Here is a 56,324-nt window from a genome sequence, read left to right as displayed (position 1 = left end):
TTCTCCTTGGTGATGTTCACGTCCATGTCGTCGGCGCGCGAGTTCTCGCCGATGACCATGCCCTCGTAGACCTCCTGCGTGGGCTGCACGAAGAACGACATGCGCTCCTGCAGAGCGATCATCGCGAACGGGGTGACGACGCCCTGACGATCGGCGACGATCGAGCCGTTCTGACGCGTCGTGATGGAGCCCGCCCACGGCTCGTAGCCGTGCGAGATCGCGTTCGCGATGCCGGTGCCGCGCGTGGTGGTGAGGAACTCGCTGCGGAACCCGATCAGGCCGCGCGACGGGACGATGAACTCCATGCGCACCCAGCCGGTGCCGTGGTTGGTCATGTTCTCCATGCGACCCTTGCGGTTCGCGAGCAGCTGCGTGATCGCACCGAGGTGCTCTTCCGGGGTGTCGATGGTGAGGTGCTCGAAAGGCTCGTAGGTCTTGCCGTCGATCTTCTTCGTGACCACCTGCGGCTTGCCGACCGTGAGCTCGAAGCCCTCGCGACGCATGTTCTCGACGAGGATGGCAAGGGCCAGCTCTCCACGGCCCTGCACCTCCCAGGCGTCCGGGCGTCCGATGTCGACGACCTTGAGCGAGACGTTGCCGATCAGCTCCTTGTCGAGACGGTCCTTGACCATGCGAGCGGTGAGCTTGTGGCCCTTGACCTTGCCCATGAGCGGCGAGGTGTTGGTGCCGATCGTCATCGAGATGGCGGGGTCGTCGACCGTGATGGCCGGCAGCGGACGCACATCCTCGGGGTCGGCGATGGTCTCACCGATCGTGATGTTCTCGAAGCCGGCGATGGCGACGATGTCGCCGGGGCCGGCGGAGTCGGCCGGGTAGCGCTCGAGAGCGCGGGTCTTCAGGAGCTCCGTGATGCGCGCGTTGCTGGTGGTGCCGTCGGCACGGACCCAGGCCACGGTCTGGCCCTTCTTCAGCGTGCCGTTGAAGACGCGGAGCAGAGCGAGACGACCGAGGAAGGGGCTGGAGTCGAGGTTCGTGACCCAGGCCTGCAGCGGGTGCTCGTCGTCGTACTCCGGAGCGGGAACGTGCTCGAGGATCGCCTCGAACAGCGGCTCGAGGTCGTCGTTGTCCGGCAGCGAGCCGTCGGCGGGACGATTCTGCGATGCGGCACCGGCGCGACCGGAAGCGTAGACGACAGGCACGTCGAGCAGTGCGTCGACATCGAGGTCGGGCACGTCGTCGACCAGGTCGGAGGCGAGACCCAGGAGCAGGTCGTGTGCCTCCTCTTCGACCTCCGCGATACGGGCGTCGGGACGATCGGTCTTGTTGACCAGGAGGATCACGGGGAGCTTGGCCTCGAGCGCCTTGCGCAGCACGAAGCGCGTCTGCGGCAGCGGGCCCTCACTCGCGTCGACGAGCAGCACGACACCGTCGACCATGGACAGGCCGCGCTCGACCTCGCCCCCGAAGTCGGCGTGACCGGGGGTGTCGATCACGTTGATCGTGATCTCCTCGCCGCCTGCGTGCTTCCCCTTGTACGTGATCGCCGTGTTCTTGGCGAGGATCGTGATGCCCTTCTCACGTTCCAGATCGTTCGAGTCCATGGCGCGCTCATCGACGTGGGCGTGTTCACCGAAGGAGCCCGTCTGACGCAACATGGCGTCGACGAGAGTGGTCTTGCCGTGGTCGACGTGCGCGACGATCGCGACGTTGCGGAGGTCAGAGCGAAGGGCGTGCGCCATGCAGGTGTCCTAAAAGATGTGGGGTTTTGCCGGGAAGCCGACGTTCCAGGATAACGCAAGCACAGAGCTTGTTCCTGAAAGCAGGTCGTAGCATCGAGATCGTGACCAGACCGCAGGCTCCGTGGGACCTCCCCGACCTCTCCCCCGCCCCGTCCCGTGCGCGACTGTGGTGGGAGATCGCGATCGTCCTGGCGCTCGGCCTCGGACAGTCCGCCGTGTATGCGATCGTGCAGCTCGTCTACCGGCTCACGGATGAGGTCCCGATCGCCGACCAGGTCGCGAAGCTGAACCCGTCCCGGAGCGACCGCGAGATCTTCGACCTCATCTACCAGGTGCTCGCGATCGGGTTCTCGCTGGTCCCGGTGGTGCTGGTGTGCTTCCTGCTCTGGCAGTCGCGGCGCCCGCATCTGGCACGGCTGGGTCTGGACGGCACCAGGTCAGGACGCGATGTCGGTCGCGGCATCCTGCTCGTCCTGGCGATCGGCATCCCCGGCCTCGGTCTCTACCTCGCCGGTCGGGCTCTGGGACTCACCGTGGCCATCGACCCCGCGGGGATCGACGCGTATTGGTGGACCGTTCCCGTCCTGCTGCTGGCCGCGGCCCGCGCATCGCTGCAGGAGGAGTTCGTCCTGCTCGGCTATCTCTTCACCCGGCTCCGCCAACTCGGCTGGAGTCCGTGGACGATCATCGTCTCCACGTCAGTGCTGCGGGCGAGCTACCACCTCTATCAGGGGTATCCGGCATTCCTCGGCAACCTGGCGATGGGCCTGCTCTTCGGCTGGCTGTACCAGCGCAGCGGACGCCTCCTGCCGTTCCTCGTCGCACACTTCGTGATCGACGCCGCCGCATTCGTGGGGTACCCCTGGGCGGCGGCGACGTGGCCCGCACTGCTCGGACTTCCCGGCTGAGTCGATCAGACCGAAGCGGAACCGGCGAGGAGGATCGCGACGACCGCCCAGACCACGATCACCACCAGCGCGATGACCGCCGGCCGATCCCACTCGCGTCGGATCGGCGCGTCGGACGCGGGCGCGGCGTCCCAGAGGTCGCGGATGTCCGTGAGTGCGTGAAGGCCGGATGACGGCTTGGGTTCGGCGTCCTCCCCGCGACCGGGGCGGGGTGGCCGGGCGCGGGCGGGTCCGCCGTAACAGCTGACCTCACGCCCGTCGTCCAGGGAGAACAGCAGCTGCCACCGCAGGTCGACGTCGCGCACGCGACTCCAGTCGAAGCGCGTGCGGCGGAGCATGTTCTGGACGACGACACCGTGGGCATCCACGCGGACATGCGAGACGTAGCTGATCTCGTACACGATCCAGAGGGCGAGCAGCACCCACGGAGCGACGAGCAGCATCTGCCCCCAGCTTCCCCGAACGGCGGTGTCGCCGAGCAGGAACAAGGCCAGGAGGGCACTGAAGACGAGGACGACCACGCCCGAGGGCGCGCGGTATGTGCGCGCGCCCTCGGGTTGTTGCGATGAGGTCACGCTCCGGCGCCTCCGAGCGTGAGGGACGCACCCGGGATCGCCTGGAGGAGGCGCTCGGTGTACTCCTCCTGCGGATTCGCGAAGATCTCGTCGACGGTGCCCTGCTCGACGATCTTCCCCTTCTCCATGACGCAGACGAGGTCGCTCGACACGCGGACGACGGCGAGGTCGTGCGTGATGAACAGATACGTCAGGCCCAGCTCGGACTGGAGGTCCGCCAGGAGTTTCAGGATCTGATCCTGCACCAGCACGTCCAGCGCGGACACGGCCTCGTCGAGGACGATGATGTCCGGCTTGAGCGCCAGGGCCCTGGCGATCGCCACGCGCTGGCGCTGTCCGCCCGAGAGCTCGTTCGGATAGCGACTCGCAAGGGCCTGCGGGAGGGCGACCTGCTCCAGCAGTTCCTTGACACGAGCCCGCTGCGACGCCTTATCGCCGACACCGTGGATCTGCATGGGTTCGGCGATCGTGCTGCCGATGTTGCGCAGCGGATCGAGCGAGCCGTACGGGTCCTGGAAGACCGGCTGCATCCGACGACGGAGACCGAAGGACTGCGCGCGCGACAGGTTGGACACGTCGCGGCCGTCGATCTCGATCGTGCCGCTGGTGGGATCCTCCAGCTTGAGCACCATCTTCGCCACGGTCGACTTGCCCGAACCGGACTCGCCCACCAGCGCGAGGGTCTTGCCACGCGGGATCTCGAAGGACACATCGTCCACTGCACGGAAGGCTTCACTGCGGAAGTTCCCCTGGCGGATCTTGTAGTCCTTGGTCAGCCCTGCGACGCGAACGGTCGGCGGGATCGCGGCGAGGTCGTCGCGCGTCTCGATGCCGCGGTCCGCGACCACGGCCTGGATCCGCTTCGACGCCACACTCGGTGCCGCCGCGACCAGCCGCTTCGTGTACGGGTGCTGCGGATCCTCGAGGATCTGTCGGCTCGGACCCGCCTCGACGATGTTGCCGCCGTTCATCACGATGATCTTCTCGGCGCGTTCCGCCGCGAGTCCCAGATCGTGGGTGATCAGCAGCACCGAGGTGCCCTTGTCCCGCGTGAGCGTTGCCATGTGGTCCAGGATCACGCGCTGCACCGTCACATCGAGAGCCGATGTCGGCTCATCGGCGATCAGCAGCTTCGGATTGGCCGCGAGCCCGATCCCGATCAGCGCCCGCTGGCGCATGCCGCCGGAGAACTGATGCGGATACTGGTGCAGTCGGCGCTCAGCATCTGCGAGCCCCGCCTGCTGCAGCACCTCGACGGTCCGCGCCTTGACCGCGGCACGGCCCTGGGCGATGCCGTTGGCTCGGACGGCCTCCTTCACCTGGAAACCGATGCTCCACACCGGGTTCAGGCTCGACATCGGGTCCTGCGGCACGAATCCGATGTCGCGCCCACGCACCGACTCGATCTCCCGGCGGCCGAGGCTCGTGAGTTCACGTCCCTCCAGCGTGACGGATCCCTTCGTCACCACGCCGGTGCCGGGAAGCAGGTTCACGATGGCCGTGGCGGTGGTCGACTTGCCGGAGCCCGACTCACCGACGATCGCGACGGTCTCGCCGGGCATGACGTCGAAGCTCACGCCGTGGAGGACCTCGCGCATCCCCTCCTGAGAGCGGAAGGCGACCGTGAGGTCGCGCACGCTCAGCAGCGGGGTCTGATCAGCAATACGATCGCTCATCGCCGAGCCCTCGCCTTCGGGTCGAGGGCGTCTCGGATGAGCTCACCCAGAGTCACGAACGCGAGCACCGCCAGGGTGAGCGCGATCGACGGATAGATGAGCGCCATCGGAGCGACGCGCAACGAGGCCTGCGCCTTGCCGATGTCGAGGCCCCAGGACATCACATCACTGCCGAGACCGACACCGAGGTACGACAGGGTCGCCTCGGCGACGATCGCCGCCGCGAGCCCGAGGGTCGATACCACGAGCAGCGGCGCGAGGGCGTTCGGGATGACGTGGCTCACGAGGATCCGGAACTTCGACTGCCCCACGGCCTGTGACGCCATGACGAAGTCCGCTTGGCGGACCCTCAGCACTTCTGCGCGGACCACACGGGCTGTGGAAGCCCAGGCGAACCCGCCGATCGCGAAGGCGAGCGTCCACACGGAACGGGAGTCCCGGAAGACGGTCATCACGACCACGGCGGCGAGGATGTAGGGGATCGCGAAGAAGATGTCCCCGACGCGCGAGAGCACCGAGTCGAGCCATCCTCCGTAGAACCCCGCGAGCGCCCCCATGATGAGGCCGAGGATCGACGCGATCACCGTGGCGATCAGGCCGACCGCGAGCGACGTCTGCGACCCCCAGACGATTCGGGAGTAGATGTCGCAGCCCTGGAAGGTGAAACCCAGCGGGTGCCCCTCGGTCGGGCCGCCGTTGCTGTTGGACAGCAGACAGTCGCGGTTCGGCGGCACCTGTGTGAACAGCGTGGGCCACAGCGCCATCAGCAGGAAGACGAGCGCCAGCACCACCGAGAACCAGAACAGCGGGCGCTTGCGCAGGTCACGCCAGGCGTCACGCCACAGGTTGCTGGGCTTGTCGGCGATGCGCACGGCGTCGACGTTGACGGATTCCGTCTCGACGGGAGCAACATAGTGCTTCTGAGTGGTGGGATCAGGCATAGCGAATCCTCGGGTCGAGCAGACCGTAGAGCAGGTCGATGACAAGGTTGACCAAGACGTAAAGGATCACGAAGACCGTCACGAACGAGACGACGGTCGGACCCTCACCGCGCTGAATCGCCTGGAACAGCGTGTTTCCGACGCCCGGGACGTTGAAGATGCCCTCGGTCACGGTCGCGCCGACCAGCAGCACTCCGAAGTTGGTGGCGGAGTTGGTGATGACGGGGATCAGCGAGTTGCGCAGCACGTGCACGGGCAGCACGCGATTGCGTGACAGCCCCTTGCTGTACGCCGTGCGCACCCAGTCCTGGTTGAGCGTGTCGATCACGGAGCTGCGCATCAGACGCATGCTGACCGCATAGAGACTGAAACCGAGGACTATGGCCGGAAGCCACAGACCTCCCCAGTCGTTGTCCGCGCCCACGGTCGGTTTGAACCAGCCGAGCTGGATCGCCAGGAAGTACTGGGCGAGGAAGGCGACGACGAAGATCGGGATCGCGATCGCGACGAGCGCGATCATGAGCGAGACGTTGTCGAAGAACTTTCCCTTGCGCAGCGCCGAGATCGTGCCGATGACGATGGCGAGGAAGAACTCGATGCCGATCGCCATGACGGCCAGGCGCCCCGTCACAGGAAGCGTCGCCGCGAGAACCGCGGAGACGGGCCTCCCGGAGTAGGTGGTGCCGAGGTCACCCTGGAATACGCCGGTGATGTAGTACCAGTACTGCACCAGGAACGGCTGGTCGAGGTGATACTGCGCGCGCAGCTGTTCGATGACCGCCGGGTTCGGGGTCTTGTCACCGAAGAGCGCGAGGATCGGGTCGCCAGGCATGGCGAACACGAGGAAATAGATGAGCAGGGTGGCTCCGAAGAAGACCGGGATCACCTGCAGAAGACGTCTCAGAATGTAACCGAGCATCCGCTTGTCCCTTCTTGAGGGCAAAGAAAGCGAGGCGAACACAGCCCATGAGGCGGTGACGAAGAATCGTCACCGCCTCATGGGTGAAGTGCCGTCAGACTTTACTCGCCGGCCTTCGTGATCTCGTAGTACAGCGGGACCGAGTTCCAGCCGAACGTCACGTTGTCGACGTTCTCGCTGAACCCACCGGTCACGTTCGAGTACCACAGCGGGATCGCAGGCAGATCCTGGAACAGGATCTCCTGTGCCTTGGTGAAGTCCTCGAGCTGCGCGTCGGGGTCAGGGTTGCTGATGCCCGCCGAGATGAGGTCGTCGAACTCGGGGTTCGAGTAGTCACCGTCGTTGGAACCGGCGCCCGTCGCGTAGAGCGGTCCGAGGAAGTTGTACAGACCCGGGTAGTCGGCCTGCCAGCCCGAACGTGCCGCCGTGGTGATGGTGCGGTCGTTGATCTTGGTGCGCAGGTCCTGGAAGGTCGGGTACGGGTCGCCCGATGCCTCGATGCCGAGCGTGTTCTTGATGCTGTTGCTCACTGCGTCGACCCAGGCGTCGTGTCCGCCGTCGGAGTTGTAGGCGATCTTGAAGTCGCCCTCCCACGGAGCGATGGCGTCAGCCTCGGCCCAGAGTTCCTTGGCCTTCTCGGGGTCGTAGCTGAGGACCTCGTTGCCGGGGATCGAGTCGGACCAGCCGGCGATGACCGGGGACGTGAAGTCCGCCGCCGGGGTGCGGGTGCCGGAGAAGATCGTCTCGGTGATCTCCTCGCGGTTGATCGCCATCGACAGCGCCTGACGACGCAGCTTGCCCTCTTCGCCGCTGAAGTGCGGGAGGAACTGGCCGATGGTGAACGACTGGAAGACAGCCGAGGGCTGGTTGACGGCCCGGTCCTCGAGCTCGTCCTGGAAGACGGGCAGCGAGCTGGTCGGGATCTGGTCGATCACATCGACGTCATTGCCCTGCAGGTCAGCGTAGGAGGCTTCCTGCGTGGCGTAGAACTTGATCGTCAGACCGCCGTTGGCCGGCTTGCGCCCGCCCTCGTAGTCGTCGTTGCGGACGAGGTCGATCTGCACGTCGTGCTGCCATGCGTCTTCGCCGTCGATCATGTACGGGCCGTTGCCGATGGGGTTCTGGCCGAACGCGTCCATGTCCTCGAAAGCGACATCGGGGAGCGGGTAGTAGGCCGAGTAGCCGAGACGCAGCGCGAAGTCCGAGGCCGGCTTGTTGAGCGCGATCGTGAACGTGTAGTCGTCCACCTGCTCCAGACCGGTGAGCTCGGAGTCCTCGTCGTAGCTGAAGCCCTCGATGTCCTCGAAGAAGTAGCTGGAGAGGTGAGCGTTGGAGGCCTTCGCGCCCTCGTTCCACGCCTTGATGAAGTTGTCGGCGGTGACCTCTTCACCGTTGGTGAACGTCTGCCCCTCCTTCAGCTTCACGGTGAGGTGCTGAGGGTCTTCGGTGGTGATCTCCTCGGCCATGTCGTTGACCGGCTCGCCATCGGCGTCGTAGTAGACCAGACCCGCGAAGATCTCGTCGAGGATCTTGCCTCCGCCGACCTCGTTGGTGTTGGTCGGGATCAACGGGTTCTCGGGCTCGGAGCCGTTCGTGGTGATGATGGCGTCGGGATCGGCGTTCGAGCCGTTGCCACTGTCACCGTTGTTGCCGGATCCGCTTGCGCAGCCCGCGAGCGACAGAGCGCCGACCGCGAACAGCGCGACGCCCGCGAGGGCGATCTTGTTGCGCTTCACTTTGTGTCCTCCTGTGGACGTGGGAATTCTGCGCACTCACCATCGAGCGAGCAGGGATACCTGAGCGTAACCCGCACCTTCGCCCCCGCCGCGCTCAGCTAACGAACCGTTACTGAGTGGTGACCATCCGTAATCTCGCCGAAACACTCGCAGACACGAAGACGGTGCCGCACCCCACGGAGGTGCGGCACCGTCTGCTCACATGAGCACGAGAGCTCAGGCGAACGCCTCCACCGGCGGGCACGCGCACACGAGATTGCGGTCACCGTAGGCCTGGTCGATCCGGCGCACGGGCGGCCAGTACTTGCCTGCGACGAGGGCAGGCACGGGATAGGCCGCCTCCTCTCGCGTGTAGGCGTGGTCCCACTCCCCCGCGATCAGCGAGACCGCGGTGTGGGGTGCACGCACGAGCGGGTTGTCGTCGGCGGGCCAGCGTCCTGCGGCCACGGCGTCCGCTTCCGCCTTGATCAGGATCATCGCCTCGATGAAGCGCTCGATCTCGTCCAGGTCCTCCGACTCGGTCGGCTCGACCATGAGTGTGCCGGCGACCGGGAACGACATGGTCGGCGCGTGGAAGCCGTAGTCGATGAGGCGCTTGGCGACGTCGTCGACCGTGATGCCGGTCGCCTCCTTGAGCGGACGCAGATCGAGGATGCACTCGTGCGCGACCCGGTCGTTCTCACCCGTGTACAGGACGGGGAAGTGAGCCGAGAGGCGCTCCGCGATGTAGTTGGCCGAGAGCACGGCTGCCGCGGTCGCCCGTCGCAGCCCGTCAGCACCCATCATGCGCACGTATGCCCAGGAGATCGGCAGGATGCCGGCGGAGCCGTAGGGAGCAGCCGAGATCACCCCGCCGTCGAACGTGAAGCCGCCGAAGTGCTCGGCGCGCTGCGCGAGAGGGTGCGAGGGAAGGAACGGCGCGAGGTGGGACTTCGCCGCCACCGGTCCGATGCCAGGTCCACCGCCGCCGTGCGGGATGGCGAACGTCTTGTGCAGGTTGAGGTGCGAGACGTCGCCGCCCAGATCACCGAAGCGCGCATAGCCGAGCAGCGCGTTGAGGTTCGCACCGTCGACGTACACCTGCCCACCCGCGTCGTGCACGGCGGCCGTGATCTCGACGACCTGCTCCTCGTAGACACCGTGTGTGGAGGGGTAGGTGATCATCAAGGCCGACAGGGAGTCGGCGTGCAGGGCGATCTTCGCGCGCAGATCGTCGAGGTCGACGTTGCCGAGCTCATCGGTCGCGACGACCACGACCTTCATACCCGCGAGCACGGCCGAGGCCGCATTCGTGCCGTGGGCGGACGACGGGATGAGGCACACCGTGCGGTGCTGGTCGCCGTTCGCGTGGTGGTATCCGCGGATCGCCAGCAGACCGGCGAGCTCACCCTGCGAACCGGCGTTCGGCTGCAGCGAGACGGCGTCGTATCCGGTGACCTCGGCGAGCCAGCCCTCGAGCTGCTCGATGAGCTCGAGGTAGCCCTGCACGTCGGAGGCCGGCGCGAACGGGTGGATACCGGCGAACTCGGGCCACGTGATCGCCGCCATCTCGGTCGCCGCATTGAGCTTCATCGTGCACGAGCCCAGCGGGATCATGCCTCGATCGAGCGCGTAGTCGCGGTCGGCCAGGCTCTTGAGGTACCGCATCATGGCGGTCTCCGAACGGTGCGAGTGGAACACGGGGTGCGTGAGGTACTCGTCCTGACGGAGCAGGTCGACCGGAAGCGCCCGCAGCTTCTCGGCGCCGAAATTCCCGAAAGCCCGCTCGTTCTTGCCACCGAAGACGCGTGTCACCTGGTGCAGCTCGCCGAGGGTCGTGGTCTCATCGACCGCGATCCCGACCGTGTCGGCGTCTGCGACATGGAGCAGGATGCCGTAGCCGTCGTGCGCCTGCGCGGCGTACTCGGCCGCACGTCCGGGGACCCGCACCTGCAGGGTGTCGAAGAACTGGGCATGCACGATGTCGACGCCCGCCTCAGTCAGCCAGTCGCGCAGCAATGCGGCCTTCGCGGCCGTCTGCGTCGCGATCTCGCGGAGCCCGTCCGGACCGTGATAGACCGCATACATCGACGCCATGACGGCCAACAACACCTGGGCCGTGCAGATGTTCGACGTCGCCTTCTCGCGACGGATGTGCTGCTCGCGCGTCTGCAACGAGAGGCGGTAGGCGGGCTTGCCGTCGGCATCCACGGACACTCCGACGAGTCGGCCGGGCAGCTGACGCTCCAGACCGGCGCGAACCGCCATGTAGCCCGCGTGCGGCCCGCCGAACCCCATCGGCACGCCGAAGCGCTGGGTCGTGCCGACCGCGACGTCGGCGCCGAGCGAGCCCGGCGATGCGATCAGGGTGAGGGCGAGCAGGTCGGCCGCGGCCACCGCGAGTCCGCCCGCGAGGTGCGCAGCATCGAACACGGCGGTCGGATCCCAGAGCCGACCCGATGCTCCCGGATACTGGACGAACACGCCGAACAACTCGGCGGGCAGCTCCTCCCCCGCAGCGAAGTCGACGAAGACGAGCTCGATTCCGAGGGCCTCGGCGCGCGTCGCGAGCATCGCCTTGGTCTGCGGAAGCGCGTCCGCGTCGACGGCGAACACCGTGGAGGTCGACTTCGAGGCGCGCCGCGCGAGCAGCATCCCCTCGACGACGGCCGTGGACTCGTCGAGCATCGAGGCGTTGGCCGTGGTGAGCCCGGTGAGTTCGGCGACCATCGTCTGGAAGTTGATGAGAGCTTCCAGACGCCCCTGGGAGATCTCCGGCTGATAGGGCGTGTACGCCGTGTACCAGGAGGGGTTCTCGAGCACGTTGCGCTGGATCACCTGCGGCGTGATGGTGCCGTAGTAGCCCAGGCCGATCATCGGACGGTTCACCGTGTTTCGCGAGGCGAGGTCCCGCAACTCGGCGAGTGCCTCGGTCTCGCTCGCGGCAGCAGGGATCCGCGACGTCGCGCTCCCGGCGTCGGACGACGGGCCGGTGTAGATCGACGCGGGGACGGCCTGACGCATCAGCGTCTCGACCGGACTCAGAGCGTCGCCTGCTCCGGAGATGTCCAGACCGAGAGCGCTGAGCATGGTGTGCTGCGCGGCATCCGTCGGTCCGATGTGACGATCGGCGAAAGTGACCACTGCGCGATCAGCCCTCCGTCAGTGCGACGTAGGCGTCGCGGTCGAGCAGTCCGTCCAGCGCGCCCGCGGCGACGGACACCTTGAGCAGCCAGCCGCCCTCGAACGGCGCCGCATTGACGAGCGAGGGATCGTCGACGGCCGCATCGTTGATCTCGACGACCGTTCCCGAGACCGGCGCGTACAGCTCGCCGACCGACTTGGTGGATTCGATCTCACCGACGACCGCTCCCGCGGTGACCTCGGTGCCGACCGCGGGAAGCTCGACGAACACGACGTCACCCAGCTTCTCTGCGGCGTAATCGGTGATGCCGATCGTCACGGTGTCGCCGTCAGCGGCGATCCACTCGTGTTCTTCGGTGTAGTGGAGTGCGGCGAGGTCGGTCATTTGGTCCTCCGGTAGAAAGGCAGGGCGGTCACGGTCGCGGGGATTCTGGTCCCCCGCACATCAAGGAATACTGCGGTTCCCGCGTCAGCGGAAGAAGGGTGCACATAGGCCATCGCGATCGGATGTCCGAGTGTCGGGCTGAGGGCCCCGCTGGTGATCTCACCGAGCGTGGTCCCGTCGCCGTCGACCACGGCGTATCCGGCTCGCCCGGCACGTTTGCCCTCGGCGACGAGGCCGACCAGCACCGGTGCATCGGATGTCTCGTCCTGCTCAGCGGCGAGGAGTGCCTCCTTGCCCACGAACCGCTCCTTCGCCATCACGACGACGCGACCGAGGCCGGCCTGCGCCGGACGGGTCTCGAGGCTCAGCTCGTGGCCGTAGAGCGGCATGCCCGCTTCGAGGCGCAGCGTGTCGCGCGCCGCGAGTCCGGCGGGAACGAGTCCGTGCGGAGCGCCCGCTGCGAGCAGGGCGTCCCAGAGGGCGACCGCGTCGTCGGCTGCGACGAGCAGCTCGAAGCCGTCCTCGCCGGTATAGCCGGTGCGCGCGAGGAGAACGGGCTTGCCGGCGTATCCGGCCGACGCCCAGGCGTAGTACTTCTGCTCATCCCAGGGGGTGCTGACATCGGTGAGGTCGGTGGTCGCCGCGAGGACGGCCTCCGCGTGCGGGCCCTGCACGGCGATGAGGGCGTAGTCGTCGGACACGTCCTGCACGACGACCCCGAAGCCCTCGGTGCGAGCGCTCAACGCAGCGGACACCGCGTCTCGATTGCCCGCGTTCGAGATGATGAGGTAGTCGTCATCGGCCAGGCGGTAGACGATCACGTCGTCGATGATCCCGCCGGACTCGGCGAGCAGCAGCGAGTACTTCGCCTTGCCGACCGCCAGCGCCGACAGACGACCGGCGAGCGCATGGTCGAGGAACGCCCCGGCTCCGTCGCCACGCACGGTGAACTCGGCCATGTGCGAGATGTCGAACATCCCCGCGCTCTGGCGCACCGCATGATGCTCGGCGAGGTCGGACGTGTAGCGGACCGGCATCTGCCAGCCGCCGAAGTCGGTGAACGAGGCGCCGAGCGCCTCGTGGCGTTCACGCAACGGGGTGTAGCGAGGTTCGGACATGGAGTTCTCCCGGGCTGTGTCGGGCGGAACGGCGGCAGGCCGTCCCTCGGAACTCCCCCTCTGTCATAGGCCTGAGAGTTTCACCCGTGCACAGAGGCGGGGCTTTCACCGTCGGCGGATCCGCACGGTCGCGGGATCGCTTTTCAGAGTGGCCGGACCCGCGCGGTACGCATACCTGAGAGATTGGCGGGGAGGCTTGCTCCTTCGGTGCCCGGCTGCGTTCGCCGGGGCTCTCCCGCGTGGGTCATACGGCCTGTCTTCAGTTGTGGGTCCAGTCTAGCCCGTCGGATCCTCGGTGCCGGATTCTCCGGAACGGCCTTCGAATCACGCGATTCGAAGGCGGAGTGCCGACCGTCAGTGCACGATGCCGAGTTCGCGGCGGACCTCGTCACGGAGACGTCCGAGGTTGTCCGGCTCGGGCGCCGCGCCCAGGAGGGTCTTGGTGTACTCGTGCTGCGGGTTCAGGATGACCTCGTCCGCCGGGCCCCGTTCGACGACATCGCCCTTGTAGAGCACCATGATCTCGTCGGAGAAGTGCCTCGCCGTCGCCAGGTCGTGCGTGATGTAGAGCACTCCCAGGTTCTCCTCGCGCTGCAGCTCTGCCAGCAGGTTCAGGACCCCGAGGCGGATCGACACGTCCAGCATCGAGACCGGCTCGTCCGCCACGATGAACCGTGCCCCGGGCGCGAGAGCCCGCGCGATCGCGACGCGCTGCCGCTGTCCACCGGACAGCTCATGCGGACGACGCTCGGCAAAACTCTCCCCCGGCGTCAACCGCACACGCTCGAGGAGCTCCACCGCGCGCTCCCGCACCTGCGTGCGCGACAGCTCCGGGTGGTGCAGGCGCAGCGGCCGCTCCAGGTGGTGCACGATCGTGTGGAACGGGTTCAGCGAGGCGAACGGGTCCTGGAAGACCATCTGCACATCCGAGCGATAGGCCTCCAGCGCCCGACCTCCGGTCCCCGACGGCTTCCCGTCGAGGAGGATCTCCCCGCTGGTGGGAGTCTCCAGCTTCATGAGCATCCGCGCGATCGTCGACTTCCCCGACCCGGACTCCCCCACCAGAGCGACCGTCTTGCCCGCTTCGATCGTGAAGGACACATCCTTCACCGCATGCAGGACGCTCGATCGGAACCCCGAACGCAGATGGAAGTCCTTCACCAGGTTCCGCGCCTCCAACGTCGCCGTCCCCCCGGCGCCGGTCGCGGCCTCTGTGGTGGTGTTCGCGTTCATCGCACGCCCTCCTGGCTGACGCCGGTGCGGACGAAGTCGCCCCGCTCGCCCTTGAGCGACGGGAAGCTCGACAGCAACCGCCGCGTGTATTCGTGCTGCGGGGTGCGGTAGATCTCTTCCGCCGTCCCCTCCTCGACGATCTGCCCCTGCAGCATGATCGCGATCCGGTCACTGATCTCGATCAGCATCGGGAGGTCATGCGTGATGAAGATCACCGCGAACCCCAGCTTCTCGCGAAGACGCATGATCTCCCGGATGATGCCGCGCTGCACGACCACGTCGAGCGCGGTGGTCGGCTCATCCATGATCATGACCTGGGGGTCGAGTGCCAGGGCCATCGCGATCATCATGCGCTGCCGCATACCGCCCGAGAGTTCGTGCGGGAAGCTCGTGAGCCGACTCGGATCGACGCCGACCAGTGTCAGCAGTTCCTCGGCGCGCTCCTGCTTGGCCTTCTTGCTCATGCCAGGGCGGTGCGTGTCGAAGATGTCGAAGATCTGCGCCTTGACGCTGATCACCGGGTTCAAGGAGTTCATCGCTCCTTGGAAGACCATGGAGATCTTGTCCCAGCGGAAGGCTCGGAGCCCTTCGCCATCGAGCCCGACGACGTCGATGTCCTGACCGTCTCGGTCATGGAACACGATCTCCCCGGCCGTCATCAGCGCGGGTGCCTTGAGAAGGCGGTTCATCCCGTACGCCAGCGTCGTCTTCCCGCAGCCCGACTCCCCGGCGAGGCCGAGGATCTCCCCGCGGTTCAGGGTGAGCGAGACATCACGCACCGCCTTCACCGGCGGGTCGACTTCGTACTCGATCGACACGTTCCGTGCCGTCAGCACCGGCTCGCTCATGCGGTGACTCCCTTGGTCTTGGCGGCCTTGCGCACACGACGCGCGGCCTCCGGCGCATTGCGCAGCTTCGGGTTGATGACCTCGTCGATCGCGAAGTTGATGAGCGACAGCCCGGCGCCGAGCAACGCGATCATGAGTCCGGGCGGCACGAACCACCACCACGCTCCGCGACCGAGCGCCTGCCCCGATTGGGCGTCGTTCAGGATCGATCCCCACGTGATCGAAGAATTGGGGCCCAGGCCGAGATAGGACAGACCCGCCTCACCGAGGATCGCGAAGATGATGGCGAAGAGGAACTGTGCCGCGAGCAGAGGGAGCAGGTTCGGCATGATCTCCACGAGGATCACGCGGAAAGAGCGCTCCCCCGCGACCTTCGAGGCGTAGACGTAGTCCCTCGTGCGCAGCGACCTCGTCTGCAGCCGCAGAACGTAGGCGGCGCCGGCCCATGACGTGATACCGAGCACGAACGCGACGAGCTGCCAGCTGCGCTGCGGCACGAAGGAGGCGATCACCATCACGAGCGGCAACCCGGGGATCACGATCATCACGTTGGTGAGGAGCGCGAGTCCGTCTTCCCGCCATCCGCCCAGATAGCCCGCCAGGACACCGAACAAGAGGGAGAGGATGATCGCGATGCCGCCGGCGGTGACGCCGATGAGCAGGGAGCCCTGAGCACCGATGGCGAGCTGGGCGAACATGTCGTTGCCGAGCTTGGTCGTACCGAGCCAGTGCTCCGCGGAGGGCGGCTGGAGCGCGGGGTTCGCGGTGCTGCGCGGATCCTGCGTGAAGAAGGGCGCGATGATCGCGAAGAGCACGATCGCGACCACGATGCTCGCGCCGACGATGAACTTGGGTGAGGTGCTGGGCAGGATACGGCGCCGCTTGCGTCCTTGCTGAGTGGCCAAGGAGATCGTGCTGGCCGGTGCCGTGATCGGCGGCTCCTGCGTCAGGAGCGGGTTCTTCGTGTCAGACATTCTGGCGAGCCCTCGGGTCGATGAAGCCATAGACGAGGTCCATGATGAAGTTGGCGGCGAGCACCGTCAGGGTGATGACGAGGAACAGTCCCTGCATCAGCGCGTAGTCGTTGTTGGTCACGGCCTGGAACATCAGCTTGCCGATGCCGGGGTAGGTGAACACCTGCTCCATGACGATGGAACCGGCGACCACGAAGCCGAGTGTGATCGAGAACCCCGCGATCGAGGGGATCGCCGCGTTGCGAGCCGCGTACGTCGTCATGATGCGTCGCGGACGAAGCCCCTTGGCCTCCGCCGTGAGCACGTAGTCCTCGGCGAGGGTCGACACCATCATGTTGCGCATGCCGAACATCCAGCCACCGACCGAACTGATCACGATCGTGATCGCCGGGAGGATCGCATGCGCCACAGCATCGGTGAAGAACGCCCACGTCGGTTCGGGGCCGTCCGGATAGTCGAACACGTCGTAGCCGCCGAAGATCGGGAACCAGCCGAGGCCGACCGCGAACACGGCGACCAGGATCAGGGCCATCCAGAAGTACGGGATCGACTGGAGGACGGTGGTCGCGGGGATCAGGTGGTCGACCCAGGTGCCGCGCTTCCATCCGGCCCAGGCGCCGAGCACGACGCCGAGGACGAAGGAGATGACGGTCGCGGTGCCGACCAGGACGAGCGTCCACGGAAGAGCGCCGGCGATGAGCTCCGTCACCGGAGTGGGGAACTTCGTGACCGAGACGCCGAGGTCGCCCTGGAACATGCGTCCCCAGTACGCCAGGTACTGCTCCCACAGGGAGGAGTCGTCGCCGCCGAGCAGGAGCTTGATGTTGCGGATGGCCGTCTCGGAGACGTCGCCGCCGGCCCGCTGCATCTTGGCGATCATGATGTCGGCCGGGTTCCCCGGCATGAGCCGGGGAAGAAGGAAGTTGATGGAGATCGCGGCCCAGAGCGTGAACGCGTAGAACCCGATTCTTCGTGCATAGAACTTCATGTCACTGTGTCCTGACTTCCTTCTTCCCCGACTCCTCTCGGTTACTTGACCGGCTGCAGCTGCGTCAGGACGTAGCCTGCCGCAATCGCACCCCAGGACGGCGGGAAGGCGTAGAGGTCCTCCTCGGTCGGCCACCCCGTGAAGTCCTTCGTGTTGTAGAAGGTCTGCGTCGCGTTGATGACGAGCGGGATGTAGGGCAGGTCACGCACGATCTCGGTCTGGATCGTGCCGTAGAGCTCCTTCTTCTCCGCCTCGTCGTTCGTGCTGATGGCCGACTGGATCGCCTCGTCGACGACGGGGTTGTTGTAGCGGCTGAAGTTCCAGCGTGTCGCCGGGATCTCCTCGCCGACCGGTCCCGTGGAGCCGACGGTGGTGCCGCCGAACCAGTCACGGTAGATCTGGAACGGGTCCGCCACGGAGGTGCCGATGACACCACCGACGATCAGCTGGAACTCGCCACCCTGCCGAGCGTCGGAGAACTCCTGCCACTGCACCGTCGACGCGGTGATCTTGATTCCGGCGGCCTCGGCCTGCTCGGCGATCAGCTTCGCGGCGTCGTTGTAGTCCGTCCACCCGTCGACCGAGGTGAGGGTCAGCTCGAGGGGCACGCCGTCCTTCTCGTAGATGCCGCTCGAACCCTTGGTATAGCCCGCCGCCTCGAGGATCTCCCCCGCCTCGGCGACGTTCGCCTCCTGCGGGCTCACCTCGTTGGCCGGGTCCGCGACCCACTTCTCGTCGCGCGGCAGCAGGGCGAACGTCGGCGAGATGTCACCGGTCAGACCGACGAACGCCTTGTCCTTGATGGTGGCGCGGTCGATCGCGACGTTGAGCGCCTGGCGCACGGCGACGTCGGTCTGCGGACCTGTGCAGCCGAGGTCGGCGTTCGAGCAGGTGTACAGGACGGTCGGGTCCTGCGGGGTGTTGATCCAGTCGATCTTCCCGTTGCCGGTCACGTCGTCCGGGTTCGGGATGAACATGCCCGTCCAGTCGAGCTTGCCGGCGGCCAGCAGATCCTGAGCGGTCTGGTTGTTGTCGACGGCGATGTACTGGACCTTCTTGACGCCGAGCTTGTCGGCATCGCGGAAGTTCTCGTTCGCGACGAGCGTGTACGACTCGCTCGTGGTCTTGTCGACGACGTAGGCCCCGGAGCCGACGGGCTCCTCGTTCGTGAAGTTCGCGAAGTCGGTGATGTCCGCCCAGATGTGCTCCGGGAGGATGTAGGTCGAGCCCAGACGCTGGAACTCGGTCGTGTACTGCGCCGAGGAGTAGGTCAGCACGACGGTGGTGTCGTCCGTGGCCTCGGCGGAGACCAGGCCGTTGCCCTCGGGGTTGTTGGCCTCGTAGTTGAAGGAGAACGCGACGTCCTCCGCGGTGAGCGGCTCGCCGTCGCTCCACTTGAGGTCGGGCTTGATGGTGATCGTGATCGCCGTGCCGTCCTCGTTGTACTCGAACGTGTCGCCGATGAGTCCGACGGGCTCGGAGTCAGCCGTCTTGTTGAAGAAGAACAGCGGCTCGTAGATCGGCCCGAGCGCGCCGTGGAGCACGGTCGGTGCGAACGGGTTGTAGTTCACGGCGATCGGCGTCTGGCTGCCGGCCCAGACACGAAGGGCGCGGTCGCTGTCGGCGTTGTCATCGCCGCTGCCGCCGGTGCCACAGGCGGTGAGGCCCAGGGCGAGGACGGATGCTCCGGCGATGGCGGTGAGCGCGAGCTTGCGCTTTCCGTTTCGGATCATTTCTCTTGTTTCCTCTCGGTGCTGCACTGCAGGAGGGATCGCTCCGGATGGAGCAGAACCCCGGGTCTGGGGTTCGCGGGCCCCGGGAGGCGACCGGCTGGCCACCACGAAGGGGTTTGTTAGGACAGTAACCTAACAAACCCGTATGCCGATAAACAAGGCTCCTTGCGCTCGCTGGATAACGTTTCGGACTCGGCGACGGATCGCGTCACACGTGCGCACTAAGGGTCCGCATGACACTAAGATCGTTCTCGGAGGTTAAGGTGTCTATGACTCAAAGCAGTGACATCCGGGTCGCCGTCTCGACGGTGATCCTGACGCTGCGGCGCACGGATGACGGGCGGGCGCGGCTCGCGCTGCCACTCGTGCTGCGCACCCGCGAGCCCTTCGCACAGCAGTGGGCGCTTCCCGGCGGCTGGCTGACCGTGGCCGAGTCCCCCGTCGATGCGGCGGCGCGCACACTCGCGGAGACCACCGGCCTCGCGCCCAGCTACCTGGAGCAGCTCTACGCCTTCGGTGCGGTCGACCGCTCCCCCACCCGTGTCGTCTCGATCGTGTACTGGGCGCTGCTCCGCCAGGACGACGTGACCGCCCAGATCGCGGCGCACCAGGCTTCCGGCCGCGCCCCCGAGAACGTGCGCTGGTTCGATGTGGATCAGCTGCCCCGACTGGCTTTCGATCACTCCGAGATCGTCGAATACGCGCTGTGGCGACTCCGCAACAAGGTCGGATACAGCCGGGTCGCCCAAGGCTTCCTCCCCGAGGAGTTCACGCTCGCCGAGCTCCGGGAGGCCTACGAGTCGATCCTCGGCCGGACCCTCGACCCGGCGAACTTCCGCCGCCAGGTCGAGGCCGCCGGAAACCTCCTCCCCACCGACCGCTTCCGCACCGGAAGCCATCGTCCTGCACGTCTGTACCGCGACAACACCGATGTCGAGCTGGCCGACCGCGGCCCGCTCGGTCCCGAAGAAACGAGCACCCGATGAGCATCACCTTCGTACCCGCTCCCGCCGTTCCACCGCTGGACCCCTCTGTGGACCATGCGATCCAGGCGATCGTCACCGGCGCGTCGACCGACGCCACCTGCGCCACGGACCTCGCCGCCGGCCCCTGGGACTTCGACGCGCGCCCCGGATACGGTCCCGGTTCCTCGATGGGCGACGTCATCCCGACCGGAGCCCCGCGGCAGGGCGAGCTGCCCGCCGAGTACCGGGAGGCATCCGAGGAAGAGCTCGACGGACGGATCCGCGCGGCCAAGGAGACGCTCGGCGACCGGGTCGTCATCCTCGGTCACTTCTATCAGCGCGAAGAGGTCGTCCAGCACGCAGACTACGTCGGCGACTCGTTCCAGCTCGCCACCGCCGCCAAAGGCCGGGCCGACGCCGAGGCGATCGTGTTCTGCGGGGTGCACTTCATGGCCGAGACCGCCGACCTGCTTTCCCAGCCCGACCAGGCCGTGATCCTCCCGAACCTCGCCGCCGGCTGCTCGATGGCCGACATGGCCGACATCGACCAGGTCGAGGAGTGTTGGGAACAGCTCGAGGAGGTCTTCGGCGACCTCGAGGCCACAGACACCGAAGGCCGGGTACCGGTGATCCCGGTGACCTACATGAACTCCTCCGCCGCGATCAAGGGCTTCGTCGGGCGTCACGGCGGGATCGTCTGCACATCGTCGAACGCCCAGACCGTGCTCGAGTGGGCCTTCGAGCGCGGCCGTCGCGTGCTGTTCTTCCCCGACCAGCATCTGGGGCGCAACACCGCCAAGGCGATGGGCGTACCGCTCGAGCAGATGCCGATGTGGAACCCGCGGCGAGCGCTCGGTGGTTCGTCCGCCGAGCATCTCCTCGACTCCCGGGTGATCCTGTGGCACGGCTTCTGCTCGGTGCACCGGCGCTTCACCGTCGGCCAGATCGAGCAGGCCCGCGCCGAACACCCCGGCGTGCGCGTGATCGTGCACCCCGAATGCCCGATGGAGGTCGTCGACGCCGCCGACGAGGCCGGCTCGACCGAGTACATCCGGCGGGCGATCGACTCGGCGACCGAGCCTTCCGTCTTCGCGATCGGCACCGAGATCAACCTCGTTCGGCGACTCGCGGCGCAGTATCCGCAGCACGAGATCTTCTGTCTCGACCCCGTCGTGTGCCCCTGTTCGACGATGTACCGCATCCACCCCGGCTACCTGGCCTGGGTACTGGAGGAGCTCGTGGCGGGCCGCACCCCGAACCGGATCACGGTGTCCGGCGACGTCGCCGATCCCGCGCGAGTGGCGCTGGAGCGGATGCTCGCCGCCAAGCCACCGGTGGCCGCAGGCGTGCGATGAACGTCGTCGTCGTCGGATCGGGCATCGCGGGCCTCACCGCTGCGCTCCACGCCGAGGAGGCCGGTCACTCGGTGACGGTGGTCACCAAGGGTGCGCTCGGAGACGGATGCACCGCGCTCGCGCAGGGCGGTGTGGCCGGGATCTACGGGCCCGGAGACTCGGCAGAGCAGCACGCGGACGACACGATGGACGCGGGTGCAGGACTCGCCGACCCGGCTGCGGTGCGGGCGCTCGTCGCCGACGCGGCAGAGCGGATCGCAGAGCTGATCAGCCGAGGTGTCGCCTTCGACAGGACGGCAGACGGCGAGCTGCAGCTCGGGCGGGAGGCCGCGCACGGCCACGCCCGCATCGTGCACGCGGGCGGAGACGCCACCGGAGCCGCGATCTCCGCAGCGCTCGTCGCCGCTGCCCGCCGGGCGTCCATGAGCATCGTGGAGCACGCGCTCCTGACCGAGGTGATCGTCGCGGATCACGCCGCGTGCGGCGTCGTCCTCCTCATCGGCGGGGAAACCGTCGAGCTCCTCGCCGATGCCGTGATCCTCGCCACCGGCGGCGCCGGGCATCTCTACGCGCACACGACGAACCCCCGCGGCGCGACGGGCGACGGCATCGCCGCGGCCCTGCGCGCGGGAGCCGCCGTCGCCGATCTGGAGTTCGTCCAGTTCCATCCGACGATCCTGGCGTCGGGACCGGCATTCCTCATCTCGGAGGCTGTGCGCGGGGAGGGGGCGACACTGGTCGACGACCGCGGCCGTCGTTTCACCTTCGACAGTCACCCGGACGGAGAACTCGCTCCGCGGGATGTCGTGTCGCGCGCCATCGCGAGGCACGCAGCGATCCAGGCGACACCTGTGCGTCTCGACGCCACCATGCTGGACGCCGAGAAGCTGGCGGCGCGGTTCCCGACCATCGATCGCGTGACGAGGGAACGCGGATACGACTGGTCACGCGAGCCCATCCCCGTCACTCCGGCCGCCCACTATCTGATGGGCGGCATCGTCACCGACCTCGATGGCCGCACCACGATCCCCGGGCTCTATGCGGTCGGCGAGGTCGCACGCACCGGCGTCCACGGCGCGAATCGACTCGCCTCCAACTCCCTGTTGGAAGGGGCCGTGTTCGGGGCCCGAGCCGCGGCCGCGCTCGGGACTCCCTGGCGCCCGATCTCCCCGGAACCGTCTCCCGCGGCCGTCCACGAGCCCGCGCCCCTTTCGTCTGCGCCACCCGCCTTCACCCGCACCGCCTTGCAGCGGCTGATGTGGGAGGACGTCGGGCTCCTGCGCTCCGGCGCGCAACTCGCCCGAGCCTGGGCCACCGTGCGTGCATGGGCCGCCGCCGTCCCCGCTCCGGCCACGGCCACGGAGCACGAAGACGCGAATCTGCTGCTGCTCGCCGAGGCCACTGCTGCCGCCGCCCTCGCCCGCACCGACTCGGTGGGGGCACACCATCGCGTCGACGCCCCCACCCCTGAAGCGCTCCCGTCGTCCCGCGACCGCTCATCGATCCTGGAGACCGTCTGATGCTCACCCGCGCCACCCTCACCCGCGTCGTCGGAGCAGCCCTCGAAGAAGACGCCCCCTGGGGAGACCTCACCAGCACCACCCTGCTCCCGGCGGAGGCGACGGCCACGGCTGACCTCGTGGCCCGCGAACCCGGCGTGTTCAGCGGTGGCGCGGTCTTCGCGGCCGCCTTCGGCCTCACCGATGACGAGCTCGTCGTCGACGTGCACGTCGGCGACGGCGACGAGTTCGCCGCGGGCGATGTCCTCGCTTCGGTGTCGGGCTCGGCACGCAGCATCCTGACGGCCGAACGGGTGGCGCTGAACTTCGCGCAGCGGATGAGCGGCATCGCGAGCCTCACCGCGGCGTACGTCAGCGCGATCGAGGGCACGGCTGCGCGCATCGCCGACACACGCAAGACCACGCCAGGGCTGCGCGCCTTCGAGCGGCATGCGGTCGAATCGGGCGGCGGCCGCAACCACCGCTACTCCCTGTCGGACGCGGTGATGGCGAAGGACAACCACCTGGCCGTGCTCACCCGATCGGGTCTCGACCTCGCGACCGCTCTGCGTCAGGCACTGTCGCGGCTTCCGCACACCACGCACGTCGTCGTCGAAGTCGACCGTCTCGACCAGATCCCGGCGGTCCTCGACGGCGGTGCCCACACGGTGCTGCTCGACAACTTCTCCCTCGACGATCTGCGTGCGGGCGTCGCTCTGATCGACGGGCGAGCGACGGTCGAAGCCTCCGGTGGGGTGAACCTCGACAGCGTCGGCGACATCGCCCGCACCGGGGTGGACGTGATCTCAGTCGGGGCTCTGACCCACTCGGCCCGCGCCCTCGACCTCGGCCTGGATCTGCGGATCGACTGAACATCGTGCTCTACCTCGACCATGCAGCGACCTCTCCGGTGCGTCCGGAGGTGCTCGACGCGATGCGTCCGTACCTCACCGGAGTGTTCGGCAATCCCTCGAGCCATCACACGGCAGGCGAAGCGGCAGCGAGGGCACTCGACGATGCCCGTGCCCGGGTCGCGCGGGTGCTGGGAATGCGCACCGGCGATGTGGTCTTCACCGCGGGCGGGACGGAAGCGAACAACCTCGCAGTGAAGGGCATCACGCTCGCGACCCTCGAGACCGGGAAGCGGCATCTCGTCATCTCCCCGATCGAACACGAGTCGATCCTGGAATCCGCCGCGTACCTGCGACGCTTCCACGGGGTCGAGGCGACGATGCTTCCCGTCGACGACGCCGGTCGGATCGCACCGGCTGCGCTCGCGTCGGCGATCAGAGACGACACGGCACTGATCTCCATCGGCCATGCGAACAACGAGGTGGGCACGGTCCAGGACGCGACGGCGCTGGCGTCCGTGGCCCGGACTTCTCGCGTGCCCCTCCACCTGGATGCGGTGCAATCGGCGGGGTGGCTTCCGCTTGACGGGCTCGGCGCCGACGCCGTCTCCATCGCCGGTCACAAGCTCGGCGCTCCCAAAGGCATCGGCGCTCTGGCCGTGCGAGGTCGCATACCCCTGGAACCGGTGCTGCACGGGGGCGGTCAGGAACGCGGGCGTCGGTCGGGCACGGAGAACGTCGCCGGAGCCGTCGCACTGGCGACCGCCCTGGAACTCGCGGAGAGCGAGCGGGAGGTCCTGGCACCCCGTGTCGCGGCGACGACGGCACAGTTCATCTCCCTCGTGCTCTCCGGCATCCCCGAAGCCGCGCTCACCGGCGACCCCGCTAACCGCCTGCCCGGCACAGCGAGCTTCACCTTCGCCGGGACCAGCGGCGAATCGGTGCTGCTCGAGCTCGAACGCCGGGGGATCATCTCCTCGAGCGGCTCGGCCTGCGCGGCGGGCAGCGACGACCCCTCGCACGTCCTCCTCGCGTGCGGCGTGCCCCCCGAGGTGGCGCAGACCTCGGTCCGATTCACCTTCGGCAGGGAGGCACTGCCCGATGACGCACCGGAACGACTCGCGGAACTCGTCATCGACTCCGTGCACGCGGCCCGAGGCTGATGCCCGGCCATAGACTCAGCTGGTGACTGCCTCCGACCCGATCGTGACGCTGGTCGTCCCCGGACGCGATATCGCCGCCTTCGCCCCTGCAGCCCTCGACTCCCTGCGTGCGCAGACCGAGCGCCGGTGGCGGGCGATCCTCATCGACGACGGTTCCACCGACGACACGGGAGCGATCTTCGATGCGGCTGCGGCCGCGGACCGACGCTTCACGGCGATCCACCACCCGGCCTCCCGCGGCCTCGGAGCCGCGCGCAACCTCGGACTCGACCGCGTCGACACCCGATACCTCGGATTCCTCGACGGCGACGATGAGCTCCTCCCCGATGCGCTCGCACGGATGACCCGCACGCTCGACCACACCGGAAGCGACTTCGTGGCCGGTGCGTACGTGCGTTCCCGCCCGGAGGGGTCCGGCTACGCCGCAGGGCGGGTGCAGCCGTGGGTGGCGGCCGCGACCTCACCGGAGCGACTCGGCACGACCCTCGCCGCGCACCCGCAGGCGGTGTCGAACATCGTCGCGTGGTCGAAGGTGAGCCGCACCGCTTTCTGGCGGGACCTCCGATTTCCCGAGGGTGTCGCGTACGAAGATCAGGTGGTCGCGCAGCTGATGTACACCCGGGCGCGCGCCTTCGACGTGATCCCCGATGTCGTCGTGCGATGGCGTCTCCGCGCCGACGGCACGTCGATCACGCAGAGCAAGTCGCAGCTGTCCGTCCTGCGCGACTACCTCGCGGCGTTGCGTGGCGGCATCCGCGTCCTGCACGACGCGGGCGCCCGCGCATCCGTCACCGCCCGCCTCGACCTGATCCTCGCGATGGACATCGCACCCCTGCTCGAGATCGCGAGCACCCACCCCGACCCGGCCTACGCGGCCGAGGTCGATGCGTTCGTCGCGGAACTCCGGGCACTCCCCGAGTTCGCCGACGCCGCGCCCGACCCCGCCATCGCCGCCGCGCTCGCGTGGTGACGCACGCCCTCCGACCGAACAGGTACCCACGACATGCACGACTACCTCTCCTCTCTCTTCTCCCTCGACGGCCGCACGGCGGTCGTGACGGGCGGCAGCTCCGGGATCGGCCGGGGCATAGCCACCGCGCTCGCCCGCGCCGGCGCCGCGACCGTCATCGTCGCCCGCGGTGAGGCGCGCATCGACGAGACCGTCGAAGAGCTCCGCGCGCACGGATGCCGCGCCGCGGGGGTCGTCGGTGATCTCCGCACCCGTGCGGGCATCCACGCGGTCGCGGAGGCGGCCACCGAGCCGTTCGGCGAACCGGACATCCTCGTCAACTCCGCCGGGATCAACATCCGCCCTCCGTTCCCGGAGATCACCGAGGATGACTGGGATGCAACGATGACGGTCAACGCACTCGCGCCCTTCCTCCTCGGACAGCGATACGCACCCGGCATGGCGGAACGCGACTACGGCCGACTCATCCACATCAGTTCCCAGCAGGCCCACCGCGCCTTCGTCGACAGCGGGATCTACGGTGCGTCCAAGGGAGCTGTGGAGTCGCTCATGCGTTCTGAGGCGGAGGCATGGGGCGGCACCGGCGTGACCAGCAACACCCTGGTGCCCGGGTTCGTGCTCACCCCACTGAACGCCCGTCTGCAGGAGGATCCCACGAAGATCGCCGAGCTCGCGGCACGCACGATGATCGGCCGCAACGGTCTTCCGAGCGACTTCGCCGGTGCTGCCGTCTTCCTCGCAGGCCCAGGCTCGGCCTACGTGACCGGACACTCGCTGTTCGTCGACGGAGGCCTCTCGGTGCACTGAGGCCGAACACAGCGTCTCAGGACTCCGGCGGATAGATCGGCTCATCGGGCCGAGGCTCCGCGAGCAACGGCACCGCCGCCGTGATCGTCGCGACCGCGTCGGCACCCGCAGAGTCGGCGGGCGCCCTGTCCGCACGACGATCGGCGAGCGGGGCGGGGGCTCCTCCGGTCACGGCCTGTTCGACTGCGGCCTCGGTATCGAGCACGCGGGACGCCGCGACCTGTTCCGCTGCGAGCTCGGCATAGAGACCGCCGAGCGCGAGCAGCTCGGTGTGCGTGCCGGACTCGACGATGCGCCCGGCTTCGAGGACGTGGATCACATCCGCCCCCATCACGGTCGACAGTCGATGCGCGATCGACAGCGTGGTCCGTCCCTTCGCCGCCTCGTCCAGCGCCTCCTGCACGACACGTTCCGAGACGGTGTCGAGAGCGGAGGTCGCCTCGTCGAGGAGCAGGACCGGCGGATCCTTGAGCAGCACGCGGGCGATCGCGATGCGTTGCTTCTCGCCACCGGAGAGCCGGTACCCGCGCTCGCCCACGACGGTGTCGTAGCCCTGCTCGAACCCGGCGATGATGTGGTGGATGTTGGCCGCCGTGCAGGCCGCGATCAGTTCGTCCTCGGTCGCATCCGGCTTGGCATAGCGAAGGTTCTCGCGGATGGTGGCGTGGAAGAGATACGTCTCCTGCGACACGATGCCCACGTGGTCGATGATCGACTCCTGGGAGAGTTCCCGGACATCGGCACCGGCGAACAGCACGGCGCCCCCCTTGGCTTCATACAGACGCGGAGCCAGGTAGAGGATCGTGGTCTTGCCTGCGCCGGACGGTCCGACGAAGGCGACGTGCTGTCCCGGTTCCGCGACGAACGAGACCCCGTCCAAGGTCGCACGGGCCTCGGCGGACGCGTCCGGGTAGCGGAAGACGACGTCGACGAATTCGAGCCTTCCGCGCGGACCGGGAGCCTGGTCGACCGTGATCGCGTCGGGGGCATCCTGGATCTCGGGCACCAGGTCGAGGTACTCGAAGATGCGCGCGAACAATGCCGAAGAGGTCTGCACGTCGAGGGAGACGCGCATCAGTCCCATCAACGGCATGAGCAGTCGCGCCTGCACCGTCGTGAACGCGACCACGGTTCCTGCGGTGATGGCCCCGGTTCCGCCCGCGATCAGATACCCCGAGACGAGGTAGATGACGGCGGGCACACTGGCCATGAGCACCTGCACGACCGCGAAGAAGCCCTGACCGCTCATCGCCCTCCGCACCTGCAGGACGACCTGATTGCGGTTCTCCGCCTGATAGCGCTCGGACTCCGTGCGCTGGCGGTTGAACGCCTTCGACAGCAGCATCCCCGACACGCTCAGCGTCTCCTGCGTGATCGAGGTCAGTTCGGAGAGGGATTCCTGCGTCTCGCCGGCGATCCGCGCGCGCACCTGGCCCACACGGCGCTGGACGAAGATGAGGAACGGCATCATGACGACGGCGATGAGCGTCAGACGCCAATCGATCAGGATCATGGCGACGAGCGAGGCGATGACGGTGACGACGTTGCCCAGGATGCTGGTGACCGTGTTGGTCAGCACGCCCGAGACCCCGCCGACGTCGTTCTGCAGCCGGGACTGGATGACCCCCGTCTTGGTGCGGGTGAAGAAGCCGAGTTCCATCGCTTGCAGGTGCTCGAAGAGTTTGACCCGCAGATCGCCCGTCACGTTGTTGCCGACCGTGGACGTCAGCCAGGTCTGGGCGACACCGAGCACCGCGGAGAGCAGGAACAGGCCGACCATCGCGGCGACGAGCCAGGCCAGCAGCTCGAGGTGCGGGCCTCCCCCGGCGACGGGGAACAGCGCGTCGTCGAAGATGCGCTGCACGATCAGGGGCGGGACGACGGCGATCGCGGCGCCGACGATGACGAGGATCCCCGTGAAGAAGATGCGCCAGCGATAGGCGCTGAAGAGCGAGACCACCCGCGAACCCAGCCCGGCGATCCGTGGCGCCTCGGCGTTCAGCTTCCGCTGCGCGTCTTCGTCGACTCCGCGGAACCCACCGCGGTGTCCCCCGCCCATGCCGCCGCCCATGCTCATGGCGCCAGCGTACCCACGCGCGGGGACATCACGGCCCGCGCACCCGTCCTCCACGGATATCTGTGAGTTCGGAATGAAATGTCGGCGATTGCCGTTACGCTGATTGACTCTTGCGAACTCTCGCGAAATCCGTTTCTTCTTCGCCCTGGAGGCCGCCCATGTCTGCCGTCGATACCGGCTCCATCTCGACGACCCCCGCCGCGGCCGGGGGCGAGATCTCCCGCACCGACATGCGCGTGATCTGGCTGCTGCTCGTCGCCGCCTTCGTCGCGATCCTCAACGAGACCACGATGGGGATCGCGATCCCCCACCTGAACACCGACCTGGGCATCCCGCCCGAGCTCGGCCAGTGGCTCACGAGCGCGTTCATGCTCACGATGGCAGTCGTGATCCCGACCACGGGCTTCATCCTGCAGCGGTTCACCACGCGCCAGGTCTTCATCGCCGCGATGACCGCGTTCTCGCTCGGCACCCTCGTGGCCCTCGTCGCACCCGGCTTCACCGTGCTGCTGGTCGGTCGCGTGATCCAGGCCGCCGGCACCGGCATCATGATGCCGCTGCTGATGACGACGATCATGAACGTCGTGCCACCGCAGTCGCGTGGCCGGATGATGGGCCGTGTCGGCCTCGTGATCTCGCTCGCTCCGGCGATCGGTCCGACCCTCGCCGGTGCCGTGCTCGAGTTCGCCAGCTGGCGCGCACTCTTCGGGATCATCCTGCCGATCTCGCTGATCGCCCTCCTCATGGGCGTGAAGTGGATGACGAACCTCGGTGAGACCCGGTCCGTCCCGCTCGACATCCTCTCGATCCCGCTCGCAGCGCTCGGCTTCGGCGGCGTCGTGTTCGGGCTCAGCCAGTTCGGTGCCGAGGGCGGATCGGGTGAGACCGCCGGCATCATCTCGCTGATCGTCGGTGCGCTGTCGCTGGGGCTGTTCGTCTGGCGTCAGCTCCTGCTGCAGCGCATCGATGACGCACTGCTCGATCTGCGCGTCTTCCGCTCCCGCAACTTCACGCTGTCCGTGATCATCATGTCGATCCTGGCGCTGTCGATGTTCGGCACCCTGACGCTCCTGCCGCAGTACCTGCAGAACGTCGCCGGGCTCAACCCGCTCCAGTCCGGCCTGATCCTCCTCCCCGGTTCCCTGCTGATGGGACTGCTCGGACCGATCATGGGCCGTGTCTACGACGCGCGCGGCACTCGCCCGCTGCTCATCCCCGGCACGATCCTGGTCTCGTCGTCGCTGTTCTTCTACTCGACGGTCGGCGAACACACCATCTGGTGGGCGCTCATCATCGTTCAGGCGGCCATGTCGGTCGGACTCGCGATGTCGTTCACGCCGCTGTTCTCCGCCTCGCTGGGTTCGCTGCAGCGCTCCCTGTACTCGCACGGTTCCGCGGTGTTGAACACGCTGCAGCAGGTTGCCGGGGCCACCGGAGTCGCCCTGCTGCTGGTGACCTACTCCACGATCCTGCATGCCGGAGAGCAGGAGGGCCTGTCGACCGCGGTCGCGGGGGCTCCCGGTGCTCGCACGGCGTTCCTGATCGCGGCGTTCATCTCGCTCGCGGCCGTGGCGCTGAGCCCGTTCGTCCGCAAGCCTTCCGACGATGCCGGCGAGGCACTGCCCGCCGGACACTGATCGTTCGGAGGCTGCCCGCGATGGCGTCTGTCTCTTACTCGCTCTTCGGCGCGGGGAACTGGCAGACGCCATTGCTGCAGTAGCCCGCAGCTTCGCCCTCGAGCAGGTTCAGGGAATCCAGGAGCGGTTTCAGCCCGACGGGCTCGTCCTGCTGCACGGAATCCTGCCGCGTGTTCTTCATCCCTCGATGCTACGCCTGTCGGGAAGGGGTGGCGCCGGATCCGCACGGCCAGACGTGCCCGCAGATCGACCGCGGTTCTCCCGTACGGTTGAGGGATGGTCAAACGACTCCTCGCCCGCATGTTCTGGGCGTTCAGCAGATGGACGCTCGTGAGCGAGGCAGCGCCGACGCGGCCGACCGTTCTGGTCGGCGCTCCGCATACGTCCAACTGGGACTTCGTGCTGATGCTCGCGATCGCCTGGCGACTCGGCATCGACGTTCATTGGCTCGGCAAGAAGAGCCTCTTCCGTGGATGGCGCGGGCCGATCATGCGTGGGCTCGGCGGAATCCCCGTCGACCGTGCCGACCCCGCGAGGGTGGTCAACGACGTCGTGGGCCAGGTGCACGCGGGTACCGTCTTCGGGCTCGTCGTGACACCTGACGGCACCCGAGGCGGCAACGAGTACTGGAAGTCGGGGTTCTATCGGATCGCTCGCGAGACAGGTATGCCGGTGACGCTCGGCTTCGTGGATCGCACGACCATGACGAGCGGGCTCGGTCCGACCATCGATCTGACCGGCGATGTGTCGGCCGACATGGATCGGATCCGAGCGTTCTACGCGGACAAGGCCGGCGCGCGGCCCGAGCGTCGCACCGAACCGCGACTGCGTGAGGAAGGCGCCGAGACCACGGAGCCCGACACCGCGTAAGCGCGGGTTCCGGCGATCAGCCCGCCTTCGCGGGGTGTGCACGGGCGTACTCGAGATCCTCGTCACTCAAGGACTCCACCATCCCGACGACTGCACCGGTGATCACGCGGATCTCCTCGCGCACCGCCTCGTCGAGGTGCGGACTGTCGGCGTCGAGCACGGCCCGTCGCCCGTCTTCGGAGAGTTCAGGCCACCAGTCGCGGATCGGAGGGAGCGTCATCATGCCTTCTTTCGTTCCACGGATGCAAGCGTCTGGACAGCGGCCGAGCGGGGAAACCACACTGAGACCATGACATCAGATCCTTCGGGTGGAGGGAACGGTCTCGACGGCCGTGACGAGACCGCGAACGAGCGGGCCGATCGCAACTGGGAAGAGCTTCTCCAGGAGCTTCGCGTCATGCAGACGGGGACCCAGATCCTCACCGGCTTCCTCCTCGCGGTCGCCTTCCAGCCACGCTTCACCGACATGGACGCGCTCCAGCGCGATCTCTACGTCGTGCTCGTCGCGCTCGCGGCGGTGGCGACGATTCTCGCCCTCGCACCCGTGGGGATGCACCGCGCACTGTTCGGTCGGCGTCGCAAGCCGGAGCTGGTGCGGATCGCGGCGCGGATCGTCCGCATCGACCTCGTCGTGATCGGCGCGCTGACCATCGGCGTGACGACGCTGATCATCGACTTCACGGTCAACCGCGTCGCCGGCATCATCGCGCTCATCGCGGCGCTGGTCCTCGTGACGGCGCTGTGGGCGGCGCTTCCGCGGATCATGCGCGGCAGCGCCCACGCCCGCGGAGCCGCCACCGAGTGACGGCCCCGCGGTACCCGCAGTCAGCGTCCTGCTGGGCTCCGGTTCTCTGCGCTGACCATCCATGCGAACTGCTCGAGCCGTTCGATGATGGCGTGCAAGAGGTCCGCAGAGGTCGGGTCCTCCTCGTCGACGGCGTCATGCACGTCTCGTGCTGTTCCGACCGCCGCCTCCAGTCGCTCCGTGACGAGGTCGATCGTCTCGGTGGTCGAGACCTCGCCGGCGGGGAACTCGGGAAGCGAGCTCGTCTTCGCGATGGTCGCACTGCGCCCGTCGGGGACGGCATGCAAGGCTCGCATACGCTCCGCGATCGTGTCGCTGAAGGTGCGTGCATCGTCGATGATCTCGTCGAGCTGGCGGTGCGTGTCGCGGAAGTTGCGCCCCACGACGTTCCAGTGCGCCTGCTTTCCCTGGATCGCGAGATCGAGCAGATCGACGAGCACGGCCTGCAGGTTGTCCGCAAGGGTCTTCGAGGCGGTGAAGCCCTTCTCCGCGTTCTGCTGCCTGGTCGTCTTCGCCGCGTGCTTCGTCGAGTCGCCGGTCTTCTTGGTCGTCGTGCTTTTCGCCATGATGTACCTCCTGTGGCTGACGCTAATCCGGCGCGCAACCGAGAGCGAGGGGGTTGACACCGCGGGGGCGGAACCCGGAATCTGACACGCGTGAGTGACGCGGACATCGTGAACGAAGACCAGGAAAAGACGCAATCGGAGATCGTCATCTCTCCGATCAGCGATGAGGACGCCGGCGAGGTGCTGACGGTGCAACGCGCTGCCTTCGTCTCGGAAGCCGCCATCTACGGCAGTGTCGACATGCCGCCCCTGACCCAGACGCTCTCCGAGTTGGAAGCAGAGCTGCGCTCCGAGTCGGGACTGACCGCGCGCATCGACGGGCGCCTCGTCGGCGCCATCCGCTACGTCGAGAGAGACGGTCTGCTGCTGATCGGCAGGATCGCGATCGCACCGGACGTGCAGGGCGAGGGAATCGGCAGACTACTGCTCGAGAGCGCCGAGAGGGCGTCCGGAGCGGACGTCGCGGAGCTGTTCACGGGGAGCTCGAGCGAGGCGAACATCCGCCTCTACCGATCGTGCGGGTATGAGGAGCACGAGCGCGTTCCGGACGGCGACGGCACCGCGCAGGTGTTCCTCCGCAAGAACCTGCGAGCAGGGTAAGAGTCTCCTCCGAGGACGCGCAAGGGGGTTGAGAGCATTCCCGACGTCGGGCATCGTAGCCAGGACATGTCGCGACCGCGGCATGCCCCAACCGGAAGGAGAGTCTCGTGCTCACCCTCACCGACAACGCCTCCGCAATCGTGACGACTCTCGTCAGCCGTCAGACGGACGCCCCGGACGCCGGGCTCCGCATCCACTCGACCGAGGCCCAGGGCCCGGAGGGCAGTGCACGTCTCGCCGTGCTCGTCGCCACCGACCCGGAGCCGCAGGACCAGGTCGTGGAGGTCGCCGGTACCCGGCTGTTCCTCGACGAGTCCGCTGTCGCCGCCCTCGACGACAAGATCCTCGATGCCGGCGTCGACGACGAAGGCTCCGTGTCGTTCGCCGTCACACCGCAGGTCGCCTGACCGAAGGATTCCGGATGCCGCGGCCGACTCGGCCGCGGCATCCGTCTGTCTGCACCGCGTAACCTGGAGCGAGCTCGCACGCCCGTGTGCGCAGTCGAAAGGCCATCGTGAAGATTTCCCTGCTCCGCCGCTTCGTCGTCCTCGCGGACGAACTGCACTTCCCGCGCGCGGCGGAGAAGCTCGGCATCCCGCTGGCTTCTCTCTACACTTCGATCGACAAACTCGAGGCCGAGGTGGGTCACCCGATCGTCCATCGCGACGGGCCCACGCGTTTGACGCCCGTCGGCGAACTTCTGCTGGTGGAGGCGCGGGCCGAGGTGGCCGCCGCACCGGAGCCGGTGCGCAGCGTCCCTGCCCCGGCCGGAGGCAAGGCCAAAGCCTCGAAGGGCAAGGGCCGGGCGCCCGCGGTGAAGGGGCAGCCGAAGCCGTACAAGAAGCGTCAGGGGCGCTGAGCGCCCGTCAGGGGCTCAATCCCAGTCGAGGTACTCCTCGATGACGACCGCGGTCTCGATCGGGTGCGTCATCGGGAACAGGTGATCAGCGCCGTCGATGCTCTTGACGCTCGCGCGCTCGGGTGCCGTGGACTGCAGCTGCTCACCGTTGGCGAACCGATTGGCGAGGTCCTTGGTGCCCTGGATGATCAGCACGGGCATCACCGGCGCGAGAGGCAGGTCGTTCTCTTCGACACCGAGCAGTGCGAGACCGTTCACCCGGTCGGCGTGCGCCAAGGCGAAGGCCCGTGCGACCGTGCCGCCGAAGCCGTGCCCGCCGATCCAGGTATCACCCAACCCGACGTGGTCGATCACGGCGAGGGCGTCCTCGACCCGATCGTCGAGGGAGACCTCTTCGCGCTTGGCCTCGGCTCGATGGCCGATGCGCAGCACGTGGAATCCCGCTTCCTCGGCGAGGTAGTGCGCCACGACACCGAGGACGTCCGCCGCCAGATCGCGCTCCTGGATCAGGACGAGCTTGACAGGACCGTCGCCTTCATCGACGAACGGGATCGCGCGACCGTCGGGTTCGAAGATCTGGGTGTCGGTCATCGGCGTGAATCTCCTCGTGCCGTCGGTGTCAGGAACTCAGGCGGGACGTCCACGGCGGACGCCAGCGGCCGGACCGCGGCCGGAGCCGCCGTCCTCCAGCCTAGCCGCATGTGCTCTCCGGCCGACGCTGCCGCTCAGACCTCCGTCACCTGCCCGGCCTCCACCCGCCAGTGCCGGTCGGTCTTCACGGTCGCGAGCATCCGACGGTCATGGGTGACGAGCAGCAGAGTGCCCTCGTAGGACTCGAGCGCCTGTTCGAGCTGCTCGATCGCGGGCAGGTCGAGGTGGTTCGTCGGCTCGTCGAGCACGAGCAGGTTGACGCCCCGCGCCTGCAGCAGCGCCAGTCCTGCGCGGGTGCGTTCCCCGGGCGAGAGCTCATCGACGGCGCGCATCACGTGATCGGCTTTGAGACCGAACTTCGCGAGGAGCGTGCGCACCTCCCCGGACGCCATCTCCGGCACGAGCTCCTCGAAGGCGCCGGCGAGCGGCTGCGTGCCGACGAGCTGCGCACGGGCCTGGTCGATCTCGCCGATCTGCACGCTCGCACCGAGGCTCGCCGTTCCCTCATCGGGGAGTTGCCGCCCGAGCAGCCCGCGCAGCAGCGTCGATTTCCCGGCGCCGTTCGGTCCGGTGATGCCGATCCGCTCCCCCGCGTTCACCTGGAGCGACACCGGGCCGAGCTGGAAGGATCCCTGTCGGAAGACGGCGGAACTCAGCGTGGATACCACCGAGCTGGAACGCGGCGCCGAACCGATCGTGAACTCGAGCTGCCATTCCTTGCGCGGCTCCTCGACCTCTTCGAGCCGAGCGATCCTGCTCTCCATCTGACGCACCTTCTGCGCCTGCTTCTCACTCGACTCCGCAGACGCCTTGCGTTTGATCTTGTCGTTGTCGGGCGCCTTCTTCATCGCGTTGCGCACGCCCTGGCTCGACCACTCACGCTGGGTGCGGGCACGGGCGACGAGGTCGGCCTTCTTGTCCGCGAACTCGTCGTACTTCTCGCGCTGGTGTCGACGGATCGTCGCCCGCTCCTCCAAGTACGAGTCGTAGCCGCCGCCGAACACGCGGTTGCTCCCCTGCGCGAGATCGAGCTCCAGGACGCGGGTGACGCATCGGGCGAGGAACTCGCGATCGTGGCTGACCACGACGACACCTCCGCGGAGGCCGCGCACGAACGCCTCCAGCCGCTCGATGCCGTCGAGGTCGAGATCGTTCGTCGGCTCGTCCAGCAGCGCGATGTCGAAGCGCGACAGCAGCAGTGCGGCCAGACCGACGCGCGCCGCTTGTCCGCCCGACAGCGATGTCATCAGCGTGTGGGCCGGATCCTCGCCCAGATCGAGGCCGAGGTCGGCGAGCACTGCCGGAAGCCGCTCTTCGAGGTCTGCCGCCCCGCTGGCCAGCCAACGATCCAGCGCGGCCGAGTAGGTGTCGGCGGGGTCTGTGCCAGGCGCAGCGAGCGACGGATCCCCGAGGGCCGCTGCGGCAGCATCCATGTCTCTGGTCGCCGCCGCACACCCAGTCCGGCGTCCGATGTAGTCGACCACGCTCTCACCCGCGACGCGCTCGTGTTCCTGCGGGAGCCATCCGACGAAGGCATCCGCCGGCGAGAGCCGAATGGTCCCGGCCTGCGGCTCTTCCACACCGGCCAGCAGCTTCAGGAGGGTCGACTTCCCTGCGCCGTTGGCCCCGACGAGGCCCACGACATCACCCGCGGTGACGGTCAGGTCGAGGGAGTCGAACAGGGTGCGGTGGCCGTACCCGCCGGCCAGCCCTTGGGCCACGAGTGTTGCGGTCATCCGTCAATCCTGTCACCCGTGCGGATGGTGCACGGACGCGGTTCCTCCGACAGCGGTGACGACATTCGATCTCTCGAGTCGTCGCGTCAGCACGAGTGCGATCGTGAGAGGCACGGCAGCCACGACCCCGAAGGAGATGTCGATGAGCTGCCAGCCGATCGGCAGACCACGGATGGCTCCGGCGATCACCGCCAGCGGGACGATACCCGCGCACATGATGAGGCCCCAGATGGTCACCCACACGTTGCGCACCGGATCGATGAGCGGACCGATGAAGGCCACCGCGATGGCCAAGTGCGCGAACGCCAGCCAATCCGTGCCATAGGCCAGGAACGGATAGTCGTTCCCGGTGACGTCGAGCCCTTCCGCTACCCGCTGCACCCAGAAGGCGACGTCGGGGAAGGTCGCGCTGAGGCCCGTGTTGTTCAGGATGTCGCGCCCGAGCGACAACTCTTCACGGAGCGGGAAGGCGGTGACCCCGCTCACCACGAGCCCGACGATGACGATGACCAGGCAGACACGGATGACCAGCGCGCGGCGTCTCCCGAGCGCGGCGGGATACGAATCCGGTGTCTCGACTTCCATCACTACCTCCCGGTTTCGCCGAGCTCCGGTGTCGGCCGGGTCTCATCGATCACCATGGGTCCTCCGACCGGTGGGAGTCAGTTGTGGTGGCGGAACCCCACCGAGTTCCACCACCAAAGGCTGCGCTACGCAGCCTGAAGTGGTTTGATCGCCGCGATCTGCTCGGCGGCACGATCCTCAGCCAGATCCAGTTCGTAGCGCGTCTGAAGATTGAGCCAGAACTGTGCCGAGACACCGAAGTATCGCGCAAGCCGCAGGGCGGTATCAGCCGAGATCCCCCGCTTGCCGTGCACGATCTCATTGATCCGACGCGGCGGCACACCGATGGCGACAGCGAGCTTGTTCTGCGTGATCTCGAAACCCTTGATGAAGTCCTCCATGAGGACCTCACCCGGGTGAATCGGGGGAATCTTGTCAGTGGTAGTCAACGATCTCCACCTCCTCTGGGCCAGCGTCGGTCCACACGAAGCAGATCCGCCACTGGTCATTGACTCTGATGCTGTATTGGCCGGCTCGATCACCCTTCATAGCTTCCAGCCGGTTTCCTGGCGGGAGACGAAGATCGTCAATCGATTCTGCAGACCCCACTTGCCGAAGCTTGCGCAACGCCACCGAGAGGATCCGAGGATCGACCGACGGTACGCGCTCACGACGCCACAGACGTTCGGTCGCCTTGCTCCCGAACGATCTGATCACACCCAAGAATATAACGGACCCCGTTAATGATGCTAGACGTTATACCGGGACCCCACGACGTGCCATAACCAAGCAGCCTCATAGGATCGCCGGATTCGCGGCACACCTTCGCCTACTCGGCCACCCCGCTATTCACAAGCGTTGATTGGGAGCGTACGGTCGGTAGCGTTGCCAACTGGGTGACGCTCGGAGCGAACTCGACCTGAATGAGTCTCATCGGATACGTACCTTCGCCCGATAGCAATCCGGCGCACGTCGACGGTGGAGAGCAGCGACGCCGTGTAGCTTCGTCAGTTGGCTCGATCCCGGGAGCGCGAACACGCGGCACCGTCTGCACGCGCATTGCCTCGATCCGCCGTGGCGCGGATCGAGGCGATGCGAGTGCCGATGTGGGATCGGCGAAATGAAGTCGGCACAAAGCTGTGCCGCACCCCATCCGGACATGTCCTGAAAGCGATCAGACCTCTCCGCGATGATTCATGTGATCTGTCACATGAAAGCGAAACGGTGGCATACCACCGCGATCAGGCCAACAGAACCTGTCACTGTCACGCCGGTGTCGAAATGAGCCGCGCCCGTTCGTGGTCCTGATAGCCGGATGCAACGATTCCGGCCCGATCAGGAAGGGCCTCCTCCATGTATATGGATCCGATGTTGACGATCATCTATCACCAGGCCGAGACCCGGCGGGCCATGGTTGAGGCGGAGCGACGTCGCGTTGCCGCTGAACGCAGCGCGGCCGCCAAGGCCGAGGGCTCGCGGCGAAAGCCTTCCGACCGCACACCGATCCGGCGGCTTTTCCGGAAGACTGTCGCAAGCTGAACGGCCCGCTCGGAGTATATGTAGCGAGGAGATGATGACGATGCCGGAACCTCGGGACGACACTCGGGATGTCGCGACGGTGATCACGCGCACGCATCGGGAGGAGTGGGCGCGGATCGTCGCGGGACTCACGCGGCGGTTCGGAGACCTCGACCTGGCCGAGGAGATGACCGCGGAGGCGTTCGCGACCGCTGTCGAGCATTGGCCAGCACACGGCATACCGCCGAACCCTGCCGGGTGGGTGACCACGACAGCGAATCGCAGGGCGATCGACCGGCTGCGACGTGAGGCGCGTCGAGACGAGAAGCACTGGGAGGCGCTGCGGCTGCACGATCCGGAACCCGCCGCCCCGACCGGCGCCATCGAGGATGATCGGCTTCGGCTGCTGTTCATCTGCTGCCATCCGGCGCTCTCGCTCGACGCGCGCGTCGCGCTGACCTTGAGGATCGTCGGCGGGCTCACCGTCGCCGAGATCGCCCACGCGTTCCTCGTGCAGGACACGACCATGGGTCAGCGGATCAGCCGGGCCAAAGCGAAGCTCAAGGCGGCCGGCGTCCCCTTCGCGATCCCCACGGCGGAGGACCTCCCCGAGCGCATCGATGCCGTCCTCGTTGTGCTGTATCTCGTCTTCAACGAGGGATACCTCGCTTCCGGCCCCGACACGCCCGCGATCCGGCGCGAGCTGACCGCCGAGGGGATCCGACTCACCCGGCTCGCACATGGACTCCGTCCCGCCGATGCCGAGGTGGTCGGTCTGCTCGCGTTGATGCTGCTCACCGACGCCCGCTCTCAGGCCCGCGTCTCGGTCGACGGTGAGCTGGTGCGGCTCGATGAGCAGGATCGGGGGTCCTGGGATCGAGAGTTGATCGCTGAGGGTCTGCAATTGCTCGGATCACGGGAGGCTGATGAGCCCTCCGGCAGATACCGGCTACTCGCGGAGATCAATGCCGCCCACGTGACCGCCCCGCACCCGCGTGACACCGACTGGGCGCGCATCGCGAGCCTCTACTCCCGGCTCGAGGAGATCGACCCGAGTCCACTCGTCACCCTCAACAAGGCCATCGCGATCTCCGAACACGACTCACCCGACCTCGCTCTCGCGATCATCGACCGACTCGCCGACACGCTCGACGGCCATCACGCCTTCCACGTCACCCGTGCGGAACTGCTGCGCGCGACCGGCCGCTCCGCCGACGCCCGAGCGGCCTATGACCGCGCAATCGGTCTGGCCGGGAACACCGCCGAGACCACTCACCTCATCCGCCGACGGAATCAGCTCGCACCATCGAATGGAGAACCCTCATGAGCAGCAAGTACCTCGTCATCCACATGTCCGACCCCACCGGCACCGATCTGACCCAATCCGAGGACCAGGCGATGCTCGAACGCTGGGCTGCCGAGGGCGAAGCGGCGGGACGTCTGGGCGAGGGGGCACCTGTCGCGGGTCCCGAGCAGGCGAAGTCCGTCGTCGTCCGTGACGGCCGCGCCCTGATCACCGACGGCCCGTTCCCCGAGTTCAAGGAGTGGTTCGCCGGCTACGACCTCATCACCGCCGATTCGATCGACGAAGCCGCCGAGTACATGACGAGGCATCCGGTCGCGACCCTCGGCCGCATCTACATCCTGCCGCAGGTGAGGCTGCCGTGGGATCAGGAGTGATCGTCACCAAGAATGACGCTAGTTGTTGAAGCGGAACTCCACGACGTCGCCGTCCTGCATGACGTAGTCCTTGCCTTCGAGGCGCGCCTTGCCCTTGGCGCGGGCTTCCACGACGGAGCCCGTCTCGACCAGGTCGTCGAACGAGACGATCTCCGCCTTGATGAAGCCCTTCTCGAAGTCGGTGTGGATGACACCGGCCGCCTGCGGCGCCTTCGAACCCTTGGGGATCGTCCACGCACGAGCCTCCTTCGGACCGGCCGTGAGGTAGGTCTGCAGGCCGAGGGTGTCGAAGCCGATGCGGGCGAGCTGGTCCAGGCCCGACTCGTCCTGGCCGGTCGACGCGAGCAGTTCTGCCGCATCCTCCGGATCGAGGTCGATGAGCTCGGACTCGATCTTCGCGTCGAGGAAGATCGCCTTCGCGGGAGCGACGAGAGCGGCGAGCTCCGCCTTGCGCGCATCGTCGGTCAGCACGGCCTCGTCGACGTTGAACACGAAGATGACGGGCTTCGAGGTGAGCAGACCGAGTTCCCGGATCGGCGTCAGATCGATGCCGGCGACCGACAGCAGCACGCCACGCTCCAGAGCGTCCTTCGCCGCCTTCGCGGTCTCGAGCACGACGGGCTCGATCTTCTTGCCGCGGACTTCCTTCTCGTACCGGGTGATCGCCTTGTCGACGGTCTCCAGGTCGGCGAGCATGAGCTCGGCGTTGATCGTCTCCATGTCGGACGCGGGATTCACCGTGCCGTCGACGTGCACGACGTCGTCGTCGGCGAACCCACGGACGACCTGCGCGATGGCATCGGCCTCGCGGATGTTCGCCAGGAACTTGTTGCCGAGTCCCTCTCCCTCGCTCGCGCCGCGCACGATGCCGGCGATGTCGACGAACGACACCGCAGCCGGGAGGATCCGCTCGCTGCCGAAGATCTCGGCGAGCTTCTCCAGACGCGGGTCGGGCAGGTTCACCACGCCGACGTTGGGCTCGATCGTCGCGAACGGATAGTTCGCCGCGAGCACGTCGTTCTTGGTGAGTGCGTTGAAGAGAGTGGACTTGCCGACGTTGGGCAGGCCGACGATGCCGATAGTGAGAGCCACGGGGCATGAGTCTACCTCGCCCCGCCTGACGGGATCGCCGGAACCAGGCGCTTCCGTCGCGAGCGGCTCAGTCCCGGATCGCTCGGAACGCCCTGGTCACATAGGGCAGATCGATCGTGCTCTCGCCGTCGAGTCCGAGTTCGTCGAAGAGGTCGTCCATCTCTCGCCGGATCCGCGCCTTCTCTTCGGCGGGGGCGGTGATGACGAAGCTGCGCGAGGACGCCATCCGGTGCAGGTGGTCGCGCGAGATCGGACGCACCCACTCCCACGACTCCTCCTCCAACGGCCCGAACGGCGCGGCGACCTCGGGCCCGCCGTCGGCCAGCATGACCTCGGCATTGCTGCCGTGCATGATCTCGGTGAGGCGCCGCACCCAAGAGACGCGCTCGTCGCGGATGTTCCAGATCAAGCCGAGCACTCCCCCACTGCGCACCGTGCGACCGATCTCGGCCGAACCGGTGACCGGATCCACCCAGTGCCAGGCCTGCCCGAGCACCACGGCGTCGAGGCTGGAATCAGGGAGCGGAAGGGATTCCGCCGTGCCCGCGAACGTCGGCACGCCGGGCACAGCGAGCCGAAGAGCGGCGAGCATCTTCGGATCCGGATCGATCGCGACGATCTCCGCGTCCGGCGCCCCGGCCAGGACCCTGGTGAGTTTCCCCGTGCCTGCGCCGACGTCGGCGATCCGCCGCGAGCCGACCGGCATCTTCTCCAGCATCCACGCGACCGCATCGAAAGGGTACTCAGGCCGTCCGACCTCGTAGTCCCCGGCCTGTGCTCCGAACGACGTCGCCATCTCCTCAGCCATGCCGCCAGCCTACGGCGAGTCTGCGTGCTGCTCGGCGCGCTCGGAGGGAGAGTGGTTGTGTGCCCTTGGACTTCACTGCGATCGACTTCGAGACCGCGAACTCCAGTCCTGCCTCGGCCTGCTCCGTCGGACTCGTCCGTGTGCGCGGAGGCGAGGTCGTCGCCACTACGGGATGGCTGATCCAGCCGCCGCCCGGGCACGACGAGTTCCAGGAGTGGAACGTTCGCATCCACGGCATCCAGCCCGAGGATGTGCTTTCGGCCGCCACGTGGGTCGACCAGTTCGACCGCCTGTGCGCGTTCGCCGGAGCCGACGTGCTGGTCGCCCACAACGCCGGGTTCGACCTCAATGTTCTGCGCCGCGCCTCCGAGGCCACGGGGCAGAGTTGCCCGCCTTATCGTTCACTGTGCAGCCTTCAGGTCGCTCGCAAGACGTACGAGCTCGAGTCCTATCGCCTGCCCGTGGCCGCAGCCGCCGCCGGCTTCGCGGAGTTCGCACATCACGACGCTCTCGCAGACGCCCGCGCATGCGCACAGATCGTGATCGACGCGGCAGCCCGAGCGGGCGCCGCCGACGTCTTCGCCCTCGCCGATGCCCTGAGTCTGCGCGTGACCGCCCCTGTCCCCCCTATCGCGCCCGTACTGGAGCGCGCGGTCGCCTGATCCACCGCTCATCCGCGTGCGCGGCGACCTCGGAATGTCGGACGCCGGGAGCATCATGAACACATGGATGCACTCTCTGTCGTTCTCGTCCTCGTCGCCCTCGCGGCGGGCGTCACGGTGGGCTGGTTTCTGCGGGCCGGCCGCGGAGCCGCGGAGCTCGCCCGTGCGCAGGCCGAACTCGCGGCTGCGCGCGACGACCGTGACCGCCAGTACGACCTCTACCGCGACGCCGTCGAGCATGCCAGGACCGAGCAGCGCGCCGAAGCCCAGAGAGTCCAGCAGCAGAATGCCGTCCTGACCGCCCTCGCGCCGGTGCGGGAGAGCCTGCAGCAGATGCAGACCAAGGTCGCCGCGATCGAGCGGGAGCGTCACGCGCAGTTCGGCACGCTCGAGGAGCAGCTGCGTCGTGCCCAGGAGTCCGACGAGGCGCTGCGGGCAACCACGGAATCACTTGCGGGAGCCCTGCGCTCGACCGCCACGCGCGGTGTCTGGGGCGAGACTCAGCTCCGCCGTGTGGTCGAAGCCGCCGGCCTCACTCGGCACATCGACTTCGACCTGCAGGCGACGATCTCCTCCGACCGCGGACAGGGACGACCCGACATGGTCATCCGTCTCGCCGGCGGCAGCTCGATCGCCGTCGATGCCAAGGTGCCCCTCGACGCCTATCTCGAGGCCTCCGCACTTCCGCAGGGAGACGCACACGAATCACAGCGCCGCGCGCACATGCAGAAGCACGTCAAGGCGGTCCGCGCGCACATCGACGCGCTGGCGAAGAAGGCGTACTGGACCGGCCTCGACGCGAGCCCGGAGTTCGTGATCTGCTTCCTGCCGAGCGAATCGCTTCTGGCCGCCGCCATCGATGAGGATCCGACGCTGCTCGACTACGCATTCAGCCGCCGCGTGGCACTCGCGTCACCCGTCAACCTGTGGGCGGTCCTGAAGACGGTGGCCTTCACTTGGACGCAACAGGAAGTGTCCTCCGAGGCCCGCACCCTGCTCGCGCTCGGCACGCAGCTGTACGACCGCCTGGGAACCCTCGCCGGGCACGCCGACGATCTGCGCCGCGCTCTGGAGCGGACGGTCGACAGCTACAACCGCTTCGCCGGCTCCCTCGAGACGCGTGTGCTGGTCACGGCCCGACAGTTCCCTGGGGTCGACGAAACCGCGCTCGCCTCCGTGCCCCCGTCGACCGCGGCGAGCGCACGCCGCTTCACGGCTCCCGAGCTGCTCGCCGCAGACGATCTTCCCGAGAGCGCCGATGTCACAGTGGACCGCGTGAGCGCCGCGGCAGTCACCGCTGACGTCGGCGACGTGCGAGCGCGCCTGGCAGGAGACGAGACGTCGACGCCATGACCGAGTCCGTCGGGGGTGCGACAGAAGAGGTCAGGCGATGCCGGGGACGCCGCTGAGAAGCAGGATGACCAGACCGCTGGTCGCGAGGAAGGCTCCGATCATCCACCACGCGCTGATCTCGTGACCCTCGTCGCGGCGGACCCGGAACAGGACGTCAGCGCGACGCGCGGGATCCACCAGAGCTGAGGGTGGAGGTGTCACGGGAGGAGTGGCACCGAGGCCGGGTTCGGCATCGGCACTCACCCGGAGAATACGCCCCGTGTTCGTGGTGACTATCTTCGTTGCGGCGGCCTTCGAACCGCTCGTGTGCTGCGTTGTCATCCGTTCGCCCTCCTGTGCCTGCGGTGCCTTGCGGCTCCGTCCACGGCGACAAACCCAGTGACAATTGTGACACGGCGCTCCCGAAAGCGTGGCTCACGCCACTCGGAACCGATACCGGCTCGATAACGATGACCCGATGCGCCGCGCGGCCGTCACCGCGAGGACGCGGCCTCAGACCGGGCGGAAACCGGGGACACGCAAGCTCAGAGCCACTTCGAGACGAGGTGCTCAGAAGCGATACGACGCAGTGTTCCGGAGGCACCGCGAAGCACGACGCTCTCGGTGTACACGTAGCCCCGCTCACGCCGTACCCCGGCGACGAGCTGCCCGTCTGTGACACCGGTCGCGACGAAGATCGTGTTGCTCCCCTGCACCAGATCATCGGCCTCGTAGACCTTGTCCATGTCGAGGCCGGCGTCGATCCCCCGCTGGCGCTCCTCGTCGTCGCGCGGCCAGAGGCGTCCCTGGATATGTCCGCCCAGGGCCTTGATGGCGCACGCGGTGACGATCCCCTCCGGGCTCCCCCCGACGCCGACGCACATGTCGGTGCGGGCATCGTGCCGAGCTGCGTTGATCCCGCCGGCGACGTCGCCGTCGCTCATCAGGCGGGTACCGGCCCCGGCATCGCGGATCTCCTGGATCAACCGCTCGTGACGCGGACGGTTGAGCACGGAGACGACGATCTCATCGACGGGCTTGTCGAGCGCACCGGCCAGCTTGCGGATGTTCTCGCCGATCGGAAGGCGGATGTCGACGACTCCGACGCCGGCGGGCCCCGTGACCAGCTTGTCCATGTAGAAGACGGAGGAGGCGTCCAGCATCGTCCCCCGGTCCGAGACCGCGATCACGGAGAGTGCGTTCTGCCGACCGGCTGCGGTCAGCGAGGTGCCGTCGATGGGATCCACGGCGATGTCGCACAGCGGGCCGCGGCCGGTTCCGACGACCTCGCCGTTGAAGAGCATGGGCGCGTTGTCCTTCTCGCCCTCACCGATCACGACACGGCCCTGGAAGTCGACGGTGCCGAGGAACGCGCGCATCGCATCGACGGCGGCACCGTCCGCGGCTTCCTTCGCACCCCGCCCGATGAAGGGGACCGCGCGGATGGCTGCGGCCTCGGTCGCACGGACCAACTCCATCGCGAGGTTTCGATCGGGACGAAGAGGGCTCAGATCCGCTGTCAGACTCACCATGCGGTCAGCCTAGCGAGCGAAGAAGCGGAACTGCCCGGTTTTCCTGCCCGTGACAACGAAGGAATCTCGATTCTTAACGTCACCGCAGAAGCTGGGCCGCCCGCACCCCGTCACGTCTGCGGCAAGTCCGTATGCGCCCCGATAGAGTGGCACCTGTCCCGGCTTCACCTACCGCAGGAGTTCATATGCCCGTCGCCACCCCGGATCAGTACGCCGAAATGCTCGACCGCGCGAAGGCCGGCGGCTTCGCATACCCCGCTTTCAACGTCTCGAGCTCGCAGACGATCAACGCCGTCCTCCAGGGGCTGACCGAGGCCGGCTCCGACGGCATCATCCAGGTCACCACCGGCGGTGCCGACTACTTCGCCGGCCACACCGTCAAGGCCCGCGCCACCGGTGCGCTCGCGTTCGCCCGATACGCCACCGAGGTGGCGAAGAACTACCCGGTCACGGTGGCTCTGCACACGGACCACTGCCCGAAGGACGCTCTGGCCGGCTTCGTGGAGCCGCTGATCGCCGCCTCCGAGGAAGAGGTCAAGGCCGGGCGCAACCCGATCTTCCAGTCGCACATGTGGGACGGCTCGGCGGTTCCCCTCGCGGAGAACATCGAGATCGCGAAGGACCTCCTCCCCCGCATGAAGAACATCAACGCCATCCTCGAGGTCGAGATCGGCGTCGTGGGCGGCGAAGAGGACGGTGTGCAGCACGAGGGCTCGAACGAAGCCCTCTACACGACGTTCGCCGACGTCGACCAGGCTGTGCAGGCACTCGGCCTCGGCGAGCAGGGTCGGTACATCGCCGCCCTCACGTTCGGCAACGTGCACGGTGTGTACAAGCCCGGTGGCGTGAAGCTTCGCCCGGAGCTCCTCGGCGAGATCCAGGCGCAGGTCGCGGCGAAGTACAACACGGGCGCGAAGCCGCTCGACCTGGTCTTCCACGGCGGATCCGGCTCGACCGATGATGAGATCGCGCTGGCTGTCGCCAACGGCGTGATCAAGATGAACATCGACACCGACACGCAGTACGCGTACACGCGCGCGATCGCCGACTACATGTTCAAGAACTACGACGGCGTGCTCAAGGTCGACGGCGAGGTCGGAAACAAGAAGCAGTACGACCCGCGTGCCTGGGGCAAGATCGCGGAGACGGCGATGGCCGCCCGCGTGGTGGAGTCGACCCGTCAGCTCGGCTCGTACGGTCAGTCCCAGAGCTGACCTTTCCGCGTCGAAAGAGATGCCCCGGCCGCGACGGCCGGGGCATCTCTCGTCTGGGGGTCGGTCCGGCTGCCGGACGACCTATCCCTGGCGTCCGCGACGGATGCGTGTGATCCAGATCGCGAGATCGATCAGCGCGTCCACGACGAGCAGGACGCCGAACGACCTGCCGCCTCCGCGCGTCCGTGAGGTCAGCCACATTCCGGCCGAGAACTCCGCCAGTGCCAGCGCGATCCCGACCACCGGCCGCCGCCGAATCGCGTCTCCGAGGCGCGCGAGGGGTCGGTCCCGACGGGTCAGAGCCGTGAACTCTCCAACGCCGGCGATGGCCGTCTCCCGCACCGTCGCCCACGGCCCCAGAGGCAGGAACCGTCGGTTCGGACACGCGCCCTGACCGCCGAATGCGGCGTCGATCAGGTCGGGCGCGATCCCGAACGCTGCCAGGAACGCACGCTGACGAGCTTCGGTACCGACCACTCCCCCCAGCGACTCCGGCATCAGCGCGCGATGGGCCGCATCCACATCGAGCCGCACCATCGCGGCGAGCTCGAGGAGTTCATCACGGCTTCCGTCCCCCTCAGCGAGCAGCCGTCGGCAGATCTCCGCCGTCTCGGGGATACGGATGGCTTCGATGTCGAGAACGGGTCGGGTGCCGCGCTCGGCATCGATCCAGAACGGGATCGGGCCTCCCTTCGGTGGCGTCACTTCGATCCAGGCGTCGGAGTCGACGCGGTTCAGCTCGATCACGGGCAGCTCCGCCCGGGAGGTGGTCCAATCGCCCGTCGGCTCCGAGGTCTCGAACTGCTGGAGAGACCATTCCCCGGACTCCTGGTGATCCACCACCATCCGACGAATCGACGAGAGCAGGCGCGCGACGGCGGGACCCCGATGCGAGAAGGCGCAGACCTGCACGGTGGGGAGGGTGAAGGTCGAGGTGTCCGAGTCGAGCTCCTCGTCTTCCAGATCGTCCTCGTCTTCCTCGTCTCCCACGTCTTCGGGGTCTTCGGGGTCTTCGGCATCGATTCCGTCGTCGTCAGGATCGGTGCCGTCCTCCAACCAGAGCGTGAGCCCCTGAGATCGGAAGGCCTCACGCAGGTCGGCGACAGAGAGCGTCGACGCGATCCGGTCCTCCTCGGAGAGCGTCAGCACATGCCCATCGTCCGTCACCGGGATCGCGAGCAGGGCGGCGGAGTGGTCGTCCCACTCGTCCTCCGCATCCCGCACGCCCGCGGGGACACGCAGACCGGCCAGGATGTCGTGCGCGAGCGACCGAGGGTCGGAGCCATCGCCGCGATCGACGGACGCAGAAGAGATGTGGACGCCGAAGCTGTTCTGAAGCATCCTTCGACAGTACCGGGGCGTCGGCCGCCGCTACGGCCCGACCGACGTGAGGTAGGCCGTGAACGCCGGGTCGCTCATCATCGGGACGGCGATGCACATCGAGACGATGATCCCCGTCACGATCGCACCCACGATCGGCAGCCACCACGTGAGACGCCCGCGACGCAGGCGACGAATGGAGAGTGCAGCTGTGATCGCCCACCCGACGGCCAGGACGATCGCACCGATCGTGCCCCACGTGCGTCCCTGCGCGAAGTTCGTGAACTCCCCGTCGATGCCGAGGATCCTCATGGTCTCGTTCATCACGTTCGGAAGGTCGAGATACGACAGCCCCGTGACGATGACGTTCACCAAGCCGTACGCGAGAAGCGCGATCGTCACGAGCCGATCCACGGGGCGCCGACGCGTGGTCGAGCCATCACCCGGTGCCGGGGACGCAGCGGCGGCGGTCGGTGCGACGGAAGGCGTCGGCGGCGCGACGGCGACCTCGTCCAGCGGCGGCAAGCCGGCGGCTCGGCGCTGCTCCTCCGGCGTTGCGAGTTCGCCGTACTGCGGACGTTGATCGGTCATCCCGCCATGCTAACCGTCCCGGCTTCGCACGGCTCACAGCGAAGCGGCCGGACAGCGTGACACCGCATCACGCCCGGATACGATAGCGGCCCCGGAGAAGTGGGGACTCCTCGGGGCCGCGGACGTGAAGCGCTGGGGACGCATCTCATCCATAGTGACCGCCTGCGCTGGGGACGCTCGGACGATCAGTAGCGATCTCGTATGGCGCTACTCCCCTGATCATAGGAAAACGCATGCCGCGGCACCAGGGGTCTCTGTTCAGATAGTGAACTCCGGGCCTGCATCGCCATCGAGAGAAGCGGCGCCGAGCTGCAGGGACAGTCGCCGCGCCTCGCGCTGCAGCGTCGTGACCAGCGCGCGGTCGACCACGGCGCGGTCCGTGGGCAGGGAGATCGCCAAGGAGGCGGTGACCCCGGGCGCGATCACCGGCACGGCCACACACGTCGCGCCGATCGCGTACTCCTCCTGATCCACCGTCCACCCCGGGGAGTGCTCCAGCTGCGTCAAGAGGGTCCGGCGATCGCTGATCGTGCGCGGTGTGAGCTCCTCCAGGCGATGTCGCGAGAGGTAGTCGAGCCTCTCGTCATCCGGGAGGTCCGCGAGGATCTGCTTGCCCAGCGCCGTCGCGTGGGCACTGGACTGCAACCCCACCCACAGCTCGACGCGCGGGTTGCGGATCGCATCGACGATGTCGACGAGGTGCATCTCACCGTCGTGGAAACGGGAGAGGTAGGCGGTGGCTCCCACGACCTCCGTCACGTCGCGAAGAGCCGCCCGGACGCGCGCGAGGAAGACTCCCCGCGAATCGACCTGCTGCTGGAAGGCGGGGAATCGCGCACCGAGCACGAGCCCGTCCGGTTCGGCGTTCAGATAGCCCTCATGGACCAGGGTGCGCACGAGGTTGTAGGTCGTGCCCGGCGTCAGCCCCGTGATCGCCGCGAGCATCTTGGCAGGCAGCGGACGGGGAGAGTTCGCGACGATGTCGATCAACCGCAGAGCGCGCTGCACCGACCCGATGAGGGTGGGCTCCGCCTCCGCGGCGCTCAACGCTACGCGCCTCCTCCAGCTGCGCGACCGCCGAGCGCCCGCTCGTCGCGTTTCCCCGCGGCATCCTGACGCAGCTCCTTTGGGAGGGAGAACATCAGATCCTCTTCGGCCGTCTTCACCTCTTCGACGTCACGGTAGCCGGCGTCGCCGATCGCGTCGAGGACTTCGCGCACGAGCACCTCGGGGACGGACGCCCCGCTGGTCACCCCGATGGTCTCGACACCGTCGAGCCACTCCTGCTGGATCTCCTCGGCGTAGTCCACCCGGTACGCGGCCTTGGCGCCGTATTCGAGGGCCACCTCGACCAGGCGCACGCTGTTGGACGAGTTGGACGACCCGACGACGATCACCAGGTCGGCGCCCGCAGCGACCTTCTTGATGGCCACCTGGCGGTTCTGCGTGGCGTAGCAGATGTCATCGGACGGCGGATTGTGCAGTTCGGGGAAGCGCGTGCGCAGACGGTTGACCGTCTCCATGGTCTCGTCGACCGAGAGAGTGGTCTGCGAGAGCCAGACGACCTTGTTCGGATCCTTCACGACAACCGTGTCGGCCTCTTCGGGAGAGTTCACGACCGTGACGTGCTCGGGAGCCTCTCCCGCCGTACCTTCGACCTCTTCGTGCCCGTCGTGGCCGATGAGCAGGATCTCGAAATCGTCCCGCGCGAAGCGCACGGCCTCCCGGTGCACCTTGGTGACCAGGGGGCAGGTGGCGTCGATCGCGTGCAGGCCGCGGTCGGATGCTGCGTTCACGACCGCCGGGGAGACACCGTGGGCGCTGAACACGACGTGTGCGCCCTCGGGGACCTCGTCGACCTCTTCGACGAAGATCGCACCCTTCTCCTCGAGTTCCGTCACCACGTGGATGTTGTGCACGATCTGCTTGCGCACGTACACAGGCGCTCCGTAGCGCTCCAGCGCCTTCTCGACGGCCACCACGGCGCGGTCGACACCGGCGCAATAGCCGCGCGGTGCGGCGAGCAGGACCCGCTTGCGTCCGACCACCGGGTTATCCTGAAGCCGCCCGGCCGCCGCCCGCACTCGAGGGAGACGGGGAATGGGAAGATGAACGGCAGTCGAAGTCACCCCTGAATTCTACCGCCGCACAGCTGTGCGGGGCCGGGGAGACTCCAGACGGGAGCGGGAGCGGATGACAGTCTTCGAAGCGACGACGGGACAGGGAGAGACTCCGCCCGCCGACTCCGTCGCCCCGCGCGACTCCACGGCCGACGCACCCACCTCGGTCACCCGCCTCAACTCGACCATCCGCGACTTCATCGCGCGCTGGAACACGGTCTGGGTCGAAGGGGAGATCACCTCCTGGAATGTGCGTGCCGGCAACGTCTTCGCACGCCTGAAGGACACCCGATCCGACGCCCAGATCTCGATCCGCGTGTGGTCGAGCGTTCGCGGGCGCATCCCTTCCGACCTCGGCATCGGCGATCACGTCGTGGCTGCGGTGAAAGCCGACTACTTCGTCAAGGCAGGAGACTTCAGCTTCACGGTCTCGGCGATGAAGCACGTGGGCCTGGGCGATCAGCTCGAACGCCTCGAGAAGCTCCGTGTCCAGCTGCGCCAGGAGGGCCTGTTCGACCCCGCCCGCAAGCAGCGCCTGCCCTTCCTCCCCCACGTCATCGGGCTGATCACGGGTGAGCGGTCGGACGCCGAGAAGGACGTGCACCGCAACGCCGAGCTCCGCTGGCCCCAGGTCCGGTTCCGGACCGAGTACGCCGCGGTCCAGGGCGACCGATGCGTGCCGGACACCCTCGCCGCGCTCGCACGGCTCGACGCCGACCCGGACGTCGACGTGATCATCATCGCCCGGGGCGGCGGCGACCCGCAGACCCTCCTCGGCTTCAGCGACGAGCGACTCATCCGCGCCGTCGCCGCTGCGTCCACCCCGGTCGTCAGCGCGATCGGACACGAGAACGACCATCCCCTGCTCGACGACGTCGCCGACCTGCGCGCATCGACGCCGACCGATGCGGCGAAACGCGTCGTGCCGGACGTGGGTGAACAACGTGCCCTCATCGCCCAGCTGCGCTCGCGCGCGACGACGCGCCTCACCCAGCGCCTCTCGCACGACATCGCGCAGCTGGAGCAGCTCCGCTCGCGCCCTGTCCTGCGCTCCCCCGATCCGATCATCGACGCCCGCTCCCAAGAGCTGTGGCTGCTGCTCTCGCGCGGGCGCGACACCGTGACCCGGGAGATCGATTCCGCCGGTCGGCGGACCGGGGAGCTGCGTGCCTCCCTCCGCGCGCTCTCCCCCGCGGCCACGCTCGCGCGCGGCTACGCGATCGCGCACCTGGACGGCGGCGTGATTCTGCGCGACGCCGCCGATGCCCCGGCAGGCAGCGCCCTCACGATCACCGTCGATCGCGGCTCCGTCGCTGCGCGTTCGGAGGGCGAGATCCCGGAGTCCCCCTGAGCCGGAGCGCCACGCCGCACGACGTAGGATGGAGGAGTGAGCGCCCTCAACGACACCCCCGTGGACACGCTGTCGTTCGAGGCAGCCCGTGACGAGCTCGTCAAGGTCGTCGCCGAACTCGAACAAGGGTCGCCGACCCTCGAGCACTCGCTCGCGCTCTGGGAGCGTGGCGAGGCGCTGGCCGCCCGGTGCGAGGAATGGCTCCTGGGCGCGAAGCGCCGTCTGGAAGAAGCCAGGGCCGCATCATCCACCACCGAGACCTCGGGCGCGGAGTCATGAGCAAGCAGACCAAGCAGCCGCCCATCATCGCGGAGCTGGGTCGTCCGGAGACGCCGGACGAGACCGCAGCGCGCAAGGCCGCCTCCAGCAAGGCGTATCGCTCGAGTCAGACGTTCCGGAACCTCATCGCAGCTCTCCTCGTGACGGTCGCCGTGGTCGCCGTGATCATCTTCGCCGTCCCCCGCGGGGAGCCGGTCGAGCCCGAGCCGATCGACGTCGCCGGCATCGCCGCGGGTGTGGAATCCACGATGGACAGCCCCGTGCTGGTTCCCGAGCTGGGCGACTTCTGGCGGGCGAACAGCGCGAAGCTGCTCGGCGGCGCCACCGTCGTCTGGGAGGTCACGCTGGCCCCGTCCGCCGATGACGAACGCGGGTTCATCAAGGTCGCTCAGGCCTTCGACGCCGATGCGTCCTGGGCTCCGCAGCGCCTGAACGGCATCGCCCCCACGGACACGGTCCGCATCGGCGGCCTCGATTGGGACGTCTACGAGCCGGGCAACGCCGATTCGAACGCCAACGTCACCTACGCGATCGGCACCCAGGCCGGCGACGACTACATCCTGCTCTACGGCTCGCGCTCGCCCGATTCCACGGCAGAGCTCGCGGAGTCGCTGATCCCACAGATCCGTTCACTCTCGGAGGCCTCATGACGCACCCCTTGACTCCTTCCGCAGCCTGGCAGCAGATGCTGGACGGCAACCGTCGATTCGTCGCGGACGAGCCCCGGCACCCGAACCAGGACGTGGTACGGCGCAAGGATCTCGCCGCGGCGCAGCACCCCGTGGCGACCCTCTTCGGCTGCTCGGATTCCCGCCTGGCGGCCGAGATCATCTTCGACCTCGGTCTCGGCGACCTGTTCGTCGTGCGCAACGCCGGTCAGGTCATGGGCGAGTCGATCGTCGCGAGCCTCGAGTACGCGGTCGCCGTGCTCGAGGTTCCGCTGATCGTGGTCCTCGCGCACGATTCGTGCGGAGCGGTCCGCGCCGCGATCGACGGGACGGCGATCGATGCCGCTCCCCTCCCGCCGCACATCTGGAAGCTCGTCGCGCCGATCGTGCCCGCCGCGCGGAAGGTCCTCGCCGAGAGCGGCGGCGGCACGGTCGCCGACATCGACTCGGAGCTCGTCGGACGCGAGCATCTCCGCAACACCGTGAACGACCTGCTGCAGTCCTCCGAGATCATCAGCAACGCCGTCGCCGAAGGTCGTCTCGGCCTCGTCGGCGCGAACTACCGTCTGGCCGAGGGCACCGCGACGCCGGTGATCACGGTCGGCATCGACACCGAGGGGAACAGCCCCGTGACCAAGGAGGGTTCGGAATGACCGACAACGACCAGCGCAGCGGCGAGAGCTCGCAGGGCTACCGGATCGAGCACGACACCATGGGTGAGGTGCGGGTGCCCGTCAACGCGCTCTACGGGGCGCAGACGCAGCGGGCCGTGGAGAACTTCCCGATCTCGGGCAAGGGTCTGGAGTCGACGCAGATCGCCGCGCTCGCCCGGATCAAGAAGGCCGCCGCCCTTGCCAACAAGGAGCTGGGCACGCTCGACGGTGCCATCGCCGACGCGATCGCCCAGGCTGCCGACCAGGTGGCTTCGGGTGCCCACGACGGTGAATTCCCGGTCGACACCTACCAGACCGGTTCCGGCACCTCGTCGAACATGAACATGAACGAGGTGCTGGCGACTCTCGCGACCCGCATCCTCGGTGCGACCGTGCACCCCAACGACCACGTGAACGCTTCCCAGTCCTCGAACGACGTGTTCCCGACCTCGGTGCACATCGCCGTGACCCAGGCGCTCATCGACACGCTCATCCCCGCGCTCGACCACCTCGCCGTCGCGCTGGAGGCGAAGGCGGAGCTGTGGAAGGACGCCGTCAAGTCCGGCCGTACGCACCTCATGGATGCGACGCCTGTGACCCTCGGCCAGGAGTTCGGCGGCTACGCCCGCCAGGTGCGCCTCGGCATCGAGCGCGTGCAGTCCGCCCTCCCCCGCGTCGCCGAGGTTCCCCTGGGCGGCACGGCTGTCGGCACCGGCATCAACACCCCGCTCGGCTTCCCGCAGAAGGTCATCGCGCTGCTCGCGTCCGAGACGGAGTTGCCGATCACCGAGGCGAAGGACCACTTCGAGGCACAGGCCAACCGCGATGGTCTGGTCGAGGCATCCGGCGCACTGCGCACGATCGCCGTCTCGCTGACGAAGATCAACAACGACCTCCGCTGGATGGGCTCCGGCCCCAACACGGGTCTCGGCGAACTGCACATCCCCGACCTGCAGCCCGGCTCCTCGATCATGCCCGGCAAGGTCAACCCCGTGGTCCCCGAGGCCGTCCTCATGGTGTGCGCCCGAGTGATCGGCAACGACGCGACCGTGGCCTGGGCCGGGGCCTCCGGGTCTTTCGAGCTCAACGTCGCGATCCCGGTCATGGGCACGGCGGTGCTCGAGTCCATCCGCCTGCTCTCGAACGCTTCCCGGGTGCTCGCCGACAAGACCATCGACGGTCTGCAGGCGAACGTCGAGCGTGCCGCCGCCTTCGCCGGCATGAGCCCGTCGATCGTGACCCCCCTCAACAAGCTCATCGGCTACGAGGCGGCGGCGAAGATCGCCAAGCACTCGGTCGCGAAGGGCATCACGGTGCGCGACGCCGTGATCGATCTCGGCTACGTCGAGCGGGGCGACCTCACCCTCGAGCAGCTCGACGAGAAGCTCGACCTCCTCTCGATGACCCACCCGGGCTGATCCGAGCGTTTTCCGGATGCCGCGAGGACACGTTCCTCGCGGCATCCGTGGTTTGCGGCTCCGTTTCGGGCTTCGGCTCCGGGGCTCCGGCCCTCCGTCCCTGGTTCCCGGTACGGGTGCATGAGCCGCCGTCACATGCATGAGCATCCGGCGCTGCTGGTCATGCATCTGCTCGCACCTCATGCAGGTGAGCGGAATTCACGCCCGCGCTCGCGCCAAGGCAGCCAGAACCGCGGCCGCGACCACGTCCCACGAGTGCAGGATCATCGCATAGTCGAAACGGAGCGTCTCGAAGCCGAGGTCGGAGGCCCTCGCGTCTCTTAAGAGATCTCGATGACGGTGCGCGGATCCGGCGTGGTTCTCGCGGCCGTCCGCTTCGAGGATGACCCGGCCCTCGATCACGAAGTCCACCCGCCCCACGCCGGTGATGGCGACCTGGAAATGCACCTCGATGCCCATCAGGTGGAGCCGCAGCCGCACCAGGGACTCCAGACCGCTCTCGGCATCGGGGCGCGCGAAATCGACGAGCCAACGCGCTGTCAGTGGGAGCCGGGCGCGGATGCTCGCTCGCGCGGCAGCACTCAACATCCTCTTGTTCCACGCCGACTCGTACGCGGCGAAGAAGAACTCTGCTCCGTAGCAGGTGAAGGCGTGCACCAGCGCCACGTCGATCGGAGCGACGCCGAGATCCATACGACCGGGGGTGAAGTGTGCGATGCAACCGCATGACGGCGGGTGATGTCGCCGACCGCCGACCCCCATCCAGACATGCACCTGAGTCGGCTCCTCCAGCGTCCACACCTCTCTCGCACGCAGCGCACTCCCGCAGGTGAGGGCACCGCCGTGAGCCGCCGCCGTGATCGCCTGGTCGGACGCCTCTCCCGACGCGAACACTCCCGGTCGCACGCGGCTTATGCGGCCTGATCTGCACTCCGCGGAGAGCCGTGAACGCGAACACCCGAATCCCTGGAGCGTGGTTCCGCGCGCGACTCCCCCGAGGTGCTTGAGGATGAACACAACGTCGATCATCGTGTCATCCTCACTCCGGCGGACGACGCCTCTCGTCCACCATCCCGAGGGCGGTGGGACGCGGCGCGAGGTCGGCGACTGTGCAGGAGAGGACTCCGCGGAAGCACGAGCTCTTCGAGAGCTCAGATGCCGGAGGACCGCACACCCGCATGACCTCACTCAGGCGAACAGTCATGCATCCGGAAATCCGTCATGCAACCGTCCCGCCCCACCGCCCTCGGGATG

56 protein-coding genes and 1 riboswitch (1 of these 57 running past the window's edge) are annotated in these 56,324 nt (G+C 67.6%); of the genes, 24 read left to right on the top strand and 32 right to left on the bottom strand.

Features of this window, described 5'->3' with window-relative positions; translation table 11 throughout:
* Positions 1–1,700 carry the 5' portion of a translational GTPase TypA gene (gene typA / locus E0W80_RS07300; RefSeq protein ID WP_047522661.1) on the bottom strand. It extends 214 nt beyond the left edge of the window, so only the first 1,700 of its 1,914 coding nucleotides appear in the window; the start codon lies at positions 1,698–1,700; the stop codon falls past the left edge of the window.
* A gap of 101 nt (positions 1,701–1,801) precedes the next feature.
* Here typA and E0W80_RS07295 point away from each other — a divergent pair, with 101 nt between their 5' ends.
* Positions 1,802–2,608, top strand: coding sequence for a type II CAAX endopeptidase family protein (locus E0W80_RS07295; protein ID WP_131491898.1), 807 nt, complete (start codon positions 1,802–1,804; stop codon positions 2,606–2,608).
* 5 nt (positions 2,609–2,613) lie between these two features.
* Here the strand turns inward: E0W80_RS07295 and E0W80_RS07290 are convergent, their stop codons facing one another.
* From E0W80_RS07290 to E0W80_RS07230, 13 genes are all read right to left on the bottom strand, one after another.
* Positions 2,614–3,183 (bottom strand): PH domain-containing protein, encoded by a 570-nt coding sequence (locus E0W80_RS07290; RefSeq protein WP_131491897.1) that lies wholly within the window; start codon positions 3,181–3,183, stop codon positions 2,614–2,616.
* Positions 3,180–4,859, bottom strand: a complete 1,680-nt coding sequence (locus tag E0W80_RS07285) for an ABC transporter ATP-binding protein (protein WP_131491896.1) — start codon at positions 4,857–4,859, stop codon at positions 3,180–3,182. The genes E0W80_RS07290 and E0W80_RS07285 overlap by 4 nt, the downstream gene beginning before the upstream one ends.
* Positions 4,856–5,800 (bottom strand): ABC transporter permease, encoded by a 945-nt coding sequence (locus tag E0W80_RS07280; RefSeq protein ID WP_131491895.1) that lies wholly within the window; start codon positions 5,798–5,800, stop codon positions 4,856–4,858. The genes E0W80_RS07285 and E0W80_RS07280 overlap by 4 nt, the downstream gene beginning before the upstream one ends.
* Positions 5,793–6,719: an ABC transporter permease gene (locus E0W80_RS07275; RefSeq protein WP_131491894.1), complete on the bottom strand. Its 927-nt coding sequence runs from the start codon at positions 6,717–6,719 to the stop codon at positions 5,793–5,795. The genes E0W80_RS07280 and E0W80_RS07275 overlap by 8 nt, the downstream gene beginning before the upstream one ends.
* Positions 6,720–6,820: 101 nt before the next feature.
* On the bottom strand, positions 6,821–8,455 hold the full coding sequence (locus E0W80_RS07270) for an ABC transporter substrate-binding protein (protein ID WP_131491893.1): 1,635 nt from the start codon (positions 8,453–8,455) through the stop codon (positions 6,821–6,823).
* Positions 8,456–8,671: 216 nt separating this feature from the next.
* Positions 8,672–11,578, bottom strand: a complete 2,907-nt coding sequence (gcvP, locus tag E0W80_RS07265; RefSeq protein WP_131491892.1) for an aminomethyl-transferring glycine dehydrogenase — start codon at positions 11,576–11,578, stop codon at positions 8,672–8,674.
* Between the two features lie 7 nt (positions 11,579–11,585).
* Positions 11,586–11,963: a glycine cleavage system protein GcvH gene (gcvH, locus tag E0W80_RS07260; RefSeq protein WP_046749583.1), complete on the bottom strand. Its 378-nt coding sequence runs from the start codon at positions 11,961–11,963 to the stop codon at positions 11,586–11,588.
* Positions 11,960–13,081 (bottom strand): glycine cleavage system aminomethyltransferase GcvT, encoded by a 1,122-nt coding sequence (gene gcvT / locus E0W80_RS07255; RefSeq protein ID WP_131491891.1) that lies wholly within the window; start codon positions 13,079–13,081, stop codon positions 11,960–11,962. The genes gcvH and gcvT overlap by 4 nt, the downstream gene beginning before the upstream one ends.
* Positions 13,082–13,234: 153 nt before the next feature.
* Positions 13,235–13,329: riboswitch (glycine riboswitch) on the bottom strand.
* Positions 13,330–13,435: 106 nt separating this feature from the next.
* On the bottom strand, positions 13,436–14,314 hold the full coding sequence (locus E0W80_RS07250) for an ATP-binding cassette domain-containing protein (protein WP_131491890.1): 879 nt from the start codon (positions 14,312–14,314) through the stop codon (positions 13,436–13,438).
* Positions 14,311–15,162 (bottom strand): ABC transporter ATP-binding protein, encoded by an 852-nt coding sequence (locus E0W80_RS07245; RefSeq protein WP_047523249.1) that lies wholly within the window; start codon positions 15,160–15,162, stop codon positions 14,311–14,313. The genes E0W80_RS07250 and E0W80_RS07245 overlap by 4 nt, the downstream gene beginning before the upstream one ends.
* Positions 15,159–16,136, bottom strand: coding sequence for an ABC transporter permease (locus E0W80_RS07240; protein ID WP_047523248.1), 978 nt, complete (start codon positions 16,134–16,136; stop codon positions 15,159–15,161). Before E0W80_RS07240 ends, E0W80_RS07245 begins: the two co-directional genes overlap by 4 nt.
* Positions 16,129–17,124: an ABC transporter permease gene (locus tag E0W80_RS07235; protein ID WP_131491889.1), complete on the bottom strand. Its 996-nt coding sequence runs from the start codon at positions 17,122–17,124 to the stop codon at positions 16,129–16,131. Before E0W80_RS07235 ends, E0W80_RS07240 begins: the two co-directional genes overlap by 8 nt.
* A 41-nt stretch (positions 17,125–17,165) precedes the next feature.
* The gene (locus E0W80_RS07230; protein ID WP_131491888.1) at positions 17,166–18,857 is read right to left on the bottom strand and encodes an ABC transporter substrate-binding protein; all 1,692 of its coding nucleotides are present in this window, start codon (positions 18,855–18,857) and stop codon (positions 17,166–17,168) included.
* A 269-nt stretch (positions 18,858–19,126) separates the two neighbouring features.
* Here E0W80_RS07230 and E0W80_RS07225 point away from each other — a divergent pair, with 269 nt between their 5' ends.
* The 7 genes from E0W80_RS07225 to E0W80_RS07195 are packed head-to-tail and all read left to right on the top strand — an operon-like array spanning position 19,127 to position 26,467.
* Entirely contained in the window at positions 19,127–19,843 is a 717-nt protein-coding gene (locus E0W80_RS07225; protein ID WP_047523245.1) for an NUDIX domain-containing protein, read from the top strand.
* Positions 19,840–21,177 carry a quinolinate synthase NadA gene (gene nadA / locus E0W80_RS07220; protein WP_131491887.1) on the top strand — a complete coding sequence of 446 codons (1,338 nt, stop codon included), beginning with the start codon at positions 19,840–19,842 and terminating at the stop codon, positions 21,175–21,177. The genes E0W80_RS07225 and nadA overlap by 4 nt, the downstream gene beginning before the upstream one ends.
* Positions 21,174–22,697 (top strand): L-aspartate oxidase, encoded by a 1,524-nt coding sequence (gene nadB / locus E0W80_RS07215; protein ID WP_131491886.1) that lies wholly within the window; start codon positions 21,174–21,176, stop codon positions 22,695–22,697. The genes nadA and nadB overlap by 4 nt, the downstream gene beginning before the upstream one ends.
* The gene (gene nadC, locus E0W80_RS07210) at positions 22,697–23,548 is read left to right on the top strand and encodes a carboxylating nicotinate-nucleotide diphosphorylase (RefSeq protein WP_131491885.1); all 852 of its coding nucleotides are present in this window, start codon (positions 22,697–22,699) and stop codon (positions 23,546–23,548) included. The genes nadB and nadC overlap by 1 nt, the downstream gene beginning before the upstream one ends.
* A gap of 5 nt (positions 23,549–23,553) precedes the next feature.
* On the top strand, positions 23,554–24,690 hold the full coding sequence (locus E0W80_RS07205) for a cysteine desulfurase family protein (protein WP_131491884.1): 1,137 nt from the start codon (positions 23,554–23,556) through the stop codon (positions 24,688–24,690).
* Between the two features lie 22 nt (positions 24,691–24,712).
* On the top strand, positions 24,713–25,660 hold the full coding sequence (locus E0W80_RS07200) for a glycosyltransferase family A protein (protein WP_131491883.1): 948 nt from the start codon (positions 24,713–24,715) through the stop codon (positions 25,658–25,660).
* A 33-nt stretch (positions 25,661–25,693) separates the two neighbouring features.
* Complete coding sequence (locus E0W80_RS07195) at positions 25,694–26,467, top strand: SDR family oxidoreductase (protein ID WP_131491882.1); 774 nt, start codon at positions 25,694–25,696, stop codon at positions 26,465–26,467.
* A gap of 16 nt (positions 26,468–26,483) precedes the next feature.
* Here E0W80_RS07195 and E0W80_RS07190 read toward each other — a convergent pair whose 3' ends face one another.
* A complete protein-coding gene (locus E0W80_RS07190) occupies positions 26,484–28,538 on the bottom strand; it encodes an ABC transporter ATP-binding protein (RefSeq protein WP_131491987.1) in 2,055 nt (684 codons plus the stop codon).
* Positions 28,539–28,702: 164 nt separating this feature from the next.
* On the opposite strand from E0W80_RS07190, the gene E0W80_RS07185 reads away from it, so the two are divergent.
* A complete protein-coding gene (locus tag E0W80_RS07185) occupies positions 28,703–30,181 on the top strand; it encodes a DHA2 family efflux MFS transporter permease subunit (RefSeq protein WP_131491881.1) in 1,479 nt (492 codons plus the stop codon).
* Between the two features lie 34 nt (positions 30,182–30,215).
* On the opposite strand, the gene E0W80_RS19115 is transcribed toward E0W80_RS07185, so the two are convergent.
* A complete protein-coding gene (locus E0W80_RS19115) occupies positions 30,216–30,362 on the bottom strand; it encodes a hypothetical protein (protein WP_165875417.1) in 147 nt (48 codons plus the stop codon).
* 95 nt (positions 30,363–30,457) lie between these two features.
* On the opposite strand from E0W80_RS19115, the gene E0W80_RS07180 reads away from it, so the two are divergent.
* The gene (locus E0W80_RS07180) at positions 30,458–31,051 is read left to right on the top strand and encodes a 1-acyl-sn-glycerol-3-phosphate acyltransferase (protein WP_131491880.1); all 594 of its coding nucleotides are present in this window, start codon (positions 30,458–30,460) and stop codon (positions 31,049–31,051) included.
* Positions 31,052–31,067: 16 nt separating this feature from the next.
* Here the strand turns inward: E0W80_RS07180 and E0W80_RS07175 are convergent, their stop codons facing one another.
* Positions 31,068–31,274, bottom strand: a complete 207-nt coding sequence (locus tag E0W80_RS07175) for a hypothetical protein (RefSeq protein WP_131491879.1) — start codon at positions 31,272–31,274, stop codon at positions 31,068–31,070.
* Between the two features lie 66 nt (positions 31,275–31,340).
* Between E0W80_RS07175 and E0W80_RS07170 the strand changes: the two genes are divergently transcribed.
* Complete coding sequence (locus tag E0W80_RS07170) at positions 31,341–31,856, top strand: DUF6328 family protein (RefSeq protein WP_131491878.1); 516 nt, start codon at positions 31,341–31,343, stop codon at positions 31,854–31,856.
* A 20-nt stretch (positions 31,857–31,876) separates the two neighbouring features.
* Here E0W80_RS07170 and E0W80_RS07165 read toward each other — a convergent pair whose 3' ends face one another.
* The gene (locus E0W80_RS07165) at positions 31,877–32,422 is read right to left on the bottom strand and encodes a DNA starvation/stationary phase protection protein (RefSeq protein WP_131491877.1); all 546 of its coding nucleotides are present in this window, start codon (positions 32,420–32,422) and stop codon (positions 31,877–31,879) included.
* Between the two features lie 90 nt (positions 32,423–32,512).
* On the opposite strand from E0W80_RS07165, the gene E0W80_RS07160 reads away from it, so the two are divergent.
* The 3 genes from E0W80_RS07160 to E0W80_RS07150 all read left to right on the top strand — a co-directional run bounded on the left by E0W80_RS07160 (position 32,513) and on the right by E0W80_RS07150 (position 33,881).
* Positions 32,513–33,022: a GNAT family N-acetyltransferase gene (locus E0W80_RS07160; RefSeq protein ID WP_240740472.1), complete on the top strand. Its 510-nt coding sequence runs from the start codon at positions 32,513–32,515 to the stop codon at positions 33,020–33,022.
* 107 nt (positions 33,023–33,129) lie between these two features.
* On the top strand, positions 33,130–33,429 hold the full coding sequence (locus E0W80_RS07155; protein ID WP_047523232.1) for a Fe-S cluster assembly protein HesB: 300 nt from the start codon (positions 33,130–33,132) through the stop codon (positions 33,427–33,429).
* 107 nt (positions 33,430–33,536) lie between these two features.
* Positions 33,537–33,881: a LysR family transcriptional regulator gene (locus E0W80_RS07150; protein ID WP_131491876.1), complete on the top strand. Its 345-nt coding sequence runs from the start codon at positions 33,537–33,539 to the stop codon at positions 33,879–33,881.
* A 15-nt stretch (positions 33,882–33,896) separates the two neighbouring features.
* On the opposite strand, the gene E0W80_RS07145 is transcribed toward E0W80_RS07150, so the two are convergent.
* The 5 genes from E0W80_RS07145 to E0W80_RS07125 form a co-directional block, all read right to left on the bottom strand.
* Positions 33,897–34,472, bottom strand: coding sequence for an alpha/beta hydrolase (locus E0W80_RS07145; protein WP_131491875.1), 576 nt, complete (start codon positions 34,470–34,472; stop codon positions 33,897–33,899).
* A 134-nt stretch (positions 34,473–34,606) separates the two neighbouring features.
* A complete protein-coding gene (locus E0W80_RS07140) occupies positions 34,607–36,268 on the bottom strand; it encodes an ABC-F family ATP-binding cassette domain-containing protein (RefSeq protein ID WP_131491874.1) in 1,662 nt (553 codons plus the stop codon).
* Positions 36,269–36,280: 12 nt separating this feature from the next.
* Positions 36,281–36,853, bottom strand: a complete 573-nt coding sequence (locus E0W80_RS07135) for a hypothetical protein (protein WP_131491873.1) — start codon at positions 36,851–36,853, stop codon at positions 36,281–36,283.
* A gap of 125 nt (positions 36,854–36,978) precedes the next feature.
* A complete protein-coding gene (locus E0W80_RS07130; RefSeq protein ID WP_131491872.1) occupies positions 36,979–37,281 on the bottom strand; it encodes a HigA family addiction module antitoxin in 303 nt (100 codons plus the stop codon).
* Positions 37,268–37,549: a type II toxin-antitoxin system RelE/ParE family toxin gene (locus tag E0W80_RS07125; protein WP_131491871.1), complete on the bottom strand. Its 282-nt coding sequence runs from the start codon at positions 37,547–37,549 to the stop codon at positions 37,268–37,270. Before E0W80_RS07125 ends, E0W80_RS07130 begins: the two co-directional genes overlap by 14 nt.
* A gap of 862 nt (positions 37,550–38,411) precedes the next feature.
* On the opposite strand from E0W80_RS07125, the gene E0W80_RS07120 reads away from it, so the two are divergent.
* Both E0W80_RS07120 and E0W80_RS07115 read left to right on the top strand, forming a co-directional pair.
* Positions 38,412–39,677 carry a DUF6596 domain-containing protein gene (locus tag E0W80_RS07120; protein WP_131491870.1) on the top strand — a complete coding sequence of 422 codons (1,266 nt, stop codon included), beginning with the start codon at positions 38,412–38,414 and terminating at the stop codon, positions 39,675–39,677.
* Positions 39,674–40,030: a YciI family protein gene (locus tag E0W80_RS07115; protein ID WP_131491869.1), complete on the top strand. Its 357-nt coding sequence runs from the start codon at positions 39,674–39,676 to the stop codon at positions 40,028–40,030. Before E0W80_RS07120 ends, E0W80_RS07115 begins: the two co-directional genes overlap by 4 nt.
* Before the next feature lie 18 nt (positions 40,031–40,048).
* On the opposite strand, the gene ychF is transcribed toward E0W80_RS07115, so the two are convergent.
* Together ychF and E0W80_RS07105 are read right to left on the bottom strand one after the other, a co-directional pair.
* Positions 40,049–41,122 (bottom strand): redox-regulated ATPase YchF, encoded by a 1,074-nt coding sequence (gene ychF, locus E0W80_RS07110; protein WP_131491868.1) that lies wholly within the window; start codon positions 41,120–41,122, stop codon positions 40,049–40,051.
* A gap of 67 nt (positions 41,123–41,189) precedes the next feature.
* Complete coding sequence (locus E0W80_RS07105) at positions 41,190–41,930, bottom strand: class I SAM-dependent methyltransferase (protein WP_131491867.1); 741 nt, start codon at positions 41,928–41,930, stop codon at positions 41,190–41,192.
* Positions 41,931–41,989: 59 nt separating this feature from the next.
* Between E0W80_RS07105 and E0W80_RS07100 the strand changes: the two genes are divergently transcribed.
* Both E0W80_RS07100 and E0W80_RS07095 read left to right on the top strand, forming a co-directional pair.
* On the top strand, positions 41,990–42,592 hold the full coding sequence (locus E0W80_RS07100; RefSeq protein WP_131491866.1) for a 3'-5' exonuclease: 603 nt from the start codon (positions 41,990–41,992) through the stop codon (positions 42,590–42,592).
* Between the two features lie 63 nt (positions 42,593–42,655).
* Positions 42,656–43,945 carry a DNA recombination protein RmuC gene (locus tag E0W80_RS07095; protein ID WP_131491865.1) on the top strand — a complete coding sequence of 430 codons (1,290 nt, stop codon included), beginning with the start codon at positions 42,656–42,658 and terminating at the stop codon, positions 43,943–43,945.
* Between the two features lie 30 nt (positions 43,946–43,975).
* Here E0W80_RS07095 and E0W80_RS07090 read toward each other — a convergent pair whose 3' ends face one another.
* Both E0W80_RS07090 and glpX read right to left on the bottom strand, forming a co-directional pair.
* Positions 43,976–44,266 (bottom strand): hypothetical protein, encoded by a 291-nt coding sequence (locus E0W80_RS07090; RefSeq protein WP_131491864.1) that lies wholly within the window; start codon positions 44,264–44,266, stop codon positions 43,976–43,978.
* 203 nt (positions 44,267–44,469) lie between these two features.
* Positions 44,470–45,456, bottom strand: coding sequence for a class II fructose-bisphosphatase (glpX, locus tag E0W80_RS07085; protein ID WP_047523222.1), 987 nt, complete (start codon positions 45,454–45,456; stop codon positions 44,470–44,472).
* A gap of 185 nt (positions 45,457–45,641) precedes the next feature.
* Here glpX and fbaA point away from each other — a divergent pair, with 185 nt between their 5' ends.
* Positions 45,642–46,670 carry a class II fructose-bisphosphate aldolase gene (fbaA, locus tag E0W80_RS07080; RefSeq protein WP_047523221.1) on the top strand — a complete coding sequence of 343 codons (1,029 nt, stop codon included), beginning with the start codon at positions 45,642–45,644 and terminating at the stop codon, positions 46,668–46,670.
* 81 nt (positions 46,671–46,751) lie between these two features.
* On the opposite strand, the gene E0W80_RS07075 is transcribed toward fbaA, so the two are convergent.
* From E0W80_RS07075 to E0W80_RS07060, 4 genes are all read right to left on the bottom strand, one after another.
* Positions 46,752–48,011: a hypothetical protein gene (locus E0W80_RS07075; RefSeq protein ID WP_131491863.1), complete on the bottom strand. Its 1,260-nt coding sequence runs from the start codon at positions 48,009–48,011 to the stop codon at positions 46,752–46,754.
* A gap of 30 nt (positions 48,012–48,041) precedes the next feature.
* A complete protein-coding gene (locus E0W80_RS07070; protein WP_131491862.1) occupies positions 48,042–48,581 on the bottom strand; it encodes a DUF6264 family protein in 540 nt (179 codons plus the stop codon).
* A gap of 258 nt (positions 48,582–48,839) precedes the next feature.
* The gene (locus E0W80_RS07065; protein ID WP_131491861.1) at positions 48,840–49,628 is read right to left on the bottom strand and encodes an IclR family transcriptional regulator; all 789 of its coding nucleotides are present in this window, start codon (positions 49,626–49,628) and stop codon (positions 48,840–48,842) included.
* 2 nt (positions 49,629–49,630) lie between these two features.
* The gene (locus E0W80_RS07060; RefSeq protein ID WP_194239200.1) at positions 49,631–50,710 is read right to left on the bottom strand and encodes a 4-hydroxy-3-methylbut-2-enyl diphosphate reductase; all 1,080 of its coding nucleotides are present in this window, start codon (positions 50,708–50,710) and stop codon (positions 49,631–49,633) included.
* Between the two features lie 64 nt (positions 50,711–50,774).
* Between E0W80_RS07060 and xseA the strand changes: the two genes are divergently transcribed.
* The 5 genes from xseA to E0W80_RS07035 are packed head-to-tail and all read left to right on the top strand — an operon-like array spanning position 50,775 to position 55,070.
* Complete coding sequence (xseA, locus tag E0W80_RS07055) at positions 50,775–52,052, top strand: exodeoxyribonuclease VII large subunit (protein ID WP_131491860.1); 1,278 nt, start codon at positions 50,775–50,777, stop codon at positions 52,050–52,052.
* A gap of 36 nt (positions 52,053–52,088) precedes the next feature.
* Entirely contained in the window at positions 52,089–52,331 is a 243-nt protein-coding gene (locus E0W80_RS07050; RefSeq protein WP_047523214.1) for an exodeoxyribonuclease VII small subunit, read from the top strand.
* A complete protein-coding gene (locus E0W80_RS07045) occupies positions 52,328–52,981 on the top strand; it encodes a DUF4245 family protein (protein ID WP_131491859.1) in 654 nt (217 codons plus the stop codon). The genes E0W80_RS07050 and E0W80_RS07045 overlap by 4 nt, the downstream gene beginning before the upstream one ends.
* Positions 52,978–53,652, top strand: a complete 675-nt coding sequence (locus tag E0W80_RS07040) for a carbonic anhydrase (protein ID WP_047523212.1) — start codon at positions 52,978–52,980, stop codon at positions 53,650–53,652. Before E0W80_RS07045 ends, E0W80_RS07040 begins: the two co-directional genes overlap by 4 nt.
* Entirely contained in the window at positions 53,649–55,070 is a 1,422-nt protein-coding gene (locus E0W80_RS07035) for a class II fumarate hydratase (RefSeq protein WP_047523211.1), read from the top strand. The genes E0W80_RS07040 and E0W80_RS07035 overlap by 4 nt, the downstream gene beginning before the upstream one ends.
* Before the next feature lie 198 nt (positions 55,071–55,268).
* Here E0W80_RS07035 and E0W80_RS07030 read toward each other — a convergent pair whose 3' ends face one another.
* The gene (locus tag E0W80_RS07030; RefSeq protein WP_131491858.1) at positions 55,269–56,099 is read right to left on the bottom strand and encodes a DUF559 domain-containing protein; all 831 of its coding nucleotides are present in this window, start codon (positions 56,097–56,099) and stop codon (positions 55,269–55,271) included.
* Positions 56,100–56,324 lie beyond the last annotated feature (225 nt).

This window comes from Microbacterium sp. PI-1 (assembly GCF_004337555.1).
Lineage (GTDB): Bacteria > Actinomycetota > Actinomycetes > Actinomycetales > Microbacteriaceae > Microbacterium > Microbacterium aurugineum.
This window is presented reverse-complemented; position numbering and strand designations above follow the sequence as displayed.

What these genes read in the sequence shown, in the direction of transcription:
- E0W80_RS07285 (WP_131491896.1), bottom strand. Translation starts at nt 4,859, where the DNA reads ATGAGCGATCGTATTGCTGATCAGACCCCGCTGCTGAGCGTGCGCGAC.
- E0W80_RS07280 (WP_131491895.1), bottom strand. Translation starts at nt 5,800, where the DNA reads ATGCCTGATCCCACCACTCAGAAGCACTATGTTGCTCCCGTCGAGACG.
- E0W80_RS07275 (WP_131491894.1), bottom strand. Translation starts at nt 6,719, where the DNA reads ATGCTCGGTTACATTCTGAGACGTCTTCTGCAGGTGATCCCGGTCTTC.
- gcvH (WP_046749583.1), bottom strand. Translation starts at nt 11,963, where the DNA reads ATGACCGACCTCGCCGCACTCCACTACACCGAAGAACACGAGTGGATC.
- gcvT (WP_131491891.1), bottom strand. Translation starts at nt 13,081, where the DNA reads ATGTCCGAACCTCGCTACACCCCGTTGCGTGAACGCCACGAGGCGCTC.
- E0W80_RS07250 (WP_131491890.1), bottom strand. Translation starts at nt 14,314, where the DNA reads ATGAACGCGAACACCACCACAGAGGCCGCGACCGGCGCCGGGGGGACG.
- E0W80_RS07245 (WP_047523249.1), bottom strand. Translation starts at nt 15,162, where the DNA reads ATGAGCGAGCCGGTGCTGACGGCACGGAACGTGTCGATCGAGTACGAA.
- E0W80_RS07240 (WP_047523248.1), bottom strand. Translation starts at nt 16,136, where the DNA reads ATGTCTGACACGAAGAACCCGCTCCTGACGCAGGAGCCGCCGATCACG.
- E0W80_RS07235 (WP_131491889.1), bottom strand. Translation starts at nt 17,124, where the DNA reads ATGAAGTTCTATGCACGAAGAATCGGGTTCTACGCGTTCACGCTCTGG.
- E0W80_RS07230 (WP_131491888.1), bottom strand. Translation starts at nt 18,857, where the DNA reads ATGATCCGAAACGGAAAGCGCAAGCTCGCGCTCACCGCCATCGCCGGA.
- E0W80_RS07225 (WP_047523245.1), top strand. Translation starts at nt 19,127, where the DNA reads ATGACTCAAAGCAGTGACATCCGGGTCGCCGTCTCGACGGTGATCCTG.
- nadA (WP_131491887.1), top strand. Translation starts at nt 19,840, where the DNA reads ATGAGCATCACCTTCGTACCCGCTCCCGCCGTTCCACCGCTGGACCCC.
- nadB (WP_131491886.1), top strand. Translation starts at nt 21,174, where the DNA reads ATGAACGTCGTCGTCGTCGGATCGGGCATCGCGGGCCTCACCGCTGCG.
- nadC (WP_131491885.1), top strand. Translation starts at nt 22,697, where the DNA reads ATGCTCACCCGCGCCACCCTCACCCGCGTCGTCGGAGCAGCCCTCGAA.
- E0W80_RS07195 (WP_131491882.1), top strand. Translation starts at nt 25,694, where the DNA reads ATGCACGACTACCTCTCCTCTCTCTTCTCCCTCGACGGCCGCACGGCG.
- E0W80_RS07190 (WP_131491987.1), bottom strand. Translation starts at nt 28,538, where the DNA reads ATGGGCGGCGGCATGGGCGGGGGACACCGCGGTGGGTTCCGCGGAGTC.
- E0W80_RS07185 (WP_131491881.1), top strand. Translation starts at nt 28,703, where the DNA reads ATGTCTGCCGTCGATACCGGCTCCATCTCGACGACCCCCGCCGCGGCC.
- E0W80_RS19115 (WP_165875417.1), bottom strand. Translation starts at nt 30,362, where the DNA reads ATGAAGAACACGCGGCAGGATTCCGTGCAGCAGGACGAGCCCGTCGGG.
- E0W80_RS07180 (WP_131491880.1), top strand. Translation starts at nt 30,458, where the DNA reads ATGGTCAAACGACTCCTCGCCCGCATGTTCTGGGCGTTCAGCAGATGG.
- E0W80_RS07175 (WP_131491879.1), bottom strand. Translation starts at nt 31,274, where the DNA reads ATGATGACGCTCCCTCCGATCCGCGACTGGTGGCCTGAACTCTCCGAA.
- E0W80_RS07170 (WP_131491878.1), top strand. Translation starts at nt 31,341, where the DNA reads ATGACATCAGATCCTTCGGGTGGAGGGAACGGTCTCGACGGCCGTGAC.
- E0W80_RS07165 (WP_131491877.1), bottom strand. Translation starts at nt 32,422, where the DNA reads ATGGCGAAAAGCACGACGACCAAGAAGACCGGCGACTCGACGAAGCAC.
- E0W80_RS07145 (WP_131491875.1), bottom strand. Translation starts at nt 34,472, where the DNA reads ATGACCGACACCCAGATCTTCGAACCCGACGGTCGCGCGATCCCGTTC.
- E0W80_RS07140 (WP_131491874.1), bottom strand. Translation starts at nt 36,268, where the DNA reads ATGACCGCAACACTCGTGGCCCAAGGGCTGGCCGGCGGGTACGGCCAC.
- E0W80_RS07135 (WP_131491873.1), bottom strand. Translation starts at nt 36,853, where the DNA reads ATGGAAGTCGAGACACCGGATTCGTATCCCGCCGCGCTCGGGAGACGC.
- E0W80_RS07120 (WP_131491870.1), top strand. Translation starts at nt 38,412, where the DNA reads ATGCCGGAACCTCGGGACGACACTCGGGATGTCGCGACGGTGATCACG.
- E0W80_RS07115 (WP_131491869.1), top strand. Translation starts at nt 39,674, where the DNA reads ATGAGCAGCAAGTACCTCGTCATCCACATGTCCGACCCCACCGGCACC.
- E0W80_RS07105 (WP_131491867.1), bottom strand. Translation starts at nt 41,930, where the DNA reads ATGGCTGAGGAGATGGCGACGTCGTTCGGAGCACAGGCCGGGGACTAC.
- E0W80_RS07095 (WP_131491865.1), top strand. Translation starts at nt 42,656, where the DNA reads ATGGATGCACTCTCTGTCGTTCTCGTCCTCGTCGCCCTCGCGGCGGGC.
- E0W80_RS07090 (WP_131491864.1), bottom strand. Translation starts at nt 44,266, where the DNA reads ATGACAACGCAGCACACGAGCGGTTCGAAGGCCGCCGCAACGAAGATA.
- glpX (WP_047523222.1), bottom strand. Translation starts at nt 45,456, where the DNA reads ATGGTGAGTCTGACAGCGGATCTGAGCCCTCTTCGTCCCGATCGAAAC.
- fbaA (WP_047523221.1), top strand. Translation starts at nt 45,642, where the DNA reads ATGCCCGTCGCCACCCCGGATCAGTACGCCGAAATGCTCGACCGCGCG.
- E0W80_RS07075 (WP_131491863.1), bottom strand. Translation starts at nt 48,011, where the DNA reads ATGCTTCAGAACAGCTTCGGCGTCCACATCTCTTCTGCGTCCGTCGAT.
- E0W80_RS07070 (WP_131491862.1), bottom strand. Translation starts at nt 48,581, where the DNA reads ATGACCGATCAACGTCCGCAGTACGGCGAACTCGCAACGCCGGAGGAG.
- xseA (WP_131491860.1), top strand. Translation starts at nt 50,775, where the DNA reads ATGACAGTCTTCGAAGCGACGACGGGACAGGGAGAGACTCCGCCCGCC.
- E0W80_RS07045 (WP_131491859.1), top strand. Translation starts at nt 52,328, where the DNA reads ATGAGCAAGCAGACCAAGCAGCCGCCCATCATCGCGGAGCTGGGTCGT.
- E0W80_RS07040 (WP_047523212.1), top strand. Translation starts at nt 52,978, where the DNA reads ATGACGCACCCCTTGACTCCTTCCGCAGCCTGGCAGCAGATGCTGGAC.
- E0W80_RS07035 (WP_047523211.1), top strand. Translation starts at nt 53,649, where the DNA reads ATGACCGACAACGACCAGCGCAGCGGCGAGAGCTCGCAGGGCTACCGG.
- E0W80_RS07030 (WP_131491858.1), bottom strand. Translation starts at nt 56,099, where the DNA reads ATGATCGACGTTGTGTTCATCCTCAAGCACCTCGGGGGAGTCGCGCGC.